The organism is Ruegeria sp. CK1 (assembly GCF_056536545.1).
The window spans coordinates 172126-226997 of sequence record NZ_JBQFPX010000002.1; the positions used below are offsets into that span (position 1 = coordinate 172126).

61 protein-coding genes (2 of these 61 only partly in view) are annotated in these 54872 nt (G+C 56.0%); 22 read left to right on the top strand and 39 right to left on the bottom strand.

Annotated elements, in window-relative coordinates:
* The 3 genes from purF to ACR0L3_RS07395 form a co-directional block, all read left to right on the top strand.
* On the top strand, positions 1 to 1353 hold the 3' portion of the coding sequence (purF, locus tag ACR0L3_RS07385; RefSeq protein WP_480744922.1) for an amidophosphoribosyltransferase. Its footprint begins 171 nt before the window's first position; 1353 of the gene's 1524 nt are visible here — the last part of the coding sequence; its start codon lies beyond the left edge, outside the window; it ends in the stop codon at positions 1351 to 1353.
* A 264-nt stretch (positions 1354 to 1617) separates the two neighbouring features.
* The gene (locus tag ACR0L3_RS07390) at positions 1618 to 1866 is read left to right on the top strand and encodes a hypothetical protein (RefSeq protein WP_480744923.1); all 249 of its coding nucleotides are present in this window, start codon (positions 1618 to 1620) and stop codon (positions 1864 to 1866) included.
* 42 nt (positions 1867 to 1908) lie between these two features.
* Positions 1909 to 2553 carry an SDR family NAD(P)-dependent oxidoreductase gene (locus tag ACR0L3_RS07395; protein WP_480744925.1) on the top strand — a complete coding sequence of 215 codons (645 nt, stop codon included), beginning with the start codon at positions 1909 to 1911 and terminating at the stop codon, positions 2551 to 2553.
* Positions 2554 to 2614: 61 nt separating this feature from the next.
* Here the strand turns inward: ACR0L3_RS07395 and ACR0L3_RS07400 are convergent, their stop codons facing one another.
* The 4 genes from ACR0L3_RS07400 to ACR0L3_RS07415 form a co-directional block, all read right to left on the bottom strand.
* A complete protein-coding gene (locus ACR0L3_RS07400; RefSeq protein WP_480744927.1) occupies positions 2615 to 3457 on the bottom strand; it encodes an ATP-binding protein in 843 nt (280 codons plus the stop codon).
* Between the two features lie 118 nt (positions 3458 to 3575).
* A complete protein-coding gene (gene tatC / locus ACR0L3_RS07405; protein ID WP_480744929.1) occupies positions 3576 to 4451 on the bottom strand; it encodes a twin-arginine translocase subunit TatC in 876 nt (291 codons plus the stop codon).
* The gene (gene tatB, locus ACR0L3_RS07410; RefSeq protein ID WP_480744930.1) at positions 4448 to 4906 is read right to left on the bottom strand and encodes a Sec-independent protein translocase protein TatB; all 459 of its coding nucleotides are present in this window, start codon (positions 4904 to 4906) and stop codon (positions 4448 to 4450) included. The genes tatC and tatB overlap by 4 nt, the downstream gene beginning before the upstream one ends.
* A gap of 6 nt (positions 4907 to 4912) precedes the next feature.
* Complete coding sequence (locus ACR0L3_RS07415; protein ID WP_058271822.1) at positions 4913 to 5128, bottom strand: twin-arginine translocase TatA/TatE family subunit; 216 nt, start codon at positions 5126 to 5128, stop codon at positions 4913 to 4915.
* Between the two features lie 216 nt (positions 5129 to 5344).
* On the opposite strand from ACR0L3_RS07415, the gene ACR0L3_RS07420 reads away from it, so the two are divergent.
* On the top strand, positions 5345 to 5653 hold the full coding sequence (locus ACR0L3_RS07420; RefSeq protein WP_480744932.1) for a hypothetical protein: 309 nt from the start codon (positions 5345 to 5347) through the stop codon (positions 5651 to 5653).
* A 15-nt stretch (positions 5654 to 5668) separates the two neighbouring features.
* The gene (locus ACR0L3_RS07425) at positions 5669 to 6340 is read left to right on the top strand and encodes a helix-turn-helix transcriptional regulator (RefSeq protein WP_480744933.1); all 672 of its coding nucleotides are present in this window, start codon (positions 5669 to 5671) and stop codon (positions 6338 to 6340) included.
* 63 nt (positions 6341 to 6403) lie between these two features.
* Here ACR0L3_RS07425 and ACR0L3_RS07430 read toward each other — a convergent pair whose 3' ends face one another.
* The 8 genes from ACR0L3_RS07430 to ACR0L3_RS07465 form a co-directional block, all read right to left on the bottom strand.
* Positions 6404 to 7561: a peptidoglycan DD-metalloendopeptidase family protein gene (locus tag ACR0L3_RS07430; RefSeq protein ID WP_480744935.1), complete on the bottom strand. Its 1158-nt coding sequence runs from the start codon at positions 7559 to 7561 to the stop codon at positions 6404 to 6406.
* 63 nt (positions 7562 to 7624) lie between these two features.
* Entirely contained in the window at positions 7625 to 8275 is a 651-nt protein-coding gene (locus ACR0L3_RS07435) for a protein-L-isoaspartate(D-aspartate) O-methyltransferase (protein WP_480744936.1), read from the bottom strand.
* A complete protein-coding gene (gene surE, locus ACR0L3_RS07440) occupies positions 8272 to 9054 on the bottom strand; it encodes a 5'/3'-nucleotidase SurE (RefSeq protein ID WP_480744938.1) in 783 nt (260 codons plus the stop codon). The genes ACR0L3_RS07435 and surE overlap by 4 nt, the downstream gene beginning before the upstream one ends.
* A gap of 122 nt (positions 9055 to 9176) precedes the next feature.
* Positions 9177 to 10262, bottom strand: coding sequence for an ABC transporter ATP-binding protein (locus ACR0L3_RS07445; protein ID WP_480744940.1), 1086 nt, complete (start codon positions 10260 to 10262; stop codon positions 9177 to 9179).
* A gap of 81 nt (positions 10263 to 10343) precedes the next feature.
* On the bottom strand, positions 10344 to 11390 hold the full coding sequence (locus ACR0L3_RS07450) for a methyltransferase domain-containing protein (protein WP_480744942.1): 1047 nt from the start codon (positions 11388 to 11390) through the stop codon (positions 10344 to 10346).
* A 95-nt stretch (positions 11391 to 11485) separates the two neighbouring features.
* A complete protein-coding gene (locus ACR0L3_RS07455; RefSeq protein ID WP_480744944.1) occupies positions 11486 to 12598 on the bottom strand; it encodes a hypothetical protein in 1113 nt (370 codons plus the stop codon).
* A gap of 2 nt (positions 12599 to 12600) precedes the next feature.
* Positions 12601 to 13380 carry an SDR family oxidoreductase gene (locus ACR0L3_RS07460; RefSeq protein WP_480745445.1) on the bottom strand — a complete coding sequence of 260 codons (780 nt, stop codon included), beginning with the start codon at positions 13378 to 13380 and terminating at the stop codon, positions 12601 to 12603.
* 73 nt (positions 13381 to 13453) lie between these two features.
* On the bottom strand, positions 13454 to 13816 hold the full coding sequence (locus ACR0L3_RS07465) for a nuclear transport factor 2 family protein (protein ID WP_480744945.1): 363 nt from the start codon (positions 13814 to 13816) through the stop codon (positions 13454 to 13456).
* Positions 13817 to 13924: 108 nt separating this feature from the next.
* Between ACR0L3_RS07465 and ACR0L3_RS07470 the strand changes: the two genes are divergently transcribed.
* From ACR0L3_RS07470 to ACR0L3_RS07480, 3 genes are all read left to right on the top strand, one after another.
* Entirely contained in the window at positions 13925 to 15529 is a 1605-nt protein-coding gene (locus ACR0L3_RS07470) for a peptide chain release factor 3 (RefSeq protein WP_480744946.1), read from the top strand.
* 9 nt (positions 15530 to 15538) lie between these two features.
* Complete coding sequence (locus ACR0L3_RS07475; protein WP_480744948.1) at positions 15539 to 16480, top strand: glycosyltransferase family 2 protein; 942 nt, start codon at positions 15539 to 15541, stop codon at positions 16478 to 16480.
* A gap of 186 nt (positions 16481 to 16666) precedes the next feature.
* Positions 16667 to 18025 (top strand): DEAD/DEAH box helicase, encoded by a 1359-nt coding sequence (locus tag ACR0L3_RS07480; protein ID WP_480744949.1) that lies wholly within the window; start codon positions 16667 to 16669, stop codon positions 18023 to 18025.
* Here the strand turns inward: ACR0L3_RS07480 and ACR0L3_RS07485 are convergent.
* The 3 genes from ACR0L3_RS07485 to ACR0L3_RS07495 are packed head-to-tail and all read right to left on the bottom strand — an operon-like array spanning position 18022 to position 20026.
* Positions 18022 to 18924: an EamA family transporter gene (locus ACR0L3_RS07485; RefSeq protein ID WP_480744951.1), complete on the bottom strand. Its 903-nt coding sequence runs from the start codon at positions 18922 to 18924 to the stop codon at positions 18022 to 18024. The genes ACR0L3_RS07480 and ACR0L3_RS07485 overlap by 4 nt on opposite strands.
* A 21-nt stretch (positions 18925 to 18945) precedes the next feature.
* Positions 18946 to 19830 carry a fatty acid desaturase gene (locus tag ACR0L3_RS07490; protein WP_480744952.1) on the bottom strand — a complete coding sequence of 295 codons (885 nt, stop codon included), beginning with the start codon at positions 19828 to 19830 and terminating at the stop codon, positions 18946 to 18948.
* The gene (locus tag ACR0L3_RS07495; RefSeq protein ID WP_480744954.1) at positions 19823 to 20026 is read right to left on the bottom strand and encodes a DUF2061 domain-containing protein; all 204 of its coding nucleotides are present in this window, start codon (positions 20024 to 20026) and stop codon (positions 19823 to 19825) included. Before ACR0L3_RS07495 ends, ACR0L3_RS07490 begins: the two co-directional genes overlap by 8 nt.
* Positions 20027 to 20133: 107 nt before the next feature.
* Here ACR0L3_RS07495 and ACR0L3_RS07500 point away from each other — a divergent pair, with 107 nt between their 5' ends.
* Together ACR0L3_RS07500 and ACR0L3_RS07505 are read left to right on the top strand one after the other, a co-directional pair.
* Positions 20134 to 21000: a helix-turn-helix domain-containing protein gene (locus tag ACR0L3_RS07500; protein ID WP_480744955.1), complete on the top strand. Its 867-nt coding sequence runs from the start codon at positions 20134 to 20136 to the stop codon at positions 20998 to 21000.
* 82 nt (positions 21001 to 21082) lie between these two features.
* Positions 21083 to 21265 carry a hypothetical protein gene (locus tag ACR0L3_RS07505; RefSeq protein ID WP_480744957.1) on the top strand — a complete coding sequence of 61 codons (183 nt, stop codon included), beginning with the start codon at positions 21083 to 21085 and terminating at the stop codon, positions 21263 to 21265.
* Positions 21266 to 21271: 6 nt separating this feature from the next.
* Here ACR0L3_RS07505 and ACR0L3_RS07510 read toward each other — a convergent pair whose 3' ends face one another.
* From ACR0L3_RS07510 to bcoG, 4 genes are read right to left on the bottom strand one after another with little or no spacing between them, the layout of a single operon-like run.
* Positions 21272 to 22030 (bottom strand): SDR family oxidoreductase, encoded by a 759-nt coding sequence (locus ACR0L3_RS07510; protein WP_480744959.1) that lies wholly within the window; start codon positions 22028 to 22030, stop codon positions 21272 to 21274.
* Positions 22027 to 23493 carry a carnitine 3-dehydrogenase gene (locus ACR0L3_RS07515; RefSeq protein WP_480744960.1) on the bottom strand — a complete coding sequence of 489 codons (1467 nt, stop codon included), beginning with the start codon at positions 23491 to 23493 and terminating at the stop codon, positions 22027 to 22029. Before ACR0L3_RS07515 ends, ACR0L3_RS07510 begins: the two co-directional genes overlap by 4 nt.
* Before the next feature lie 40 nt (positions 23494 to 23533).
* Complete coding sequence (locus ACR0L3_RS07520; RefSeq protein WP_480744962.1) at positions 23534 to 24082, bottom strand: lipocalin family protein; 549 nt, start codon at positions 24080 to 24082, stop codon at positions 23534 to 23536.
* Positions 24079 to 24996 (bottom strand): 3-dehydrocarnitine:acetyl-CoA trimethylamine transferase BcoG, encoded by a 918-nt coding sequence (gene bcoG, locus ACR0L3_RS07525; RefSeq protein WP_480744964.1) that lies wholly within the window; start codon positions 24994 to 24996, stop codon positions 24079 to 24081. The genes ACR0L3_RS07520 and bcoG overlap by 4 nt, the downstream gene beginning before the upstream one ends.
* A 131-nt stretch (positions 24997 to 25127) precedes the next feature.
* Between bcoG and ACR0L3_RS07530 the strand changes: the two genes are divergently transcribed.
* The gene (locus tag ACR0L3_RS07530) at positions 25128 to 26114 is read left to right on the top strand and encodes a GlxA family transcriptional regulator (protein ID WP_480744966.1); all 987 of its coding nucleotides are present in this window, start codon (positions 25128 to 25130) and stop codon (positions 26112 to 26114) included.
* Between the two features lie 64 nt (positions 26115 to 26178).
* On the opposite strand, the gene ACR0L3_RS07535 is transcribed toward ACR0L3_RS07530, so the two are convergent.
* From ACR0L3_RS07535 to ACR0L3_RS07545, 3 genes are read right to left on the bottom strand one after another with little or no spacing between them, the layout of a single operon-like run.
* A complete protein-coding gene (locus tag ACR0L3_RS07535; RefSeq protein WP_480744968.1) occupies positions 26179 to 27225 on the bottom strand; it encodes an aldo/keto reductase in 1047 nt (348 codons plus the stop codon).
* A gap of 37 nt (positions 27226 to 27262) precedes the next feature.
* Positions 27263 to 27721, bottom strand: a complete 459-nt coding sequence (locus ACR0L3_RS07540; protein ID WP_480744970.1) for a DNA polymerase III subunit chi — start codon at positions 27719 to 27721, stop codon at positions 27263 to 27265.
* Between the two features lie 4 nt (positions 27722 to 27725).
* The gene (locus ACR0L3_RS07545; RefSeq protein WP_480744972.1) at positions 27726 to 29192 is read right to left on the bottom strand and encodes a leucyl aminopeptidase; all 1467 of its coding nucleotides are present in this window, start codon (positions 29190 to 29192) and stop codon (positions 27726 to 27728) included.
* 240 nt (positions 29193 to 29432) lie between these two features.
* Between ACR0L3_RS07545 and lptG the strand changes: the two genes are divergently transcribed.
* The 5 genes from lptG (at position 29433) to rsmA (ending at position 35828) form a co-directional block, all read left to right on the top strand.
* Positions 29433 to 30533 (top strand): LPS export ABC transporter permease LptG, encoded by a 1101-nt coding sequence (lptG, locus tag ACR0L3_RS07550; protein ID WP_480744974.1) that lies wholly within the window; start codon positions 29433 to 29435, stop codon positions 30531 to 30533.
* Complete coding sequence (locus ACR0L3_RS07555) at positions 30533 to 32695, top strand: LPS-assembly protein LptD (protein WP_480744976.1); 2163 nt, start codon at positions 30533 to 30535, stop codon at positions 32693 to 32695. Before lptG ends, ACR0L3_RS07555 begins: the two co-directional genes overlap by 1 nt.
* On the top strand, positions 32686 to 33939 hold the full coding sequence (locus tag ACR0L3_RS07560) for a peptidylprolyl isomerase (protein ID WP_480744978.1): 1254 nt from the start codon (positions 32686 to 32688) through the stop codon (positions 33937 to 33939). Before ACR0L3_RS07555 ends, ACR0L3_RS07560 begins: the two co-directional genes overlap by 10 nt.
* Positions 33936 to 34901: a 4-hydroxythreonine-4-phosphate dehydrogenase PdxA gene (gene pdxA / locus ACR0L3_RS07565; protein ID WP_480744980.1), complete on the top strand. Its 966-nt coding sequence runs from the start codon at positions 33936 to 33938 to the stop codon at positions 34899 to 34901. Before ACR0L3_RS07560 ends, pdxA begins: the two co-directional genes overlap by 4 nt.
* 84 nt (positions 34902 to 34985) lie before the next feature.
* Entirely contained in the window at positions 34986 to 35828 is an 843-nt protein-coding gene (gene rsmA, locus ACR0L3_RS07570) for a 16S rRNA (adenine(1518)-N(6)/adenine(1519)-N(6))-dimethyltransferase RsmA (protein ID WP_480744982.1), read from the top strand.
* A 51-nt stretch (positions 35829 to 35879) separates the two neighbouring features.
* On the opposite strand, the gene ACR0L3_RS07575 is transcribed toward rsmA, so the two are convergent.
* From ACR0L3_RS07575 to prfA, 3 genes are all read right to left on the bottom strand, one after another.
* Positions 35880 to 36461, bottom strand: coding sequence for a DUF4167 domain-containing protein (locus tag ACR0L3_RS07575; protein WP_480744983.1), 582 nt, complete (start codon positions 36459 to 36461; stop codon positions 35880 to 35882).
* 240 nt (positions 36462 to 36701) lie between these two features.
* Positions 36702 to 37547 (bottom strand): peptide chain release factor N(5)-glutamine methyltransferase, encoded by an 846-nt coding sequence (gene prmC, locus ACR0L3_RS07580; RefSeq protein WP_480744985.1) that lies wholly within the window; start codon positions 37545 to 37547, stop codon positions 36702 to 36704.
* On the bottom strand, positions 37544 to 38599 hold the full coding sequence (prfA, locus tag ACR0L3_RS07585) for a peptide chain release factor 1 (protein ID WP_480745446.1): 1056 nt from the start codon (positions 38597 to 38599) through the stop codon (positions 37544 to 37546). The genes prmC and prfA overlap by 4 nt, the downstream gene beginning before the upstream one ends.
* A gap of 62 nt (positions 38600 to 38661) precedes the next feature.
* On the opposite strand from prfA, the gene ACR0L3_RS07590 reads away from it, so the two are divergent.
* On the top strand, positions 38662 to 38964 hold the full coding sequence (locus ACR0L3_RS07590; RefSeq protein WP_480744987.1) for a hypothetical protein: 303 nt from the start codon (positions 38662 to 38664) through the stop codon (positions 38962 to 38964).
* On the opposite strand, the gene ACR0L3_RS07595 is transcribed toward ACR0L3_RS07590, so the two are convergent.
* The 4 genes from ACR0L3_RS07595 to ACR0L3_RS07610 all read right to left on the bottom strand — a co-directional run bounded on the left by ACR0L3_RS07595 (position 38890) and on the right by ACR0L3_RS07610 (position 42513).
* Complete coding sequence (locus ACR0L3_RS07595) at positions 38890 to 39288, bottom strand: DUF1499 domain-containing protein (RefSeq protein WP_480744988.1); 399 nt, start codon at positions 39286 to 39288, stop codon at positions 38890 to 38892. The genes ACR0L3_RS07590 and ACR0L3_RS07595 overlap by 75 nt on opposite strands.
* Positions 39289 to 39360: 72 nt before the next feature.
* Complete coding sequence (gene speB, locus ACR0L3_RS07600) at positions 39361 to 40308, bottom strand: agmatinase (RefSeq protein ID WP_480744990.1); 948 nt, start codon at positions 40306 to 40308, stop codon at positions 39361 to 39363.
* A gap of 63 nt (positions 40309 to 40371) precedes the next feature.
* A complete protein-coding gene (gene speB, locus ACR0L3_RS07605) occupies positions 40372 to 41337 on the bottom strand; it encodes an agmatinase (protein ID WP_480744992.1) in 966 nt (321 codons plus the stop codon).
* A 12-nt stretch (positions 41338 to 41349) separates the two neighbouring features.
* Positions 41350 to 42513, bottom strand: a complete 1164-nt coding sequence (locus ACR0L3_RS07610) for a M20 aminoacylase family protein (RefSeq protein ID WP_480744993.1) — start codon at positions 42511 to 42513, stop codon at positions 41350 to 41352.
* Between the two features lie 66 nt (positions 42514 to 42579).
* On the opposite strand from ACR0L3_RS07610, the gene mazG reads away from it, so the two are divergent.
* The 3 genes from mazG to ACR0L3_RS07625 all read left to right on the top strand — a co-directional run bounded on the left by mazG (position 42580) and on the right by ACR0L3_RS07625 (position 44887).
* Complete coding sequence (gene mazG, locus ACR0L3_RS07615) at positions 42580 to 43437, top strand: nucleoside triphosphate pyrophosphohydrolase (protein ID WP_480744994.1); 858 nt, start codon at positions 42580 to 42582, stop codon at positions 43435 to 43437.
* A gap of 62 nt (positions 43438 to 43499) precedes the next feature.
* Positions 43500 to 44441 (top strand): nucleoside hydrolase, encoded by a 942-nt coding sequence (locus ACR0L3_RS07620; protein WP_480744996.1) that lies wholly within the window; start codon positions 43500 to 43502, stop codon positions 44439 to 44441.
* Positions 44438 to 44887: a GNAT family N-acetyltransferase gene (locus ACR0L3_RS07625; protein WP_480744998.1), complete on the top strand. Its 450-nt coding sequence runs from the start codon at positions 44438 to 44440 to the stop codon at positions 44885 to 44887. The genes ACR0L3_RS07620 and ACR0L3_RS07625 overlap by 4 nt, the downstream gene beginning before the upstream one ends.
* On the opposite strand, the gene ACR0L3_RS07630 is transcribed toward ACR0L3_RS07625, so the two are convergent.
* The 6 genes from ACR0L3_RS07630 to ACR0L3_RS07655 form a co-directional block, all read right to left on the bottom strand.
* Positions 44884 to 45051, bottom strand: coding sequence for a hypothetical protein (locus ACR0L3_RS07630; protein ID WP_480745000.1), 168 nt, complete (start codon positions 45049 to 45051; stop codon positions 44884 to 44886). The genes ACR0L3_RS07625 and ACR0L3_RS07630 overlap by 4 nt on opposite strands.
* A 148-nt stretch (positions 45052 to 45199) precedes the next feature.
* Positions 45200 to 45724, bottom strand: a complete 525-nt coding sequence (locus tag ACR0L3_RS07635; protein ID WP_480745002.1) for a GNAT family N-acetyltransferase — start codon at positions 45722 to 45724, stop codon at positions 45200 to 45202.
* Between the two features lie 39 nt (positions 45725 to 45763).
* Positions 45764 to 47041: a phosphopyruvate hydratase gene (eno, locus tag ACR0L3_RS07640; RefSeq protein WP_480745004.1), complete on the bottom strand. Its 1278-nt coding sequence runs from the start codon at positions 47039 to 47041 to the stop codon at positions 45764 to 45766.
* Positions 47042 to 47185: 144 nt separating this feature from the next.
* Positions 47186 to 48067, bottom strand: coding sequence for a DMT family transporter (locus ACR0L3_RS07645; RefSeq protein WP_480745006.1), 882 nt, complete (start codon positions 48065 to 48067; stop codon positions 47186 to 47188).
* 137 nt (positions 48068 to 48204) lie between these two features.
* Positions 48205 to 48618, bottom strand: coding sequence for a Fur family transcriptional regulator (locus ACR0L3_RS07650; RefSeq protein ID WP_480745008.1), 414 nt, complete (start codon positions 48616 to 48618; stop codon positions 48205 to 48207).
* A 73-nt stretch (positions 48619 to 48691) separates the two neighbouring features.
* On the bottom strand, positions 48692 to 49396 hold the full coding sequence (locus ACR0L3_RS07655) for an endonuclease/exonuclease/phosphatase family protein (RefSeq protein WP_480745010.1): 705 nt from the start codon (positions 49394 to 49396) through the stop codon (positions 48692 to 48694).
* A gap of 217 nt (positions 49397 to 49613) precedes the next feature.
* Between ACR0L3_RS07655 and ACR0L3_RS07660 the strand changes: the two genes are divergently transcribed.
* Positions 49614 to 50501, top strand: a complete 888-nt coding sequence (locus tag ACR0L3_RS07660) for a DMT family transporter (RefSeq protein ID WP_480745012.1) — start codon at positions 49614 to 49616, stop codon at positions 50499 to 50501.
* 12 nt (positions 50502 to 50513) lie between these two features.
* Here ACR0L3_RS07660 and ACR0L3_RS07665 read toward each other — a convergent pair whose 3' ends face one another.
* Complete coding sequence (locus ACR0L3_RS07665) at positions 50514 to 51932, bottom strand: protein adenylyltransferase SelO (RefSeq protein WP_480745014.1); 1419 nt, start codon at positions 51930 to 51932, stop codon at positions 50514 to 50516.
* Between the two features lie 88 nt (positions 51933 to 52020).
* On the opposite strand from ACR0L3_RS07665, the gene ACR0L3_RS07670 reads away from it, so the two are divergent.
* Positions 52021 to 52440, top strand: coding sequence for a cupin domain-containing protein (locus ACR0L3_RS07670; RefSeq protein ID WP_480745016.1), 420 nt, complete (start codon positions 52021 to 52023; stop codon positions 52438 to 52440).
* Positions 52441 to 52530: 90 nt separating this feature from the next.
* Here the strand turns inward: ACR0L3_RS07670 and ACR0L3_RS07675 are convergent, their stop codons facing one another.
* The 3 genes in view from ACR0L3_RS07675 to ACR0L3_RS07685 are tightly spaced (at most 16 nt apart) and all read right to left on the bottom strand, a layout consistent with a single transcriptional unit that may run on beyond the window.
* Positions 52531 to 53166 (bottom strand): hypothetical protein, encoded by a 636-nt coding sequence (locus tag ACR0L3_RS07675; RefSeq protein ID WP_480745018.1) that lies wholly within the window; start codon positions 53164 to 53166, stop codon positions 52531 to 52533.
* On the bottom strand, positions 53163 to 53948 hold the full coding sequence (locus ACR0L3_RS07680) for a hypothetical protein (protein ID WP_480745019.1): 786 nt from the start codon (positions 53946 to 53948) through the stop codon (positions 53163 to 53165). Before ACR0L3_RS07680 ends, ACR0L3_RS07675 begins: the two co-directional genes overlap by 4 nt.
* A 16-nt stretch (positions 53949 to 53964) precedes the next feature.
* A protein-coding gene (locus ACR0L3_RS07685) for an anhydro-N-acetylmuramic acid kinase (RefSeq protein ID WP_480745447.1) crosses the window boundary here: on the bottom strand, positions 53965 to 54872 show its 3' portion. 157 nt of this gene lie beyond the right edge of the window; the window shows 908 of its 1065 coding nt (coding positions 158-1065); the start codon falls outside the window, past its right edge; it ends in the stop codon at positions 53965 to 53967.

Below are 54872 nucleotides of genomic sequence, written 5' to 3' on the forward strand. Positions count from 1 at the left end.
GCGCAGGATGCTGAAACTCTGTTGGGCAAGATTGGCATGGGCCATGTCCGCTACCCTACAGCAGGATCGCTCAGCGCGTCCGAAGCGCAGCCTTTCTTTGTAAACGCACCCTACGGCATCTACTTGGTTCACAACGGCAACATCACCAACACCGCCGAACAACGTGAGAAAGTGACAGCCAAATACAGCCGACACCTCCGCACGACTTCAGACTCCGAAATACTGCTGAACGTGTTGGCAGACAAAGTGGCTGATGCGATCAAGGTGAATGGCAATGCCGAACCCATGCGCAACATCTTTGCCGGAGTAAAGATGACGATGGAGCGCGTACAGGGCGCCTATTCAGTAATCTGTCTCATTGCCGGTGTGGGCATGCTGGCCTTCCGCGACCCTTACGGCATTCGCCCTCTGTCGGTGGCCAAACGTGATGTGGACGGTGACGGCGACGACTACGCCTTTGCATCGGAAGACGTGGCATTTGGCATCAATGGCTTTGAAAAACTACGCGACGTAAAGCCAGGTGAAGCGATCCTGATTGATCTGGACGGTAATATGCACACCTTCCAAGCGGTCGAAGGGCAACTGACCCCCTGTATCTTTGAATATGTTTATCTGGCTCGTCCGGATTCCTTGCTGGACGGTGTTTCGGTCTACAAGACCCAGATGCGTATGGGGCAGACGTTGGCCCGCCAGATCGAGGCCGCTGGCCTGGAGATCGACCGTATCATCCCCGTTCCTGATAGCGCTCGTCCAGTGGCACTTGAAGTCGCCAAAGCGACAGGTATTCCTTACCGCGAGGGTCTGGTGAAAAACCGTTATGTCGGCCGAACCTTCATCATGCCGGGTCAGGAAGAACGTCAGAAATCTGTGCGTCGCAAATTGAACGCAGTTCCGCTTGAATTCAAAGGTCACAACGTCCTGCTGATCGACGACTCGATCGTGCGTGGCAATACAATCAAGAAGATCGTGCAAATGTGCCGTGAGGCTGGCGCCAAGAAAGTGTACGTTGCCAGTGCGTCGCCACCGGTGAAATTCCCAAATGTCTATGGCATCGACATGCCGACAAAGCATGAGTTGATCGCCAACGGAAAAGAGATTGAAGAAATCCGGCAAGAATTGGGTGCTGATGCTCTATTCTATCAGAACCTGGATGACCTTATTTGGTCCGCTAAGGAAGGCAACCCTGAGATAGAGGCCTTTGACTGTTCATGCTTTGACGGCAATTACATCACTGGCAGCGTCAGCGACGACTACCTGGACAGCTTGGAAAACAGCAGCCGTGTTAGCAAAAAGAAGCAGGACATGAAGGTACCCGGCGGATCTTGGAACCGCGCGGAATTGGCATCTGGGTAAAATAAAAGACCGAATCAATCCAAAACGTGGCCCGCGTCGCAACAGCGATGCGGGTTTTTTTGGTCCACGTTCAAAGCCCCATGAGTGCATTTCCGCCCACAACCCTTTGGTGAAGAAAATGTGTTTGCAAGGGCTTCTGCTGATAAGGAATCCGGGTCGATCCTGTGATGCCGCGTCGCGCTTTTCCTGTCTGGTTTGGTTTGTTATGTCCCCGCCCGACCACTCACCAAAAGGGGACTGGCCGCTGCGGCCGGACCGAAATTCATGTCTAACGCAACCGTCGAGAGCGCGGCTACTCAAAAGGGCGCGCTGAACAAAAGCACTATGTCCGTACTGGGTGTATTTGGCCCGCAATCGGAAATGCGCGCGTTGATGCGTCTATCATCAGGCCGCGTGAAAGAGGTCAAACTGGGCAGCCGAGTGTCTTCGGGCACGATCGTCGCCATTGATGCAGAAGGCGTCATGCTGCGACAAAGCGGCCAGACCAAGCGGATCGCTATCCCGGGCAGCTAATCCCATCTTGACGCCCTGCGCGCAGGGGTTCAAACCGCTGTCATGACCGATCAGACCAAAATTGCCCTTATCACCGGGGCCTCTCGCGGGTTGGGCGCTGCCCTGGCCGAAGCACTGGCACCCGAATACCACATCGTCGCCGTGGCCCGTACCACGGGCGGATTGGAAGAGCTAGACGACCGCATTCAAGCCAAAGGCGGCTCGGCCACTCTGGCGCCCATGGACATTGCCGATCCAAACGCCATGGCGACTCTGTGCCGTGGCATTCATGACCGCTGGGGCAAGGTTGACCTGTGGCTGCACACGGCTGTCCATACCTCGGCCCTGACGCCCACCCATTTCATAGACCCGAAAGAATGGACCAAGGCAGTTAACACAAACGCCACGGCAACATCTGTTCTGATTCCCTATATCGCCCCTCTTCTGGGCGAGACAGGACATGCCGTGTTCTTTGACGACCCCAAAGCTGGTGAGAAGTTCTATGGCATCTACGGTGCAACCAAGGCCGCTCAGATCGCTCTGGCGCGAAGCTGGGCGCTTGAAACCGAGCGTACAGGTCCGCGTGTGTCCATCGTAGAACCCGCGCCGATGCCAACCGCTGTACGCGCACGGTTCCATCCCGGCGAAGATCGCGATGCTTTAACCGGCACGGCAGATGAAGCGACTCGGATTTTGGCACTGCTTTAGGGGATGGCCCTTTGGGCCATGCCTCCGGCGGGGATATTTTTAGCCAGATGAAGCGAGCAGATCAGGCGATATGAACACCGTTTCGCCCGGCCAAATCGACGAAGAATTGCCATGCAACGCGACCCGAGCGCGCGCCGCGCGTCGCCTGCCATTCGATAGCCTCGGCGCGTAGCGTGGCTGCATCCACAGACACTCCGTACGCTCCACAATAGCGGTCTATCATCGCCAAGTACTCGTCCTGATCGCAGGGGTGGAAACCCAGCCAAAGGCCGAAACGATCGGACAGTGACACCTTTTCCTCAACCGCCTCAGACGGATTGATAGCGCTAGAGCGCTCGTTCTCGATCATATCCCGGGGCATCAGATGGCGGCGGTTTGAGGTGGCGTAAAACACCACATTTTCCGGACGGCCTTCGATGCCGCCATCCAGCACGGCCTTGAGAGATTTGTAGTGCTGGTCATCGTGGCTGAAAGACAGATCATCACAGAACAGAATGAACCGGTGCGGTGCCGCACGCAGGTGATTCAACAGACGCGCGACCGAACCCATATCCTCGCGCTGCAACTCAACCAGCTTCAGGTCCGGGTACTCCGTGTGTAGCGTGCCATGAACAGCTTTGACGAGGCTGGATTTTCCCATGCCGCGAGCGCCCCAGAGCAGCGCATTGTTGGCTTTGAAACCAGCGGCAAAACGGCGTGTGTTGTCCAGCAGCGTGTCGCGTGAGCGATTGATGCCCACCAGCAGGTCAAGATCGACGCGGTTAACCTGAATAACCGGCGCTAGCCGATCCGGTTCAACATGCCAGACAAAGGCCGGAGCAGCACTGAAGTCAGGCGCCGCCAAAGGGGCTGGCGACATACGCTCCAATGCGTCAGCGATACGGTTCAGGGCTAAATCGTCCATGGGGCCTCCGGTCTTGTCTTGGCTGGTTTCAAACCATGTTCCATCCGGCGCAACAAGGGTCAGAAACAAAAAAGGCGCGACCGCAATGGGCGCGCCTTTTTGTTAGCATTTGGCAGTGTTACTTACCGTCTTCTTCGCGAACGATCTCTTCATCCGCCTCTTCTTCGTCATCATAGTAGCCGTCGGCGCGCAGTTGCTCTTCACGCTTTTTCTCAACATGACCAACGAGAAAGATCGATATTTCGTAAAGGCCGTAGACCACAACAAACAGAATAATCTGAGTGATAACGTCCGGTGGCGTCACTAAAGCGGCCAATACCAGAATCGCGACAACCGCATATTTACGTACGGAGCCTAGACCCTCGGCCGTCACCAGCCCTGCCTTCCCCATAAGGGTCAACAAAACCGGCAGCTGGAAACAAAGACCAAACGCAACGATGAACTTAATGGTCAAGTTCAGATATTCCTGAGCAGATCCCTGGAAGACGACGCTCAATGGCGCCGCAGTCGAATCGTCTGTTACGGCCTCACCTTCGACACCAAATTGCTGAAACCCTAGGAAGAAATCATAGGCCAGCGGTGTCACTACGTAGAAGGCAAAGCTTGCGCCCAGCAAAAACATAAAGGGTGAGGCCACCATGAATGGCAGAAACGCGTTCTTTTCAGAACGGTAAAGACCTGGCGCCACAAACCGCCACATCTGCATCCCGATATAGGGGAATGCCAGAATGAAGCCACCGAGCAATGCTACTTTGATGGCGACAAAGAACCCTTCCTGCGGCGAGATGAAAATCAGGTCACAGTCCTGTCCGCGCTCGGCCAGAACGTCGCAAAGCGGGTGGGTAAGGAAGTTGAAGATTGGCGTGGCGACCGTAAAGCAGATGACCATCCCGAACAGAAAGGCCACGACGCAATGTATCAACCGCGTGCGTAGTTCTGCCAGATGCTCGATCAATGGGGCCGAGCTGTCTTCAATCTCGTCGGAATTGGTCATGTCTTGCTTTCAGTCTTGAGCGCTGCTTCGGCCTCTTCGGCCTTGGCCAGTGCATCTGCAGCTTCCTTGGCCTTGCGGTCAGCAGCTGCTCGGGCAGTCGACGCCTGAATTTTCTTGGCCTGTTCGGCCCGTTCAGCAGCCAACTTGCCCGTTTCGCTTTCAGGGTCGAACTTGGTCGGGTCCATGCTCCGAGCCATGTCCTGAGCAGCTTCTTTGACGCCGTCCATAGCACTACCCACTGGGTTTGCGGCTGCGTTCAGACCCTTTTTGATGTCGTTCACGCCTGCCTGATCCGCAGCATCGTTCATGGCACGGCTGAATTCGCGCGCCATGCCGCGGGCCTTGCCGACGAACCGACCGACATTGCGGAACAATACCGGCAGATCCTTTGGCCCCACTACGATCAGGGCAACGATGCCAATGACCAGAAGTTCGGTCCAGCCCAGATCAAACATCTGCGCTTAGACCTTGTCTTTGTCTGTCTCGGGCGTGACATCCTTGGCCACTTCAGACGCGTCCTGTTCCAACTCGTCCGCGCCTTCCTTAACACCCTTTTTGAACGACGTGATGCCCTTGCCCACTTCGCCCATCAACGAGCTGATTTTGCCACGGCCAAACAGCACCAGCACCACAACAGCGATCAGCAGAAGACCGGGAAGGCCGATATTGTTGAGCATGTCTCTTCTCCTTTGAAGTCGGCGCACTGCGCCGTAAATGTTATCTGCGTCTGTGTTTACGCTCGGGCGGCCCATCGCAAAAGCGAGTCAGTGGCGTTCCGACCTCAAAATTGAACGGATCACGCAGTTTTTGAGGACTCGCAATTTACAACTGACAGGTTTATGTCAGTTGGTAAGGCGTAAAACGAACCTGTCTCAACGAAACAGGAGCGTCACGTGACACAAATCGCAGAAACCGTAACCTTCAAACTCGCGGCCGAAGTAACAGAAGAGGATTTCGTGAAAATCATGAAAGGCACAGAATCTTTTGTTCGGAACGCCAATGGCTTTGTCTTCCGGCGCCTCAGCTCGGGTGAGGACGGGCTTTGGACCGACACCGTCATCTGGGCCGACATGGATTGCGCTCAGGCGGCGGCAGCGGCCTTCCCTAAGCAGGATTTCGCCCCTGCCGTCATGGCGGCAATCGCACCGGACACAGTGATTATGCGCCATGATGCGATCCACTGGACCATCGGAGCGTCATGACCCGCAGGAAACCCCATGCGCCGCACTGATCGGCTGTTCGATATCATCCAGATCCTGCGCGACGGTAAACTGCACCGCGCGCAGGACATTGCGGATCGGCTTGAAGTGTCGGTCCGCACGATCTATCGCGACATGGACACGCTGGTTGCCTCTGGCGTCCCGGTCGAGGGCGAGCGCGGCGTTGGATACATGGTGCGCGAGCAGATCACCCTGCCCCCACTTAATCTGACACCTTCCGAACTTGAAGCCTTGAACTTGGGCATGGCCATCGTTGCCGAGGCAGCCGACCCGGACCTGAAAGCCGCAGCTGAAACCTTGGCTGAAAAGATTGACGCGGTTTTGCCTGCTCAGGTGGTGGCTGAGGCGGACACGTGGAAATTCGCCGTATACCCGTTTGCGGATACTGCGCGCGGATTGGCACATATGGGACCGATTAGGGCCGCTATTAAATCCCGCCAGAAACTGCATCTGACCTATCGCCGGATTGACGGTGTTCTAACAGAACGCACGGCCCGCCCTTTGCACATGGAATACTGGGGGCGTGTCTGGACGTTGACTGCCTGGTGCGAGCTGCGCGAGGGCTTTCGCGTCTTCCGCATCGACCTGATCGAGGCGCTTTCTCCAATTCCACAGGTCTTTGCCGATGAGCCGGGCAAACGGCTTAGCGACTATGATCCGCATGCGTAACACGATCGTAATCTGGCCTAAAGTGCGTCTTTAAGTGGGAACGGCCCAGATCGGGCCGCGCCGTCACTTCAGGTAAGGTTCAGGATTTACCGATTCAAATCCCTTACGCACCTCGAAGTGGAGGTAAGAATTGTCTCCGCCACGCAAAGAAGCGATTTGCTGGCCACGGCGCACACGATCGCCTTTCTTCACAGACGCGTTGTCGACATTCGCATAGACGGTCAGAAGATCGCTATTGTGCTTGATCACAATGATCGGCACCTGATCGGCATCCGCAGTAATGGCTGCAACTGTCCCCGCCTCAGCGGCTGTTACAGGCGCGCCAGGAGAGGCTGCGATGTCGATCCCCTCATTCTTGCCCTTGTCATAAGTGCGGATAATCGTCCCTGTAACCGGCAGGCCCAAGGCTGAGCTGCTTTGATTGGTCGGTGCCTCAGCTGTGACGTCAGGTGCCGGAGTGGCTGGTGCAATCACCTCGTCAGGCAAAGGTTGCGTCGCGCTTGGCGGCGTTGGCGTGGGCGATCCCTGTCCTGGTTGGGTCACATTGGTGGCCGGAACAGCCGCTTGCCGTGGCGCGGGTTGGTTCTTGACCGGGATCAACAGAAACTGATCTTCCCTCACCGTAAAGTCCGAGTCCAACCCATTCCATTCGGCCAACGAATTGACCGGAACGTCATATAGCCGCGAGATGGTAAAGGCCGTCTCGCCACGTTTAACTTTATGACGGATCGGTTCCGGCCCCGACGCGGCGGGTGGTGTCGGCGCGGCAGCTGCAGCGGGTTCCAAAGTTGTTGTCCGGACCGAACCATCGGCTGGTGCTTCGTCAATCGCTGTCCCGGCAATAGTGGCAATATCCACCGTACTGGCTGTGGGGACACTGCGTGGCAAGGCAATCACTTCGCCTTCGCGTAGCTGATCCGTCGCTTGCAAACCGTTGAAGCGGGCTAGTTCTGCCACAGGCAAACCGACGCGTGCGGCCACATCGTTGACCGTATCGCCCCGGCGCGCCACCGCCACCTGATAGTTAGGGTAGCTAATCACGCCACGCGCGTCGGGCGTTGGGCGGTTTGCGGTCACGCCACGTGCGGCATCGGCGGTTGAAAATCCGCCGACCTCTCCTCGCAAATCATAGTCAAATGGGTCTTCACACCCAGCCAATATAACCAATGCGGCCATTCCAGTCGCACAGCGGCGTATCGCTGATTTGGAAACTGCTCTCATTTTACTGTCCTCAACGCCTGCCCCTGTTCCCCGGGGTTCCGGCGCTTGTTGCAGAATATTTCTTTACGCCCCGTCCTTGCCAAGCCCTTCTAACAAGGGCACGAATCGAACGGGTAACAATTCGTCATAGTCCAAGCCAGTCTCGGTGCGTCTTACCCTGATCAGGGTTTGAACCGCATCCGACTGTCCCACCGGCAACACCATAGTACCGCCGATTTTCAGCTGCGCCAAGAGCGGCCCTGGAGGGTCTTCTGCCGCAGCGGTCACAATGATCCTATCAAACGGGGCTTGTTCGGGTAAACCAAACGATCCGTCCGACAGCATCGCGGTGACATTTGTCAGCCCCAACTCGCGAAAAAGCTGCCCGGTTTCCCGCACCAAACGCTTATGGCGTTCTACCGTGTAAACCCGGCGGGCAAGCTTGGACAGGATCGCAGCTTGATAGCCTGAGCCCGTTCCGACCTCCAAAACCGTATCCCTGGGCCGCACGTCCAACGCCTGCGTCATCAGCCCTACGACCGAAGGCTGGCTGATCGTCTGACCACAAGCAATCGGTAACGGCGTGTCCTCATAGGCGCGTTCGGCAAACAAACCTTTGACAAAACGACCCCGATCGATCTGTTCCATAGCGGCCAATACGCGCGCGTCTGTTACCCCGCGCGAGCGCAGCGCAAACAGGAACTGCATTGTCGTTTCGGGATCTGTGCCGGTCATTCGATTATCTTCAAAGCCTCAAGCGTATCATACGCCGTAAGATCGGCCCGCATCGGCGTGACCGAGATATAGCCCGCAAGGTTTACGGCGGCATCGGTGCCCGGCGCAGTCGGGTTGTGCTGATACCCGCCTTTGATCCACAAAAACCGCCGTCCTGAGGGCGAACTGTGCGGTTCAACCGAAAAATGGGTTTCGCGGCGATAGCCTTGCGGCGCGATCCGCGTGCCAAGCACTTCATCGGCAGGAACGGGTGGAAAGTTAACGTTGTAAAACAGGCGATAGTCGCCTTGCTCTGACGGAGTTGCGTCCAGAATCTTCCGAACCAGATCGGCGCCAAAGCGTGTTGCGGTTTCAAACGGATCGTCCAACCCAAGATTTCTTGGACCGAAATACTGCGAAAGGGCAATTGCCGGAATGCCCTGCAATGCCGCTTCCATCGCGCCACCAACCGTACCGGAATACAGCGTGTTTTCCGCCGAGTTGTTACCTCGGTTTACGCCGGACAACACCAGATCAGGCGGCGCGTCCTTCATTACATCATGCAGGCCAGCCAGAACACAATCAGCAGGTGAGCCTTCGGCAGCAAAGCGGCGCTCGCCCAGTTTGGCAACCATCATCGGATGGGTGTAACTGATGCAATGGCCAACGCCCGATTGTTCGAAAGCGGGCGCCACGACCCAGACCTCACCATCCGGTCCAGCCAAATCGGATGCAATCGCTTCCAAGGCAATTAGACCGGGCGCGTTTATGCCATCATCGTTGGTAAGAAGAATACGCATTTGCCCCATTCACCGCAGCATTTTGACCTTGATAGACGCGCCCCTGCGTGGCGGCAAGCAAAGCACACGCGCAATCTGAGGCTTTCGCGCACCACTTAGACCTAAACTTTAGTTTTCCGACCCTAAACCGGGAAGACAAAGCACCGATCGCGCCGAACGGTCAGCCACATGACCCGACCCGGGTTGGGCACGAAAACATTTGGAACGGTTGCTTTCAGGATTGAACCGTCGTGGTCCATCCGAAACTCGACCAAGCTTTCGTTACCTAGAAAACGCGCGCGTTCAACCACACCACGAGCTGCAACTCCGTTTGTTGCAGTCGGAAGCGGCCCCTTACCATTGCGATCAAAGTCCAACCGCACGTGTTGGGGACGGAACACAATTTCAACATCTGTTCCATTCGGAACACCCGGTGCCAGAAACTGCCCAAAAGGCGTTTCCGCCAAAGCTCCATTCACTTGCGCGTGTAGTACGTTGATATCACTGAAAAACGCCACTGCCGCCTTGTCGAGCGGCCGGGTGTAGACGTTGTACGGCGCACCTTGCTGGACAATCTTACCGCGCCTCATCAAAGCGATCTCATCCGCCATTCGCATGGCCTCTTCGGGCTCGTGCGTCACGAGAACAACGGCCGCATCCTCTTCCTTGAGGATGGCTAGCGTTTCATCCCGGATACCGTCGCGTAAACGATTGTCGAGGCCCGAAAACGGTTCGTCCATCAACATGATCCGCGGGCGCGGGGCCAGCGCACGAGCCAATGCAACGCGCTGCTGCTCACCACCAGACAAATGATGAGGAAACTTGTCGATGAAATGGATCAGGTCAACTTTGCGCAAAAGTTCATCAACCCGAGCACGTTTTTCTTCTTTGTGCCCCTTCAACCCAAAAGCAATGTTGTCGGCGACGCTTAGGTGCGGGAACAGGGCAAAGTCTTGAAACATCAGACCGATTTCCCGGCGTTCCGGAGGCACCCGAAAAACCGTGTCACAAATCAGTTTGCCATCCACATAGATCTCGCCGGTTTCCTGCATCTCAACACCGGCAATCATGCGCAAAGTTGTCGACTTTCCGCACCCAGACGGCCCTAACAAACAGGTCACCTGCCCCGCCTGCACGGTCAAAGAAACGTTGTCTACAACAACCCGCCCTTCATACCGAGCGGTCAGGTTACTGATTTCCAACCGAGGAGGAGTTGCGTCTGCTGTCACCGATCGATCCTATTGCCTTTTCCCGATCAAATTCATCGGGCTTAGGCGGGGATAGCAACCCCGCCCATCCGGCGCAAGAGATCAGCAGCAGCCACCCGAGGCAGCCTCTCCGCTCGCTTCAAACGGGCTTTCACCGCCGCAACCTTCGAAGATACCGTAGTGGTTCTGGAAATCGCCGATAAATTCGAAGTGCCGCGCAAAACGGGTGTCTTTCAGCATCATCCAAGTGTTACCGCAGACTGGAAAGACTTTGTCGGTTTCAATTGCGTGGTGATCATCCAATTCAAACAAATACGGTGCATTGGGAACAGTTCCTTTGTAGATCACGGCTTGGCCATAATCCTCACAAGACGGTTCCAATTCGGGCAGTTTGAAAAGACGATATGTAGCCGAGAGGAATTTCAGCGGCGCAACGCGTTCCTCTAGCACTGGGTTTTCGATAGTTAGTGGGCGATGTGTGACCCGACGCGGATCTCCAAAACCTGTCCTGCGTGACATCGACAGGAAGTCGTTCCAGTAGAGAGCACCCGAGAGGCACTCGCCGTACAACACTTCGTCGTCTGCCATTTCCTGTGGTACACGACGATCTGCATAAACATCCGAGAAATACATCTCGCCACCATTTTTCAGTAGGCGATGTGCGCCCCGCAAAACGGCCTTTTTGTCTGTGGCTAAATTGATCACACAGTTCGAGACAATGATGTCGAAAGAGCCGGCTTCGAGATCCAGTTCGTCCAGCTTTTCAATATACCCTTGGTGGAACTCTACATTGCTGGCTGCGTAACCAAAAGCATCAGCGTGGTAATCACGATGGGCGCGAGCAACGTCCAATTGTTCAGACGTCATATCGACCCCCACAACCCTACCCTTTTCACCCACCATCGCTGACAAGGCATAAACATCACGACCGGCGCCGCAACCCAGATCCAGAATGCTCATACCTTCAAGGTCCAAGGGCGCAATCAGGCCGCAACCGTAGTAACGGGCCAGCACTTCGTCATGCAGCTTGGAAAGGATAAGCTTCAAATGATCCGGCATGTCGTCTGGTGTACAGCACGCGTTTGTTTGCAAATCCGAACTGCTCTGAAGCACTTCACCATAGTAATTCTGCACAGTCTCATGCTTCATTGCCGCTATCCTTTTCCCTTTGACTGAAAAGCAGCTAAGGCAGCGCCATCTTCTGTTCAATGCCGCTGGTAGGTATCTAACAGAAGCGTGAGAGATTATGCCAACAGATCGAAATCTACAGCGGCACGGACGCGCCCGTTCACTTGGATTTCTAATCTATGAACGCCGGGAACCAACTTGAACGTCGTCGCATTACCCTTGAGTTTGTGCTTCTTCGTCAGATTCAGAGTGCCATCGCGTAGCGTCGCTTGTTTCAGCTTGTGAACTTTGGCTGAAGTTTTCCCGCCAGGTCTTTGAAAATGAATGATATAATCAACAATAACAGGGTGATCGTCCTTGCCGTTAAGATTGACATCAAACTCAAGCGCCTTACCGATCTGCGCATCGCCATTCACACGAACAGACGCTGCAATCTCTGCATCTGGATCAAATCCCAGCATTTTCATAGCGCCCGGATGTCCTGCCTTCACCAACCCCCGCAAGGTATGAGAGGTCATCCATTGCAGTTCATCAGCGTCCTGCTTCTTCGCTGATGCCCATTTTTGCAAACGTCCCAGCACAAGTTCGGGATCTTTCTTGGTGATGTCATTCAAATGGTTCGCCACGGATCGCGTGACATAGCGTGTCGGATCGCTGTGAAGTCGGTCCAACAACGGCAATGCATCAGTCAAGTTCAGCCCAACAGCCTGCCCCCAAGGCAATCGCGGTCGCGTGCCTTCGCTGACCAAGCGGCGCACGTGATAGCTCTTGTGCGCGCACCATTGTTCCATCCGCGCCAAAACATGATCAGGATAGCGGTTAAGAAATGGTCGGATGGCCCATTCCATCGAGAACCGCTGTGTCAGCTCTGCAAACACATCCATTGCCAAATCGGGATGGTTTATGCCAACCGCCGCAACCCAATCACCCAGAGGCGCAAAGATAAAGTCGCCGAAATCATCATCCGATTTCGTCGGGTCCAGCGGCGGCGGCAATGCCCGCAGAAGATTGGGTGCTATGTCAGGCAGTTCACCGGGCATGGCCTCTTGAAGGCATTTCGCAATCCAAGCCATGCGCTCTTTCAACTCAAGGTCCAATAGACGCGACATGACCTGAGTCTGGAATGCATTCGTATCAAACGACGCATCAGCCTCGGCGAATAACCCGGCCAAGTACTGAGTCTTTTCCGCGTTGAACAATTGATCCTTGAGTGAAAACCCCTGTGACATGGCTACATCGTCAGGTTTGTCGCACCACCATCCAGCAGGATGTTCTGGCCAACAATAAAACCGGCATGTTGCGAACACAGAAACGCGCAGGCTGCCCCGAATTCCTGCCGTGTACCGTAGCGACGCGCCGGGATCGTCGCAGACCGTTCCGTGCGCGCATCATCCAACGAAACGCCTTTTTGCTCGGAAACGACGGTGTCCAGCGACAGCGCACGGTCGGTATCGTGAATTCCCGGCAGCAGATTGTTGATGTTCACCCCATATGGCGCCACTTGCCTTGAGGTTCCGGCCACGTATCCGGTCAGACCAGTACGCGCGGCATTGGACAATCCCAAAGCCGCAATCGGCGCGCGTACGGATTGCGAGGTGATATTCACCACCCGTCCCCAGCCCTTGTCGATCATCCCGGGCAGCAACGCCTTCATGAAGGCAATCGGCGTCAGCATGTTGGCGTCCAGAGCTTTGATGAAATCCTCACGATCCCAATCCGACCAAAGTCCGGGCGGTGGACCACCAGCGTTTGTCACCAGAATATCAACGCCTTGTACAGCGTCGATCACCTGCGCTTGATTTTTCGACTCGGTAACGTCGCAGGATATGGTCTGCACGGACACCCCATAATCAGCACGCAACCGGGCGGCTTCTAATTCCAACACTTCGGCCCCGCGCGCGTTCATCACCAGATCAACGCCAGCTTCGGCCAACGCCTCGGCGCAACCTAGCCCCAGCCCCTTGCTGCTGGCACAGACCAAAGCGCGTTTTCCCCGAATTCCCAGATCCATTCGATCTTCTCCATCTGTTGTCGCCCGCATGTCTAGCATCGGCCAGACGGAGAAGACCAGATTTCAAAACGTTTCAGTAGAAGAACTCTTCACGAACGATTTTTCCATTTGCCACGTGATAGATACCCACCTCGCGCATATCAAACTCTTCGCCGGTTTCCTTGACCTTGCCCTGCACTTCAAAGATCACAGCAAAGCGGTCATCGCCATGCGGGAGCGGGTCACTGACGGATGCCCCCGTCACTTCATGCGCACCTTCCCACCATTCGTGCTTGCCGCGGATAGCATCGATTCCGTGTGTTTCACGGCCCATATCCATGAAATCCTGGGCTTCGACCGAAACCGCATCCGGCGCATAGAGTTTTTCAAGATTTTCCTTGGCGCGATCCTCACGGCACCCAGCCACCAGTTCGTCAGCAATTTCTTTTAAATTCATTGATCCTCTCCATTATTTGTTCACTATATGTTCTTATTGCCATGGACATACGATTCTGAAAACCCCCTTTGCCTTGCTTCGGCAAGATTCCCCGCCTATACGCGCGTCATGCTTGATACCTCGAACCAACCCACCCTGCCGCCCGAGATCGCGCGGCGCCGGACATTCGCCATCATCTCGCACCCGGATGCGGGCAAGACGACGCTGACTGAAAAGTTCCTGCTGTACGGTGGCGCGATTCAGATGGCCGGTCAGGTACGTGCCAAGGGTGAGGCACGGCGCACACGATCGGACTTTATGCAGATGGAGAAAGATCGGGGCATTTCTGTTTCAGCCTCGGCCATGTCGTTCGACTACCGCGATTTCCGTTTCAATCTGGTGGATACGCCCGGTCACAGCGATTTTTCGGAAGATACATATCGCACGCTGACTGCTGTGGACGCCGCCGTCATGGTGATCGATGGCGCAAAAGGTGTTGAAAGCCAGACGCAGAAACTGTTCGAGGTGTGCCGCCTGCGCGATCTGCCGATCCTGACCTTCTGTAACAAGATGGACCGCGAAAGCCGCGATACGTTCGAAATCATCGACGAAATTCAGGAAATGTTGGCCATCGACGTTACGCCCGCTGCGTGGCCGATTGGTGTGGGCCGCGATTTCATCGGCTGTTATGACATGCTACGCGACCGGCTGGAGCTTATGGACCGCGCCGACCGCAACAAAGTTGCGGAAAGCATCAAGATCGACGGGCTGGACGACCCCAAACTGGCCGAACACGTGCCTGAACATCTTCTGGACAAGCTGCTGGAAGAGGTTGAGATGGCGCGCGAACTGCTGCCGGCGCTCGACCCGCAGGCGGTGCTTGAGGGGCATATGACCCCGATTTGGTTCGGCTCGGCGATCAACTCGTTCGGCGTGAAAGAGCTGATGGAAGGCATCGGCGACTATGGTCCGCAACCGCAGGTTCAATCCGCTGAACCGCGTCAGATCGCACCTGACGAGAAAAAGGTCGCCGGGTTTGTCTTCAAGGTGCAGGCGAACATGGACCCCAAGCACCGCGACCGGGTGGCGTTTGTCCGCATGGCCTCGGGCCATTTCAAACGTGGCATGAAGCTGACCCATGTCCGGTCGAAAAAGCCGATGGCGATTTCAAACCCGGTTTTATTCCTCGCATCTGACCGTGAACTGGCTGAAGAGGCCTGGGCCGGCGACATCATCGGCATCCCCAACCACGGCCAACTGCGCATCGGCGATACCCTGACCGAGGGCGAAGCGCTACGTGTGACTGGCATCCCTTCGTTCGCGCCGGAACTGCTGCAAGGTGTCCGCGCGGGCGATCCTATGAAAGCCAAGCATCTGGAAAAAGCGCTTATGCAGTTTGCTGAAGAAGGCGCGGCCAAGGTGTTCAAACCCTCAATCGGGTCGGGCTTTATCGTGGGCGTGGTCGGCGCGCTGCAATTCGAAGTGCTCGCCAGCCGGATTGAGATGGAATACGGCCTGCCCGTGCGATTTGAGGCGTCTCAGTTCACCTCGGCCCGTTGGGTCAGCGGTGACAAGGCCGAGGTCGACAAATTCGTCAACGCCAACAAGCAGCACATCGCACATGACCATGACGGCGACATCGTCTACCTAACGCGCCTGCAATGGGATATTGACCGGGTCGTGCGTGACTACCCTGAACTGACCTTGACAGCGACCAAGGAAATGATGACGTGATCGGAGCATATGGCAACTAAAGCTCCGACCTGGGGCATCGTCTCAACCGTCCGGGGATCTGCCCCGGACATTCTGCGATTTGTGGCCTATCACCTCGATCTTGGGGTCGACCGGATGTACATCTTTCTGGACGAGCCCAACCCATCGGCGTTCAACGCGCTGAACCAACATCCAAAAATCTCGGTTCGCATTTGCGATGATCGGTTCTGGGCCAACCGCAAGCGCGCAAAACCGGAAAAGCACCAAACCCGTCAAACTGCAAACGCCACCTTTGCCTACCGCAAGGCCAGCGAGGACTGGCTCGCCCACATTGATGTGGATGAGTTTCTTTGGCCGGACCGTTCCATAGCCCAAATACTGGCCGAGGTTTCCGACGACATCCCAAGTGCACGTGTTCGTCCAATCGAAGCGATTGCCGGTACCGATGATCTGTACAAGGCTTATATCCCTTCGGCTTCCAACCGTGACGCCATCGTTCAATCGCTCTATCCGAACTATGGGGCATTCGTGCAGGCTGGTTTTTTCAGCCATGTACAGGGTAAATTGTTCGTCCGCACTGGTCTGTCCAACGTTAGTTTCCGTATTCATACCCTGTTTCAGGACGGTGAATTCGTTCAGTGCAAGGTCGAACTTGCAGATTTCGACCTGTGCCACCGACATGCCTCTGACTGGGATCATTGGTTGACGCATTACCATTTCCGGCTCGAACATGGCTCGTATCAACCCGGAATGTCCCCCAATGTTCCGCGGGATCGTGGCGGGATGAATATGAACGAATTGCTCACCTGGATCGAAGCCGAAACGGGAATGGAAGGTCTGCGCGCATTCTTTGATGAGATCAGCGGCGCAAACCCTGACGTATTCACACGCCTGGAACAGCGAGGTTTGATCCGGCATCGACCATTGGGTCTGGACGGAAAACTGAGGAAACATTTTCCGGGAAGTGACTGAATTGTTGCGAAAAACCTGCATCCTTAGGCTACGTCAATTCGTTAAAGGGAGTTCATTTGACCCTGACCAACGTTTTTGTTATGTCCCCGTCCAAGCCGAAAATGCGCAATGCTGCGTATGGCCATCCGGGCCCGGTAAACCTCTGACGCGCGGGCCAGGTCTAGTGTCCGCATGAACCGGACATACATGACAAAGTTTAACGAACTGAACCTGAACCCGAAGGTCCTCAAAGCCATTGAGGAAGCTGGATACGAAACCCCAACCCCAATCCAGGAAGGCGCCATTCCGCCTGCTTTGGAAGGTCGCGATGTGTTGGGGATTGCTCAGACCGGCACAGGTAAGACCGCCAGCTTTACCCTGCCGATGATCACGCTGCTGGCCCGTGGGCGCGCACGCGCACGCATGCCAAGGTCGCTGGTGCTGTGCCCGACGCGCGAATTGGCCGCGCAAGTGGCCGAGAATTTCGACACCTACAGCAAGCACCTAAAACTGACCAAAGCGCTGTTGATTGGCGGTGTCAGTTTCAAGGAACAAGAAGCGCTGATCGACCGTGGCGTGGATGTTCTGATCGCCACGCCGGGACGCCTGCTGGACCATTTCGAACGCGGCAAGCTGCTTCTGACGGGCGTTCAGATCATGGTGGTGGATGAGGCCGACCGGATGTTGGATATGGGTTTTATACCCGATATCGAACGCATCTTCTCGCTGACGCCCTTCACCCGCCAGACCCTGTTCTTCTCGGCCACGATGGCGTCGGAGATCGAGCGTATCACCGACACCTTCTTGTCCGCCCCTGCACGGATTGAGGTCGCCCGTCAGGCGACGGCCTCCGAGACTATTGAACAGGGTGTGGTCATGTTTAAGGGTGGTCGCCGCGACCGCGAAGCCAGCGCTAAGCGCAAGGTTCTGCGCGCACTGATTGACGCCGAAGGCGACAAGTGCACCAACGCGATCATTTTCTGCAACCGTAAAACAGATGTGGATATCTGCACGAAATCGCTAAAGAAATATGGCTACAACGCTGCCGCCATTCATGGCGATCTGGATCAGTCTCAGCGGATGAAGACACTGGATGGCTTCCGCGATGGATCGCTTCGTTTGTTGGTGGCGTCGGACGTGGCCGCGCGCGGCTTGGACATCCCGTCTGTCAGCCATGTTTTCAACTTCGACGTTCCCGGCCATGCCGAGGATTACGTCCACCGCATTGGACGAACCGGTCGTGCCGGACGCGAAGGCAAGGCCGTCACGATCTGCTCGGGCCGCGATGAAAAAGCGTTGGATGCGATCGAGAAGCTGATACAGAAGGAAATTCCCCGACTGGACAATCCAGTCAAGGAAGAGCCCAAAGAAGACGCACCCAAGCGCGAGAAGAAAGCCAAGCCGTCGGACGAGAAAAAGAGTGACGGCAAAAAAGCCGACCGCAAAAAGGACAAAGAGTCCAAAGGCCGTGGTCATCGCAACGATTCAGGCCAAGCCGTTGTTGGAATGGGCGACCACCTGCCCAGCTTTATCGCCCTTAGCTTTGACGAGCGTCGCGCCGGCTAAATCGCCAGTACCAGCGCCAATATCGACAGCCCAAGCAACGTCATCCCGGCGATCTCGCGCCGGGTGATGGTTTCTCGGAAAAACAAGATCGAAGCGCACAAGCTTAGCAGCAATTCAATCTGCCCCAAGGCTTTCACGTATGCTGCATTCTGCAAAGTAAATGCAAAGAACCAGCAGAACGAACCGCCCAGGCTGGTCAATCCTACAAACACACTGGTGCTGCGCGTGCTCCAAACGGCGCGCAGCTCAGCCCGGTCGCGCCACAGTAACCAAAGCCCCATGCTAAGAAACTGGAACGTCACGACCACAGCCAATGTCACCAGCGCGCGAAACCATGCGTCGACGTCACCCAGCTCTAGGGACGCACCGCGATAGCTTACGGCCGAAAACGCGAATAGAACGCCAGAGCCCAGCCCAAGTCGCGACGCCCGATTGGTCAGGTGTTTCCACCAAGCCCCGTCGCTTTCGGGTGATTTCGAAAGCAACAGGACGGCAAGCAGCCCCAGAAGAATGGCACCCAACGCTCCGATTGAAACCTTATCGCCCAGCACCAGAAAGCCGACAATGGCAGTCTGAATAACCTCGGTTTTCTTAAAGGTGATACCGACTGCAAAGTTTCGCTGCTTAAACAATGCAACGACGCAGATCGTCGCCAAAATCTGAGTCGTCCCGCCAACTATCGCGTACAGCCAAAACAAACCGCTCAACGGTGGCACGCTGAGATCGCTCACCTGCAACGCCAGAACCAAGCCCAGCAAAGCCAGCGGCATCGAATAAGCAAATCGGGCAAAAGTCGCGCCTGCCGCACTCAGTTTTACAGTGCTGAGCGACTTTTGCAGCATGAACCGCACCGTTTGAAACGAAGCGGCGGCGATAGTTACAGGAATCCATAAACTCATGGGCTCCTTTTTGTCGCTAAATCAACGCTTTGGCCAGAGAGGATGCGCAACAGGATCTTTCGCTCGCCACAAATACTGCCTGAAGACATCGCTGTAAGAGCGATAAACATATGCCTCGTTGCTGGAAAGATACTGATCTTTGCCAGCACGGTAGAGGGCGGGCAACCGGTACCAAGGCGCGCCGGGGTTCATGTGATGAACAACGTGCAAATTATTGTTTAAAAATAGAAAAGCCAACAGGCCGCGATCCTCAATAATCACTGTACGCGCCGGGGCACTTTCGTGAGCACGGTGTTCCAGGAAAGTTCGGATTTTGACCAATCCAAGACCCAGATAGGCAGAAAGCACATAAGCCCATATCGGCATTGCAGATTGCATGACCAGCCACAGAACTACCGCCACACCTGGCAAATGAAGTGCCCAGGCCAACAGGATTTTCCTGTCGCCGCGCAATGCACCGCGCAGCTCGTCGCGTATAAACATGAACTGCCCGATTGCCGGACCCAACACAATCCGTCCGAACAGCGTGTTATTCGCGGATAGTAATCTTCTCTGCCATGAGCGTAGCGTGCCCCAGACCTTCGGGTCCAAATAGTTCGACTCAGGGTCATCATAGGGGTCGGTTAGTGTCTCGTCGCGATGGTGATCCAAGTGTAAGTCACGGAACCTTTGGTATGGAATGAACAGTGTAAGAGGCAGTGCCATAAGCGTTTCATTCAGCCACCGCGCCCGAAACGGGTGCCCGTGCAGCGCCTCATGCGTAAGAGAGGAATGTAAGGCCGCCACAAGCGCCATTGCCGGGATCGCCAACCAAAGCGGCAGCAAGAATATCACGGCAAGCCAAGCGGCATAACAAACCAATATCAGTGCGAAGGTACCCCACTCGGGCTTCCTGCGCCTAGACATTGCGACCCCATGAAATCCCGGCCCAGATACGCTCGTAAACAACGTACATCGTCAGTCCGATGGCCGTATTCACAATTGCCAGTGTCCCACCAATAGCTGCTGACCCAGTGGCGATCAGCCCAACCAGCGTCATCACAAGCAGGCCCATACCGTTCCACAGGACCGCTTTCACGACAGACCTTCGTCGTGTTTCCATTCCGTCACCCATATTATTGTTATGTCTTTAAAATTACGGGCCTCGGCATTCGTTTAAAATTCTGAATATGATTAACAAAACTCATCAAATGTGATATTTATAAACACATGCAGGATAAAATCGACAAACGAGACCGCGCAGCGCAGTTCCGCCTCCGCCTCGCCCGCGCAATGGAAGAGCGGCACGTCAGCCAGAGTGCGCTAGCTCGACATATTGGCGTCGACCGATCGACGGTGTCGCAGCTTTTAACCGACGAAGGTGCCCGTCTACCGAACGCTCATGTCGTTGGCAGCTGCGCCTCGGCCCTCGGGGTGTCGGCTGACTGGTTGCTAAGCCTTTCAGATCGACCAGAAAGCGCTGCTGAGTTGCTTGCAAGTTCTCTGACGATGACTGAAGCGCCTAGGGCGCTTGTGGATGAGCGTATCTTCGAATGGCACCAAGAAGCCGCAGGCTATAAAATCCGTTATGTTCCAGCCACTTTGCCTGACATGTTAAAGACCAGAACGGTATTGGAGTGGGAATACGCGCCGCACTTGGGCCGTACGGCGGATCAAGCTATTGGAGCGTCGGCGGACAGGTTAACTTGGATGCGAAGTGCGCAATCTGACTATGAAATTGCTATGCCGCTGTATGAATTTGACAGCTTTGCCCATGCCACCGGGTATTATGAAGGACTATGCCCCAAAATCAGACTAGAACAGATCGACCACCTGCTGGAAATTTGCGATCAACTTTATCCCCGTCTCCGTATTTATCTCTTTGATGCCAAACGGCTCTATTCAGCTCCGGTCACTATTTTTGGTCCACTGCTGTGCGTATTCTATGCAGGCAGCCACTACATGGCTTTCCGCGACCGTGACCGGATCGAGACTTTTACCCGGCATTTTGATCGCCTTGTTCGCGAAGCCGACGTGACCGCCCGCGACTTTCCCGAGCGCCTAAAGCGGCTCCGCGCAACAATTTCTGGCAACTAAGTATTCACTGCAGGCTTTCTTGTGTTATCGTCGTTCGGCGCGAAACTTCGGGTATTCCGATCATTGACGGAGGACAACAGGAATGGACGCACTACAAACCGCTCAATATGCACGGGCTCTTTATACCGCTCACGGTGATCAGGCCGAGGCTGAAGCAGCGCTGAAAATGCGCGAATCTGAAGCCGCCGGGAACGTAAAGGAAGCGAAGAACTGGCAGGCGGTTCGCCAAACCATCCGCCAGATTCGTGGGCCAAATCAGGGCTAAAACAGTCTAAATCTTCGGGTCGGGGTTCACCGTATGGCCATCCACGGCTATCACCTGACCCGACACCAACCGCGCCGCATCCGAGGCGAGGAACACGGCCATGTTGGCGATATCGTGGCCTTCAACAAATCGACCCATAGAAGTTCCCGAGGCATAGCCTGCATAAACCTGATCACGGCTCATGCCTTTGGCTGCGGCTTCACGCGCCAGCACGCCTTCCATCCTTGGACCTTCCACCGCGCCAGGACAGATCGCGTTGGCGCGAATACCATGCGGGCCCAGTTCCATTGCCAGTGTCTTCATCAACCCGATAACCGCCCACTTCGCCGACGCATAAGGTGCGCGGTATGGGTAACCATACTGGCCGGCGGTCGAAGATGTCAGGATTATACTACCGGATTGCGCTGCTTTCATCATTGGCGCTGCGTGTTTTGCTGCCAGAAATGCGCCATCCAGATTGATAGAGACGCACGAACGCCATTCTGCCAGTTCGACATCCTCAATGGCGTCCGTCGGGCCGGCAACCCCGGCATTGGCGCATAATACGTCCAGTCCACCCTCGGCCCTGATGGCCTGAAAGACGGCACTCATATCGGATTCGCTGGACACGTCAGCCCAATGGCGCGACCAATGATCCGGTGCAGACTCCAGTGCTGCTTCATCAATATCGGTGATGCACACGCTAAATTCGGCAGCATCAAACGCCTCGGCCATAGCGCGGCCCACGCCGGAAGCGCCCGCCGTGATCAGAACACGCCTTGTCATGCAGGCTTGCGGATCGCAGCACCCGCCCCTTCAGGATAAGGTAACGCGGCTTGCGCCTCGGCGATGCGTGCCATTGCGGCTTCGATGTCTGGGGACGGCGCACTGGGACGGCGCGTTTCCAGGCTGACATGCAAAAGAAAGCTTTCGCCTGTGGCCAACAGCTTGTCGCCCTCATACATGCTGTGGAAGAGGTGCAATTTCTTGCCCTGACCCAATAGCATTTGCGTGCGCACCTCTATCTTGGAACCCGCGTGGACCTCATCGATGTAGCGGATATGGTTTTCAGCAGTGAAGTAGCTACCACCGGACGAAATGTAGTCCGCGTCGCAGCCAATAACCTCCATGAACCTGTCGGTCGCAGCGGCGAAGGCTTCCAGATACCGTGCTTCGTTCATGTGACCGTTGTAGTCGGTCCAATCCAACGGCACCGCTCGGGCCAAGGTCAGGATCGGCTGGCTGAAGTCTGCCTGATCCAACGTCGGTAGCGCGCCGGGTTTCAACATCGCGTCATGTTGGTTCAAAACGGCCCCTGCACCGTAATTCTGCGCCTTCAGCGCGCGCATCATACCCACAAGGTTGTTGTCGCGAATCCGCTCCAACTCGCGGATCGAATGCATCCCCGACTGCGCATCGGATTGATCTGCGATCATGTCAACCAGCTCGTCGGTGAAGTCTGGCACATCCATCAGCTTGGTCCACGGCCATTTCAGAGCAGGCCCAAACTGCGCCATGAAATGCCGCATACCAGCCTCACCTCCGGCCACGCGGTAGGTTTCAAAAAGTCCCATCTGAGCCCAGCGGATGCCGAACCCCATGCGAATTGCTTCGTCGATTTCTTCTGTGGTGGCGATACCGTCTTTGACCAGCCAAAGAGCCTCGCGCCAGACGGCTTCCAGAAACCGGTCTGCAATGTGTGCGTCGATTTCCTTTTTGACGTGCAGAGGGAAAAAACCGACCGACTTTAGAAGTGCTTTCGCCCGTTCCACCATCTCAGGCGAGTTCTTTTCCGTCGGCACCAGTTCGATCAGCGGCAACAGGTAAACCGGGTTGAACGGATGCGTCACCACAATCTGTTCGGGGCGCAGCGCGCCTTCTTGCAGTTCGGACGGCTTGAACCCGCTGGTCGAAGAGCCGATGATCGCCGTCGGATCACAAACCTCTTGCAAACTGTTGTAAACCTTGAGCTTCAAGTCTAGCCGTTCCGGCACACTCTCTTGTATCCAGACGGCACCCGTCACCGCTTCGGCCATGTCATCGTGGAACGATAAAGCGCCCTCAGCAGGTAATGGGACATCACTAAGCCCCGGCAGCGACCGCCGCGCATTATCCAAAACCTCGCCAATCTTGCGCTCGGCTTCTGGGTCAGGATCGAAAACCCGAACGTCCCAACCGTTCAACAAAAACCGCGCAGCCCAGCCGCCACCGATTACGCCACCGCCGATGATTGCAGCGATCTTTTTCATTTTGATTACTCCTGCACCCTGCACGTTTCCGAATAGGGTATTACTTTGCGTTTTCTTTTTGGGCGACATAGGTCAATTGGCCCGTGTCATAACCGTTTTTCAGAAGAACGGTTTCAGCCCAATTCTGATCGGCCTCGGAAATTTCAGGTGTTCTTGCCAATATCCAACCGGTTGAGCCTTTCGGCGCGCCAACTACAGCAACCGAATAGTCCGGTCGAAGACCTAGAACCCAATAGTCTCCTCGCGCGAACGGAAGCCACTGCACGAAAGTCACCGAGAGCTGTCCTGGGCCCTCGACCCTAGCTTTTCCTTCGGCTTGGCGGATCGGGCCATCCAGTGTTTCTTCACGACAGGTGTTGGTGACGGAAATCTGCCCGTCATCCAACAATCCGTATTCCGCGGTAACCCCGACACAGCCTTTCTCGAAACGGTTGGGAAAACGGGCAATTTCATACCATAAACCCAGATACCGCTGGATATTCAGATCTTGCACCGTTGTCATAATGACGTTTCGATCGCGGTAAACTTTGGCGGCCACAGGCCCTGCCAAAGCCAAGAAGATGAGCGCTATAAGGCCACCGCGTATCATGCCGCTACAGGTGCTCTTTTCACCAGTCCCAGCTTCTCGCGTACCTCTTGGGGACCAATCACCCGGGCACCCATGTTTTCGATAATGGTTCCGGCGCGTTCCACCAGTTGCCAGTTCTCAGCTAAAACACCTTTGTCCAGCCACAGGTTGTCTTCCAACCCGACACGCACATTGCCACCCGCCAGCACGGACGCCCCAACATAAGCCATCTGGTTTCGACCCAATGCAAACGCGCTGAACGTCCAGTCATCGGGTACGTTGTTCACCATCGCCATGAAGGTGTTCAAATCGTCCGGTGCGCCCCACGGTACGCCCATGCAAAGCTGAACCAGTGCCGGGCTATCCAACACACCGTCCTTAACCAGTTGCTTGGCGTACCACAGGTGACCCGTGTCAAACGCTTCGATCTCGGGCTTTACACCAAGATGCGTCATCATTCGCCCCATCGCCTGCAACATGCCCGGTGTGTTCGTCATGACGTAGTCGGCCTCGGCAAAGTTCATGGTGCCGCAGTCCAAAGTACAAATCTCTGGCAAACACTCCGCCACATGCTCGACCCGCGCCGCGGCACCGATCATATCGGTTCCATCTTCGCGCAATGGCAGAGGCGCTTCCGTCGGGCCAAACACCATGTCCCCGCCCATCCCGGCAGTCAGGTTCAAAACCACGTCGACCTCGGCCTCGCGAATACGTTCGGTCACCTCGCGGTAAAGGTCCAACCGACGGCTGGGCGCGCCGGTTTCAGGGTCGCGCACGTGGCAGTGGACGACCGCTGCCCCGGCCTTGGCTGCGGCAATCGCGCTTTCTGCGATTTGCTGCGGCGAGCGCGGCACACGCGGGCTGCGATCCTGTGTCCCGCCCGAGCCAGTAACAGCACAGGTGATGAAGACTTCGCGGTTCATTTCCAGAGGCATCGTGTTTTCCCCAAGTTATACCCGGTTTTGCCGTGAGTTTTCCCCAGGCTTCTCCCCGGATTCCGATTTGCGTTACGCGCGACTCTGACGCAGCCTTGAGGAAATACTTGCCAGAATGCGAATCGAACTTGATGAAATCCGCAAAAAACATACTCCAACCGGAACATCGCGCCCTGAAAACCGCGGTGCTGGTGCTGGACGAATGCAACACGCTCAGCTTTGCATCGGCGGTTGATCCGATGCGCGCGGCCAACCGGCTGGCGGACCGCCCGGCATTCGATTGGGACTACGTGACCGCCACGGCAGAGCCGGCGATGCTGACCAGCGCACTGAAGGTTCCCGGCATCCCTTTGGCCAGGTTGCAAGGCTGCGACTTGATGATCGTCGTGGCCGGGTTCCAACTGGCCCGCCATGCCACCCCGAGCCTTTTGGCTGGCCTGCGCCGTATCGCTGGTAATGGCGCAACCATGGCAGGCATCGACGGCGGTCCTTGGTTGCTGGCTGAAGCCGGTCTTCTGGACGGTCACGCCGCGACAACGCACTGGGAAGACCTAGATAACTTCGCCGCCCGCTTCCCTGAGGTCGACGTACGCCCCGACCGATTCACTGTGTCCGAGAACCGCCTGACATCGGGCGGTGCGATCCCAGCGGTCGAGATGATGCTGCATATCATTGCCGCCCGGCACGGCGCTGGCTTTGCTGCGCGTGTTTCGGGCCTATTCCTGTACGAAGGTGCGCCCGAGCCGACAAAACCGCAAAGCCGCACTGGGGCACCGCATCGCCACACCGCCCTGACGGCAAAGGCCAACACTCTGATGGAGTCCTCGTTGGACGATCCTCTGCCGCTGGTCACTATCGCCGAAACCCTCGGCACCAGTCCTCGCACGCTCCAACAACAGTTCCGCCTGCGCTTGAACACCACACCGCAGGATCACTACCTGCAACTGCGCCTGGCCGAGGCACGTCGCCTGGTCACAGACACCGATATGTCCCTGATGGACGTAGCGTTGGCGACGGGCTTTGCCTCTCAATCCAGCTTCGCCCGCGCCTTTCGCACAGCCCACGGATTGTCGGCGCGCGATCTGAGGCAGGAACGCACCCACCCGACGCATCACTGATCAACCCCTTTTCATCGGGTTTCTACGGTGCCCGCGCGCGCAACGTATGACGCGGGCAGAGCCCCTAAAACGGCATTGGATGCGCGCGATGGGCTTGGCCGATTTCGGCCACAACTTCGTCCGATAGCCGCAAATCTTTACCGTTCAGAATATGCCTCAACTGCGACACGGAAGTTGCGCCAAAAATGGCTGACATCATGAATGGGCGAGTTCTGCACCAAGCCAGCGCCATATGCACCGGGTCCAGCTCGTGTCGCTCAGCAATCTCAAGGTATGCCTCGATAGCTTGGAATACACGCGGGCCTACCCGCCCTCCCATTTCTGCGACCAACGACATACGCGAACCTGCCGGAACTGCTCCACCCTGATACTTTCCAGTCAGAAATCCAGCTCCCAAAGGTGAAAACGCCAACAGGCCCACATCCTCATGCACGCTCAACTCGGCCATATCGGTATCGAAATGACGGCACAGCAGCGAGTATTCATTCTGCACCGAAGCGACGCGCGGTGCGCCCATCTGCTCGGCAATTCGAACCCATTGGCCCGTACCCCAAGCACTTTCATTCGACAGACCAAAAGCGCGGATATTGCCCTTGTCCACCTGTGCCTGCAAGGCTTCCAGACACTCCTGCATGTTGTCCAAAACTTCGTTGGTATTATGGCCCGAGGGCGCGTAGTTCCAGTTTTGCCGAAACATGTAACTGCCACGGTTCGGCCAGTGAAATTGGTACAGATCGATGCAGTTAGTCTGCAGCCGCCGCAACGATCCTTCAATCGCCACGGGTATAGTTTGCGCAGAGATCGGTGCACCGTCACGTGCGTGTGCGAACCCAGCCCCAGAATGCTTGGTCGCCAGAATATAGTCCCCGCGCTTCGCAGGATTGGCCGCGTTCCAGTTGCCCAAAATCTCTTCGGTGCGCCCCACGGTTTCTTTTGAAATTGGGTTCACCGGGTACATTTCAGCCGCATCGACGAAATTGATACCGCCCTCCAGCGCCATATCTATTTGGGTATGCGCGTCGGTCTCAGATGTCTGCGTACCAAAGGTCATAGTACCTAGACAAAGGTCCGACACCATAATGCCTGTGCGACCCAAAGGCTTCATTTCCATCTATCACTCTCCTAAGAATTTCTTTCAAGCCAGCGACTTATGCCTCGGCCTTTTTTTCCCACCGACCCGACTCTTCGGACCAATATTGTGCCGAACAACCCGCGCCGGTTAGGGATTTCCATTGCCCCCGCGCGTGTTGGACGGCCTGATCGTCGTTGCCATCGAACAAGATGCAAACCCGCTCAAGCGCAGTTACCTCGTCCGGGTCCACTTGCGCGCCATCCACCGCCATCACGCAGGCAGGATCGTTGGCGGCCTCAGGCCCGGTCGTCAGCAATATAGGCTGGGCTGCGTCATGCGCCCCACCAGCGCGACCGTGTGGCAGGAACCCCTCTTCCGGTCCCAACCAAAGTTTTTCATCCAGCCAGTCCATGCGTGCGGGATCGGTGCCCCGCACGGCAATCTTCCACCCCGCCTGCCGCGCTTTGTCCAGCAGCACTGGCAAGGTGTGCTCCAAAGGTTGGCGAGTTAAGTGGTAGAAATAGACAGCGCCCATCAGATTACTCGAAGTGATCCTGCACCAGACGGCTGAGTGCACGAACACCCCAGCCGGTGGCCCCTTTGGGCGCATAGGATGTTTCAGAAGATACCGAAGCCACTCCTGCAATATCCAAGTGAATCCAAGGTGTTTCTTCTTTGACAAACCGCTGCAGGAACTGCGCCGCCGTGATCGAGCCCGCCGGACGACCGCCGACATTCTTCATGTCCGCGATACGTGACTTCAGCTGCTTATCATAAGCCTCACCCAGCGGCATCCGCCATGCGCCTTCATCCTCGGCGTTGGCCGATTTCAGGAAGGCATCGCAAAAAGTGTCGTTGTTCGAGAATACGCCCGCATTCTCATGACCCAGACCGATGATAATTGCACCCGTCAGGGTCGCCAAATCAATCATGCCCACGGGTTTGAAACGTTCTTGCGCGTACCACATTACATCGCACAGAACCAAGCGGCCCTCGGCGTCGGTGTTGATGATCTCGACCGTGTCACCCTTCATCGACTTGACCACATCGCCGGGGCGCGTTGCGTTGCCCGAGGGCATATTCTCAACCAACCCAACAAGACCAACCACGTTGGCTTTGGCTTTGCGCTTGGCCAGCGCCCGCATGGTGCCCGCGACAACGCCCGCGCCGCCCATGTCCATGGTCATGTCTTCCATACCACCGGCGGGCTTCAGAGAAATACCACCTGTGTCGAAGACCACCCCTTTACCGACCAGAGCCAACGGCGCGTCGTCCTTGTCGCCGCCATGCCACTGCATCACCACAACCTTGGAAGGGCTTACCGAACCTTGCCCGACGCTCAGCAGCGTGCGCATGCCAAGTTCTTCCAGCTTGTCCTCTTCAAGAACCTCTACCTCAAGGCCCAACTTTTGCATTTCCGCCAAACGGTCGGCGAATTCCGTGGTGGTCAGAACGTTGGCTGGTTCATTTGTTAGATCGCGGGTCATCCGCACACCGTCGGCCACCGCGTATTGCGGGCCGAAAACGGCTTCGACCTCATCAGCCTTTTGGTGGCTGATGGTGACAGCACCAGACTCGTGTGTGTCTTTCGTTTTATGTGCGTCGAAGTCATAGCTGCGCAGCGCGATGCCCATCGCCAGATCCTCGGTCCGCACCTGATTGCCCGCCATGACCAGCACGTCTTTGCCAGCTGCCAGCTTTGCCAGTGCAGCGCCGGCCTTACGGGCCTCAACTGGTTCCGGACGGCGCGGCAAGATCAAGATATCCAGCGCCTCAGCCGCCATGCCGCCGGGCCACGCCAGCGAAATCACGTCACCCGTTTTCACCTTTTCGAACCGAGCGCTTTCCACCAGTCGCACAACGGCACCACGAGTCAGTCGGTTGGCCCGACGTACCGCCGGGCTCATCTTGCCGTCATCTGGAATGATTACGACCACCCGTCCCTCGGCTTGGGTCATTGCATCCACGTCAAAGGGCTGAAACCGGATCGGTACAAGACTGCTCATTGCAAACTCCTCAAAATCTGTTCCCCAAGACCTAGCCCGCGCTGCGCGGCTTGACCAGATAGCAGTTTTCCCCGCGCGCCAATTGCATTACAGTCTCGAAAAAAATCCGACCGGATCGGGGGAGAACGAATTGGCGAGACAGGGCAGGCATAAGCCGTTGCGCATTCGCGCAGGCGAAGGTTATTCTAGCCCGGAGACAGCCCGAATCCTTCAAAAATCCGCTGGGGCGGAGGCGCGCTCGTGATCCTCGACCGCTATTTCGCCCGCCGGTTTATGCAAAGCTTTCTGGTCATCGGCGGTATTTTTCTGGCCTTGCTGATTCTCATCGATCTTGTTGAACAGGCGCGCCGTTTCGATACTGACAATCTTTCGTTTGGTCGCCTGCTGCAGCTGACTCTGCTGAACACACCGGCGGCCATCAGCGAGATGCTGCCCCTGTTGGTCATCCTGTCCACAATTGCACTATTCGTAGGACTGGCGCGCAGTTCAGAATTGGTCGTCACGCGCGCCATCGGGCGGTCGGGTATCCGAGCGTTGTTCGCACCGGTTGCACTGGCACTGTTAATTGGTGTGCTGGCCGTTGTTCTGCTGAATCCAATCTCGGCCGCGACTTCGGAAGAATACCAACGATTGTCGGACACATACAAAAACAACGGTAGTTCTGCACTATCGATCACACGTGAAGGATTGTGGCTTCGCCAATGGTCGGCAGAGGGGCAATCGGTTATCCATGCCCGAGGCACCACGAATGCCGACTCGCTGGAACTGAACGGCGTCACGATTGTAACCTTCTCACCGGATGGTAAACCCAAGCAGCAAATCGTGGCCAAGCGGGCAAAGCTTTCGAACGGTTCATGGATTCTGCAGAATGCAAAAATTTGGACTGTAAACGACGGCGTGAACCCAGAGACCACCTCTGAGGTACATCAGAGTATCGAGCTTCCTACATCGCTCACCCGGCAACGCATTCTGGACACGCTTGGAAAGCAAGATTCAGTTTCAGTCTTCGATCTGCCCGAGCTAATCCGCGATCTCAGGGAAGCCGGCTTTTCCACCAAACAGTATGAAGTCTGGCTGCAGGTGCAGTTGGCACGGCCTTTCTTCTTGGTGGCAATGGTGATGATCGGAGCCGCCTTCACTATGCGACATGTACGCTTTGGTGGTACAGGCATTGCGGTTCTATCCGCTGTTCTGCTTGGTTTCGCAATCTACTTCGTTCGAAACTTTGCCCAAATCCTTGGTGAAAATGGTCAATTGCCTATTTTAGTCGCGGCTTGGGCTCCGCCCTTTGCGGCCATTCTTCTTTCGCTTGGCCTCTTGCTTCATGCGGAGGACGGATAATGAGGATCATTTACAGCCTTTTGCTCTCCGGCGCGGTTGCACTGGCAACACCTACGGGTGTCATTGCACAAAGTCAGTCGACCACGTCACAAACACAAGACACGCAGCAAGAGGATCTGCCCGCCCTTTTGGTAGCGGACCAAATTTTTATCACTCCGGAACGCGTCCTCGTAGCCGAAGGCAATGTCGAAGCTTTCCAAGGCGATATCAAACTGACAGCGGATCGCATCACTTTTGACCGCGAATCCGGCGCGCTGACGCTGGAAGGGCCAATCCGTATTGATCAGGCTGGTGATACCACAATACTAGCGGACTCTGCTGAGTTGGACGATGGCATCCAGAACGGATTGCTGATTGGCGCAAGGATGGTGTTCGACCAACAGGTGCAAATCGCCTCAGTACAAGCCACACGTGCCGGTGGAAGGTACACTCAGTTTAGTAAAGTGTCGGCGACCTCGTGCCATGTCTGCGCCAACGGAAAGCCACCTCTCTGGCAGATTCGCGCCCGCAAGGTTACGCACGATCAGCTAGAACGTCAGCTGTATTTTGAGGGTGCACAATTCCGAGTTTTGGATGTGCCCGTTTTCTATCTGCCTTACTTACGACTGCCGGACCCAACGCTGGAAAGGGCCACCGGTTTTCTGGTTCCGTCTGTGAGAACCACGTCGCAGTTGGGAACCGGGCTTCAGGTGCCCTACTTCATTAAGTTAGGAGATCATAAGGATCTGACGTTAACACCCTACGTCTCATCCAAAACTAAAACTCTCGGGCTGCGTTATCGCCAAGCGTTCAAAAACGGACGCATCCAACTGAGAGGCGCTTATACGCAGGACGATCTGCAACCAGATGAGGATCGAGGTTACTTATTTGCAAACGGCTGGTTTAATCTGCAAAACGATTTTCGGTTCACGTTTGACATTAAGACCACGTCCGACGACTCATATTTGGCCGATTACGGCCTGCCGGACTTTGACCGGCTACGCAGCGAAGTCGCACTAGAGCGTATCAAGCGCGACACAGCGTTCCGAACCAGCTTTATTCATTATAAGACACTGCGCGACAGCGAAGATCAGGATGAAATCCCCTCTCGCGTGTTCGATCTGTATTATCAAAAGCGCCTGTTCCCGAACTCAATTGGAGGCGAAGTTCGTCTGGGTTTTGATGCACACGCGCATAAACGAACCAGTGATGAAGACATCATTGGCCGCGACATCGCGCGCGCCACTTTCGATGCGGATTGGCTGCGCAGTTGGACGTTCACGTCGGGACTGCGCACCGAGGTCCAAGCTGGTGCCTCGGTTGACACGTTCAACATTCGCAATGACAGCGAATTTCCCGAAGAGGTAACTCGTACAACGCCCCGTGCAGCGCTTACTCTTCGCTACCCGATGCGCAAACGAGAAGCCTCCGGCGCGATCCAGGTTCTGGAGCCAATCGCCCAAATTGGGTGGACCCATGTATCTGACGACAATATTCCAAACGATGAGAGTACCTTTCAGGAATTCGATCAGGGTAATCTTTTATCCCTGTCCCGTTTTCCTGCACCAGATCGGCGTGAAGACGGCCTAACCGGCGTTATCGGAGTAAACTGGTCCCGTTTTGCCACCGGCAAATGGCGGGCCCTTGCAACAATTGGACAGGTATTCCGATCCGAGGCGGATCCGAACTTTAACTTGACTTCTGGCCTACAAGGCACGGTTTCTGACCTACTGCTAGCCGGACAGATTCAAACCAATAATGGCTGGACGGTTGCAGGGCGCGGCCTGTTGAACGGCGATTTCAGCTTTGCCAAGGCCGAGCTACGCGCTGGCTGGCAGCAACAAACAGCTGCCGTTACCGGGAGCTACTTATGGCAAGAACCGGATCCCGCGGAAAACCTGGAAGATGAGATTTCAGAAGTCCGGTTGACCGGACGTTACCAAGTGGATCAGAACTGGGACACCCTGGCAAGTGCCCGCTATGACCTCGCCGAGTCAGAACCAATTCGGTATGGATTGGGTGTGACGTATCGGAATGAATGTGTACAAGTTAACATGAATGTCAGCAGGCGCTTTACGTCATCATCAAGTATTGAGCCTTCGACAGAATTCGGCTTTACCGTAGCCCTGACGGGGTATTCCGTTAAAAGTGGCGGCGAACAGTACAAGAGAAGATGCAGTTGATTTCAGGTTTCACCCGTTTCCTTTGCTCCGGTTGGCTTAAGCCGGTCGCCCCCGCGCTGGTTGGCGCAATGTTGGCCACTGCGGCGCCTCAGGCCGATGCACAAAGCCTGTTCTCTCCGGCAATCAAAGTGAACCAGGATATCATCACCTGGTACGAGTTGGACCAACGTCAGCAGTTCCTTACTGCGCTGGGGGCCCCCGGCGCCTCCGAAAACGAGGTCCGTAAAGCCCTGATAGACGAGCGGTTACGCCTTCAGGCCATGCGGGAGGCGGGAATCGAGGCCGCTCCGGAAGATATTCAGGTTGGTATCGACGAATTTGCAGCGCGTGGGCAATTGTCGACAGATCAGTTCCTTCAATTGCTGGCGGATCAAGGTGTTGATCGCGAAACTGTCCGTGACTTCGTGGCCAACCAAGTTTCGTGGCGTGACTATATCAGCGCCCGTTTCCTGTCGCAGGCGCGCCCGACGGATGAACAGATAAACCGGGCCTTGGGGCAATCCGGCGGCGGTGGCTTGCAAGTGCTGTTGTCCGAAATCATCATTCCTGTCAATCAGCAGACCGTCGCACAGGCCGAGCTTTTGGCACAAGAAATCGCACAGCTTGAAGGCTATGACTCGTTTTCCGCAGCCGCCACACAATATTCTGCGGCAGCCACACGCGACAACGGCGGACGACTGGACTGGCTGAATCTGTCTAGCCTGCCCCCAGCGTTGCAACCAGTGATCTTGGGCCTGAAGAACGGGGATATCACAGACCCTTTAAGCCTGCCGAATGCTATAGCACTGTTTCAGATGCGTGGCCTGCGCGAAGTCTCGACCGGCACCACTAATTATTCCGAAATTGACTACGCGATTTACAGCATGCCGGGCGGTCGCAGCGCCGACACCTTGGCCCAAGCCGCCAAACTTAGAGAGCAGATCGACACCTGTGATGACCTCTACGGAAAGGCTAAGGGTCAACCTGCTGACGTTCTACAAAGGATTCAATCCAGCCCGTCAGAAATCCCTCGTGACATTGCTTTGGAACTTGCCAAGTTAGACATCAATGAGGTCTCTACAACGCTGACCCGCAATAACGGGCAAACTCTGCTGTTTTTGATGCTGTGCACCCGCACTCGCGATCTGGGTGAAGAAACAACCAGAACGGACATTGCCAACGCGCTTACCCAGGCGCGACTTTCGGCGTTTGCAGAAAGCCTTCTTGCACAGCTGCGAGCCGAAGCAACAATTGTCGAGCAATGAACGCTCCAATCGCGCTTAGCTGCGGCGATCCAGCCGGAATTGGCCCGGAAATTGCAGCCAAAGCGTGGTCAAATCTGCGCGGCAATTGCCCATTCTTCTATATCGGTGACGCGGCTCATTTGCCCCAGGGTACACCTGTATCGCGAATCTCACATCCATCCGAAGCAATTGGTATTTGTGAGACTGCCCTGCCGGTCCTGCAGCTGGACTTCCCTGCGCCCAATGTGCCTGGCAAACCCGATCCGGCAAATGCCCCCTGTGTGATCACAGCGATCGAACAGGGTGTCTCGCTGGTTCAAGCCGGAGCCGCATCGGCCTTATGCACAGCTCCAATCCACAAAAAGGCCCTGATCGACGGGGCTGGATTTGCCTATCCAGGCCACACCGAATATCTGGCTGCACTCGCAGGCTGCGACAAAGTCGTGATGATGCTGGCCAGCGATCAGTTGCGCGTAGTCCCGGCAACCATTCACATCGCACTATCCGAAGTGCCCTCGACCCTGACCCCTGACCTGTTGCGTGACACCATCGATATCACCGCCAAGGGCTTGCGCCAGCAATTCGACATCGCGCATCCCCGCATCGCCATAGCCGGCCTTAACCCGCATGCGGGCGAAGGCGGAAAGATGGGTCGGGAAGAGCTGGACTGGATAGCCCCCCTGATCGAAGACCTGCCCAACGTCGACTTTACTGTCACCGGCCCACATCCCGCTGACACAATGTTCCATGCTGCCGCCCGCGCCCGTTATGACGCGGCGATTGCCATGTATCATGATCAGGCCCTTATCCCGATCAAAACGCTTGATTTCGATCGGGGTGTGAACGTTACACTTGGCCTGCCTTTTATACGCACTTCGCCAGACCACGGCACAGCCTTGGATATCGCAGGCAAAGGTATCGCCACCCCAACCAGCTTGATCGAGGCACTGAAACTCGCCCAACAAATGGCGCAAAACGCTTGATCCTTTACCTGGCAGGAAATATTCCCGGCGGAGGCACAATTTTTTCAGCGCGTCGCCTTCGCCCCGCCAAACAGCAACCGGATCATGAGCGCAATCGACAATCTTCCCCCGCTGCGCGAAGTCATCGCAGCCCACCAACTTTCGGCTCGCAAGTCGCTTGGGCAGAACTTTCTGCTGGACCTGAACCTTACTGCCAAAATCGCGCGGCAGGCCGGAGACCTTACTGAATGCGACGTGCTGGAAATCGGCCCCGGCCCTGGTGGCTTGACCCGTGGGCTGCTGTCAGAAGGTGCACGCAAGGTCGTCGCAGTCGAGAAAGACACCCGCTGTATTGCTGCCCTGAACGACATCGCCACAGCTTATCCGGGCCGGTTAGAAGTTATCAACGGCGATGCGTTAGAGATCGACCCGCTAGAGCACCTGACACCCCCGATCCGCATCGCGGCCAATTTGCCTTATAACGTGGGTACTGAGTTGTTGGTGCGTTGGCTGACCCCCCCGGAATGGCCGCCATTCTGGAAGAGCCTGACTCTGATGTTCCAACGCGAGGTTGCCGAGCGCATCGTCGCCCAACCTGGCAGCAAGGCCTATGGCCGCCTTGCGATCCTTGCTCAGTGGAGGGCCGAAGCGCGTATTGCCATGTCGCTGCCGCCCGGGGCATTCACTCCGCCGCCCAAGGTCTCCAGCGCTGTGGTCCACCTGACCGCCCTGCCCGAACCACGATACCCAGCTGATGCCGCCACCCTTTCGCGTGTGGTGGCCGCTGCCTTCAACCAACGCCGCAAGATGCTGCGCGCATCGCTGAAAGGCGTCGCGCGTGACATCGAAGACCGCCTGCTGGCTGCCGGAATCCAGCCTACCGAACGGGCAGAGCAAGTCCCGCTTGAAGCGTTTTGTGCTTTGGCACGCGAGGTCCAAAGGGTCTAAATGCAAAAAGCCCCGGTGCATCCCGGGGCTTTGCAATTTCAGTGTAAGTTTTTACTCAGCCGCTTCTGGCGCGTCGCCATCTGTTTTGGGCGCATCCTCGGCGGGTGCAGCCTTGGGCTTACGCGCTCGAGGACGACGTGCAGGCTTTTCTTTCTTCTCAGGAGCCTCAGCCGCTGGTGCAGCATCTTTGCTTTCGGGCGTTTCAACCAACCCACTTTCCGGTGCGGCCTCAGGCGCGCCGAAATCCATCACATCAGGTTGGGGCGTCTCTGCCGGGTCAGCTTGTCGGGCAGCTTCACGCTCCTGACGCTCGGCTCGTTCGCGGTCGCGCTCTGCCTGGCGTTCACGGTTCTGGCGCTCCTGCTCTTCGCGGCGTGCTTCGATTTCACGCTGCGCTTCGCTGAGAAGGCGCAGATAATGTTCCGCGTGTTGCTGAAAATTCTCAGCGGCCACACGGTCATTTGAAAGCTGCGCGTCGCGCGCCAATTGGTTGTATTTGTCAATGATCTGCTGGGGCGTACCGCGCACCTTACCCTCAGGACCCGAGCTGTCGAAAACCCGGTTTACGACGTTGCCGCCGGAAGGACGATTGCGGTTGTTCTTGGCCCGCGAGCGGGATTTGGAAGATCTCATCTTACTTTACGTCAGCCTTGTCATTCGATGCCGATCACGTCGCGTCCTGCACTGCTCAAGGGCTGTAGCCGTCACGCGATGTCGACTTTTTTGGGCTTGGCGTCAGGGGCCCGCTGTAACAGCGTCAACCTCTCCGACTAACTCTGAGTAAGCATGTCCAGAGCGCGCAGACAAGAGGTTTATCCAAAATTTCGCAGCTTTTTTACATTAATCGGCGTTTTTCAGCCTCAGTGTTACACGCTATTGCGGCATTCTTGCGACAACAACACGGTCGCGACCGTCCAGATCGGGTATGATCCTGGTTTCAGACAGCCCAGCTGCTTGGAATAACGCTGCGACGCTCTGACCTTGTGTAGGCCCAATTTCAACCAAGATACGCCCCCCGGGAATCAGGAAATCCGGAGCCGAAGCCGCGATTCGGCGATAGGCTCCAAGACCGTCGCCCTCATCGGTCAACGCCAGGCGCGGTTCGTGCTCGCGCACCTCCGGGGAAAGCTCATTCATCTCTGACAGGGAAATGTAGGGCGGATTGGAAACAATCAGATCAAACTCACCCTCAATGTTTTCAAACCAGTCCGAGCGCGAAATCTCCACTCTATCTTGAACGTTGTGCTGAACGGCGTTCGCGCTGGCCTGCAAACACGCGGCCTCGCTTAAATCGACACCAACGCCGGACGCACTGGCGCGTTCAACAAGAAGTGTAATCAGGATGCAACCCGAACCCACGCCAAGGTCTAACACGTGATCAAACGGCTCGCTCAGTGCCGCCTCGACAAGCACTTCAGTTTCAGGGCGCGGGTCCAACACATCGCGGCTGACACGAAAACGACGGCCATAGAATTCCCGCTCGCCCAAAAGATGGGACACCGGGACGCGAACAGCCCGAAGTGAAATCAGCTGGTCATAGCGCTCCGCTATTTCTGGCGATAGCTCTTCGGGTGCGATCAAAGTAACCCTGCTGGCCTCTATGCGTGCGGCGTGGGCCAGAAGAACACGAGCATCGCGCGCCGGATCATCTACGCCTGCCGCCCGTAGGCGCGCGGTGGCAGCGACCATCGCCTGCGCAGCTGTCAGGGCCGCGATCATTGCGCCATCTCAGCCAGTAGTCGCGCCTGATCATCTGCGGTCAACGCATCGATCACTTCGTCCAGATCGCCCTGCATCACCTGATCCAGCTTGTAGAGCGTCAGGTTAATGCGGTGATCTGTCATACGCCCCTGTGGGAAATTATAAGTTCGAATACGCTCTGACCGGTCCCCCGACCCCACCTGACTGGCGCGATCAGCCGAGCGTTCACTGTCGATCCGCTGCCTCTCAAGATCGTAAAGGCGGGTTTTCAGCACCTGCATCGCGATCTCGCGGTTGCGGTGCTGTGATTTCTCCGAGCTGGTTACAACAAGACCTGTGGGCAAATGCGTGATACGCACCGCCGAGTCCGTCGTGTTTACGTGCTGACCACCGGCACCGGAAGATCGCATCGTATCGATGCGGATATCATTCGCATCGATTTGAATATCAACGTCTTCGGCTTCGGGCAGTACGGCAACGGTTGCGGCCGAGGTATGAATCCGCCCTCCACTCTCAGTTTCGGGCACGCGCTGTACACGGTGCACACCGGATTCGTACTTCATCCGCGCAAAGACATTGTCGCCTTTGATATGGGCTACAACTTCCTTGATGCCTCCCAGATCAGACGCCTGCTCTTCGATGATCTCAAACTGCCAACCACGACCTTCGGCATAGCGCTGATACATACGAAGAAGGTCTCCTGCGAATAAGGCGGCCTCATCCCCACCGGTGCCAGGGCGAATTTCCAACATCGCCGGGCGCGCGTCTGCCTTGTCTCTCGGCAACAAAGCCAGTTGCAGTGCGTGCTCTGCCTCGGGAATTTTGACCTGCAGGCCGGGAATTTCCTCTTCAGCCAATTCCTTCATATCTGGATCAGCCAGCATGGCTTGGGCCTCATCCAGATCTGCAACCAACTGGCGCCAGGCAAGTATCTGATCAACCACAGGCTTAAGGTCCGAATACTCCTTAGCCAAGGCCGCAATATCCCCGCCCGAGGCGCCATCAGCCATGGCGGCTTCGAGGTATTGGAATCTCTGAGTTATCTGTTCTAGGCGTTCTTCGGGGATCATCAGCGCGGTGTCTATCAATCCGACGCTTTGGTCAAGGCCCGTCCCTATGCTAAGCTGTCGCTATGACACGTTTGGTACTTGTTTTTTTGCTATGTGCAGCGCCTGCCATGGCTGACGTTGTTGGCCCAGGTGGCAAGGTTCAGGATTGCTATTGCACTGATAAATCCGGCACGCGCGTGGAACTGGGCGAAATGATCTGCCTGCAAGTCGACGGCCGCATGTTCACGGCCCAATGCCAAATGTCACTGAACGTGCCGATGTGGCGAGAGGTTCAGGAAGGGTGCCTGTCGTCAGGGCTGCATTTCAGCAATCCACCTGTCGACTCGGGTTTTGTTCACACCAAAGTCTCGCCTGCCAAATCTTAGACGTCCGTTGATGCGTAATATGTCCCCATCTTGCTGAGCAGTCGTGTAGTCTGGAAAGCCGATGATCTTGGTTCGAGTGATATAGGTGATCATTCCCTCGCTAACCGATCCGGCTAAAACAGTAGTCCGCGGAGACATGCGTGCCACGGCATCTAGGCGGGCCAATCCGTCAGGGCCCGTTTCGATCACACGATGAACGCCCCCTTGCAAATCGCGATCCACCTCGACCCCCGGTGCTACATGCCACTTTGCCGGATCTGACGGCGCAAATCGAATGTAGGCGACGAGTGTCACAGCCAAGCCAACGGCCAGCCAAAAAACCATATTTCTCATCCTAAATCCGTTCTTGCCACAGACCATATTCCGATCACGAGTTCGGACAAGAAGCTCTTAACCTTACCGCGACGTCACCCCGGGCAGGATGCATAACATCTCGAACAAAAGGTTCGCCGCTGTCAGGGCTGTGTTGCCCGAAGGATCATAAGGCGGAGAGACCTCGACCAGATCACAACCGACCACTTTCATACCGCCAAGCGCATGAATCAGTTGCAACGCCTGCGGCGTGGTTAGGCCGCCAATCTCGGGTGTCCCGGTACCGGGAGCAAAAGAAGGGTCCAAGCTGTCGATATCATACGAGATATAGACAGGGTGATCCCCAACTGTCTTGCGTATCTGCGACCCGATCTCGGTCAAATTCTGCTGCCACAAGTCCCACGCTGGGAACTGGCGAAAACCCCATTCCTTTGCCTCGGTGAAATCGCTAGCCGCGTAGCCTGAACCGCGAATTCCGATTTGAAAGGTCATGTCAGGGACGATCAACCCCTCTTCGTAAGCCCGGCGGAAGACAGTGCCGTGGGTTTCCTTTTCTCCGAACATCTCATCATTCACGTCTGCATGAGCGTCCACATGGACCAAGGCCACGGGCCCATGCTTGGCCGCAACTGCCCGTAATATTGGAAGGGTGATCGAGTGGTCGCCCCCCATCGCCACCGGAAGCACTCCCTGCGCCAGAATGGCGTCATAGCTCTCCTTAATAATCTTCAGACTATCGGCGAGCGAGAATGTATTGATTGCCAAATCGCCGATATCCGCGATCTGCAAACTGTCGAAAGGGGCCGCAGAGTTTGCCATGTTATAAGGCCGGATCATTGCGCTTTCGCTGCGGATTTGTTTCGGCCCGAACCGCGTCCCTGACCGCCACGATGTCCCGATATCCATCGGTATCCCCAAAACAGCGACATCCAACCTGGCTAGTGAGCTGACCTGCGGCAGGCGCATAAACGTGTTCGGCCCCGAAAATCGCGCAAGATCATTGCCGCTGATCGGTTGGTTGAAATCTGTCATGCCCGTGTGTCTCCCGTCCGAACTTTTGGTTAACCAATTACCTGAAAGTTGGCTAACCAAAGGTTAAGGCATCAATTTATTCCATCCCAACAAGCAGATAATCTGCGTGGCCACATGTGCGCCTGCAATCGCTGTCGCGCCGGATGTGTCATAGGGCGGAGAGACCTCAACCACGTCTCCGCCTTTGATATTGATCCCAGCGATATCTCGCAGGATGATCTGAGCCTGGATGGATGTTATCCCGCCCCAGACTGGCGTGCCGGTACCAGGCGCAAAAGCCGGGTCCAACCCGTCGATATCAAAGCTCAGGTAAACTGGACTGTCGCCCAAAATGCCCTTGATCTTTTGCGCCACAGCGGCAGGGCCAGATTCGTAAACCTCACGCGCGTCGATAATGTTGACGCCCAGCGTGTCCTCGTTGGTCGTTCGGATTCCGACCTGGACCGAACGTTTCGGGTCGACGATCCCAGACTTCACTGCCTTGTAGAACATGGTCCCGTGATCCACACGGGTCATGTCGTCATCGGCCCAGGTGTCCGTATGCGCATCAAATTGCAACAGGGACATCGGCCCGTATTTCTCAGCATAAGCCTTTAGAATCGGAAAGCTGATATAATGGTCGCCGCCCAAAGAAACCGAGGCCACGTTGGCAGCCAGAATAGTGCGGATGTGATCTGTTAGCGTATCGGGAAAAGCTGGTATGTTGGCGTAGTCATAGGCCACATCGCCATAGTCCACGATCGCCAACTCACTAAGCGCATCAAAGGGCCAGCCATACGGTGCGTCGGGCGATTGCAATGCGCTAGCCTCACGAATAGCACGGGGACCAAGGCGCGTGCCGGGTCGATTGGTCACTGCTTGATCGAAGGGCACTCCGGTGACCGCTATATCTACGCCCTTTAGGTCTTTCGTATAGAGCCGCCGCAGGAACGACGTCGCCCCACCGAACGTGTTTTCATACGACAACCCTTTGAGGTCCGGATTGGTAAATGCCTCGTCTACTTGGTTTTTTGCGTCTTCTAAACCCATTTATTCCCCCCGTCAGCCCAGTGGCTGCGCCTTTTCTACGATCCGCGCAAAGAACGAAGCGCCCACCGGCGCAATCTCGTCGTTGAAGTTGTATTTCGGATGGTGCAACCCGGCGCCCTCTCCCTGCCCCAAGTTCAGATACGCGCCCGGTCGGGCCTGAAGCATGTACGAGAAATCTTCGGCCCCCATATTTCGGGTCATGTTTTCAATCACGTGATCCGGCCCCGAGATTTCACGCGCGACATCGGCTGCGAAAGTTGCCTTTCCAGCGTCGTTAATCGTGGCTGGATAGTTCACCTCGTAGTCCAGCCTTGCCTCGACACCGTAACTGGCCGCCTGCCCCTGCACGATCTGCTCCATCCGCTCCATCACCATCTTTTGCACAGCAGGATCAAAGGTTCGGACCGTGCCGTTAATATAGGCGGTATCGGGGATCACGTTATTCACCGTCCCCGTGTGGATTTGCGTGACCGAGATAACCAAGTCGTCCAGCGCATGGTGATTGCGACTGACGATCGTTTGAAGCGCTTGCGCGATCCCGCAGGCTGCCATCACCGGATCGCGTGTTTCATGGGGCATGGCACCATGGCCCCCAACGCCCTGAATATACACATGGAACGTATCTACTGCCGCCATGATCGCCCCGGGCGTGGTGTGAAAATCCCCCTCAGGCGTACCTGGCGCATTGTGCAGCGCATAGACCTGCGAGATATCGAAGCGATCCATGATCCCTTCTTCGACCATCACACCAGCACCGCCGCCCTCTTCCTCGGCAGGTTGAAAGATTAGCGCCACGCGGCCTCGGAAATTCCGTGTCTCAGCCAGATACCGCGCGGCCCCCAGCAACATCGTTGTGTGCCCATCATGGCCACATGCGTGCATCTTACCCGGGTTTCTTGAGGCATATTCAACGCCGGTCTCCTCGGGGATCGGCAGCGCATCCATATCGGCCCGCAGGCCAATGGTCGGCCCCTCGCCCTGGCCATTGATGATCGCCACAATGCCGGTTTTGGCGATGCCTGCATGCAGCTCATCCACGCCAAATTCACGCAGACGGTCCGCCACAAAAGCAGCCGTTTCATGGCATTCGAATTCAAGCTCGGGGATCGAGTGCAGATGTTGACGCCACGCAGCCATATCGGCAGAGAAATCAGCAATTCGGTTGACGACGGGCATATGGGGTGGACTCCTGATCCTGACTGCGGAATGGATGCATCTGACACCGGAACGAAAGGGTTCGCAATGGCCGAAAATCCTCTGATCCATGACAGCGACGCCGGGATCGAGCGTTTGCTGGAAATCATGCGCCGCCTACGCGACCCGCAATCCGGTTGCCCGTGGGACATCGAACAGGATTTTTCGACAATCGCACCCTACACGATCGAAGAAGCCTATGAGGTCGCTGACGCCATCGAACGCGAGGCCTATGACGAGCTGAAGGGCGAGCTAGGCGACCTGCTGTTCCAATCCGTGTTCCACGCGCAAATGGCTGAAGAAGCTGGGCATTTCACCTTTCAGGACGTTGTCCGCACCATGTCGGACAAGATGGTTGCCCGTCACCCGCATGTGTTCGGTGACGAATCCCGTGACAAGTCCGCCGATCAGCAGACTAAGGACTGGGAGACCATCAAGGCGGCGGAACGCGCAGGCAAAGAACAGAAAGGCGCGTTGGACGGTGTAGCTGCGAACCTGCCCGCCCTGCTGCGTGCACACAAACTGCAAAAACGCGCCGCCCGTGTTGGGTTCGACTGGCCCGACGCCAGCCATGTGCTGGCCAAAATCACCGAAGAGGCCGCTGAACTGGAAGAGGCACGCGACAGCAAAGATGCTGACGCGCTGGAAGATGAATTTGGCGATCTGCTGTTCGTAATGGTCAATCTGGGCCGCCATCTTGGCATCGAACCCGAGGCCGCTTTGCGCCGCACCAATGCCAAATTCACCCGCCGATTTGAACAGGTCGAAGCACGGTTAGCCTCGCGCGGCAAGACGCCATCGCAAAGCGATCTAGCCGAGATGGATGCGCTTTGGGACGAAGTAAAAACGGAAGAGCATCGCGCCAACGGCAAACTCCCGCCTGTCGATGCCGCAACCGGGGCCTGAAACCACTAGACAAGTGCTGTGACACTTGCGAGTGTCCGCGCTTCAAGACCCGGGAGGCAACAATGGCGCCGCGCAAAATCATTATCGACACCGATCCCGGCCAGGACGACGCCGTAGCAATCTTGCTGGCACTTGCCAGTCCTGAAGAGATCGACGTTCTGGGAATCACCGCCGTCGCCGGAAACGTACCGCTGGAATTAACTGCAAAGAACGCACGCATTGTCTGTGAGTTGGCCGGGCATTCACACATCCCCGTTTACGCTGGGTGTGACCGCCCGTTGAACCGCCCATTGGTTACAGCCGAGCACGTACATGGAAAGACCGGGCTGGACGGCCCTGTTTTGCCTGATCCTACGACACCACTAGCCGATGGCCATGCAGTCGATTTCATTATCGATACCCTGCGCGCGCACGAGCCTAAGACAGTCACGCTGTGTCCATTGGGGCCTTTGACCAACATTGCCACAGCCTTTCAGAAAGCCCCTGACATCATTGATCGGGTTCAGGAAATCGTGCTGATGGGAGGTGCATATTTCGAGGTCGGGAACATAACTCCGGCAGCAGAATTCAACATTTACGTCGACCCAGAAGCCGCTGAAATTGTGTTTCAATCTGGCGTTCACATCGTGGTCATGCCGCTAGATGTCACCCATGACGCGCTGGTTACGAAACACCGAAACGACGCGTTCCGTGCGCTTGAGTCCAATGTCGGTCATGCCGTGGCCGAAATGACGGATTTCTTCGAAAGGTATGACAGGGAAAAATACGGCTCTGAAGGCGCACCGCTGCACGACCCGTGTGTGACTGCATATCTGATAAAACCCGAGCTGTTTTCTGGTCGTCACATCAACGTTCAAATTGAAACTCAATCTGACCTGACTCTTGGGATGACCGTCGCTGATTGGTGGCGCGTCACAGACCATCCGCCCAATGCGATGTTCATGGGGGATATCGACGCTGACGGGTTCTTTGACCTACTAACAGAAAGGCTGGCCCGCCTATGAGCGCCGCACTGAAACTCGCCCGCCCCGAAGATCTGGACCGCCTAATGGCGCTGGTTACGGCTTTTCACGCCGAGTCCGGGATCACGCAGGATGCAGACCAAACTCGCAACGCGCTAGGTCCCTTGCTTGAAGGCATCCCCCACGGGTGCGTCTACCTCATCGGTCCTGGTCGCGCGCCGCTGGGGTATATCGTGCTGACTTTCGGCTGGTCGGTCGAATTCGGTGGCATGGACGGCTTTGTCGACGAAATATACATCCGCCCGGCTGTTCGCGGGCGCGGGATCGCCACCGAGGTTCTCCTCGCGTTGCCGAAAGCCCTTGCAGGTGCAGGACTTACCGCCTTACATCTTGAAGTCGACCGCGCCAATGCAGCCACACAAAACCTTTATCTGCGCACAGGGTTCAGACCGCGCGACCGGTATATGCTAATGAGCAAGACGCTTTAGCGCGCCTCAATCCCCATATCCATCCCAGGAACATCCATGTCCATCACAGGATCTGTCGACGAGGCTGACAGACCGGTAACCGGATAGGTACCTGGGCCGGAACAAGCGGCCAACACCCCGATTGAGAGAAAGCAAATCGTCAGAAGGAACTTTGGAACAGGCATCGTATTCTCCTCTCTGCAATAGAGAATGAATATCAAGAATACTTTACCATACGTTAGGAACTAGTTCACACATAACAGTCATTAAATTGCCTCAATTTAGACATTATGCTGTGAATCAAGGGCTTGGGCGGCAAAATAACTCGAAGATTTAACCCGGCTTGCCCGACTGTAATGGCATCTCGAAAAACAACAGATGCCCTTCTGCGATCTCCGGAATCTCGGAATATGCATCCCGCTGGTGAAATCCTATTGAGAGGTAAAGGCGGGTCGCCGCCAGCAACGGCTTACCGGTGTCCATGCGAATTAAATCAAAACCTTGATCTCGGCATTTTTGTATCAATGACAGCATGATAGCACGGCCTGCACCCGTGCCGCGCGCGCGGTCCTGGACGAAAACGCGTTTGATCTCGGCCACGCCCGGCTCGATTGTGTGGAACATGCCGCATCCGACGGGCTGATTGTCTTTCAGCGCCAGACAGGCTCCACCGTTAGGTGCGCAGTGTTCAACCTCGATGGTTTCCATGACGCGGGCATATTTGTCCTGCGAATAAATGGTCTGAACAATACGCTGCGATTTCTCATCCAGTGTCAGCAGGAAATCGCGGTATTCCCAACACAAACGCCGGACCGCATCAAAGTGATCCGGCGTTCTTGGTTCTATGATGCTAAGCAATCGCTGATCCTCAGATAGGTTTGAGGATCAGAATACCACTCAGTTCTTAAGGATCGAAGCCCCGGCGTATTCGGCAACCTCACCCAGAGATTCCTCGATACGGATCAATTGGTTGTATTTGGCCAACCGGTCCGACCGCGCTAGCGAGCCGGTTTTGATCTGACCGCAATTGGTCGCCACGGCCAAATCGGCAATCGTGGCATCCTCGGTCTCGCCCGAACGGTGCGACATCACGTTGGTATAGCACGCGCGGTGGGCCATATCGACGGCGCGGAGAGTCTCGGTCAACGAACCAATCTGGTTTACTTTGACCAACATGGAGTTTGCACAACCGCGCTCGATCCCTTCGGCCAGACGTGAGGGATTGGTTACGAACAGGTCGTCACCGACCAGCTGAACCTTGTCGCCAATGGTGTCAGTCAGCGCTTTCCAGCCGTCCCAATCATCTTCGGACATGCCATCTTCGATCGAAATGATCGGGTAGTCGTTGACCAGCGCCGCCAGATAAGCTGCGTTCTCCTCAGAACTCAGCGAAATACCCTCGCCGGACAGCACGTATTTACCATCCTTAAAGTACTCTGTAGCTGCGCAGTCCAGCGCCAAATGGATTTCTTCACCTGGCTTGTATCCTGCCTTTTCGATGGATTTCAGGATGAAGTCCAACGCCTCACGCGTGCTGGCGATGTTCGGCGCAAAGCCACCCTCATCGCCGACGCCGGTTGCCAAACCAGCGGCCGAGAGTTCTTTCTTCAGCGTGTGAAACACTTCGGAACCCATGCGTACAGCTTCGCGGATATTCGCAGCCGAGGTCGGCATGATCATGAATTCCTGAATGTCGATTGGGTTGTCAGCGTGTTCCCCACCGTTGATGATGTTCATCATCGGAACCGGCAGAACCCGCGCCGAAGTGCCCCCGACATACCGATACAGTGGCTGTGTTGTGAAATCGGCTGCCGCCTTCGCGGTCGCCAATGAGACGCCCAGAATGGCATTGGCGCCTAGACGGCCCTTATTCTCAGTCCCGTCCAATTCGATCATAGCGGCGTCGATAGCAACCTGCTCGGTCGCATCAAAGCCCACAAGCTCCTCTGCGATTTCACCGTTTACCGCAGCGACAGCTTCCAGCACGCCTTTGCCCATGTAGCGCGACTTGTCACCATCACGCTTTTCAACGGCCTCGTATGCGCCAGTCGATGCACCTGATGGAACTGCGGCGCGACCCATGGTTCCGTCTTCCAAAATCACGTCGACTTCGACCGTAGGGTTGCCCCGGCTGTCCAGAATTTCGCGTGCGTGGATGTCGATGATGGTACTCATGGGCCCGTCCCTGTGGCTGCAATCAGTTGCACGCCTCTTAGCATCACAGGGCAAAAAGTAAACCGCTCATGTTATCGCTAACACGCTTGTTGACCGGCCTTTAGGGCTATCTGCCCGTTGTTTGCGCAATCGTGCGACAATCCGTCAGACAGCAACCGCCAGTTCGCGGGCCAGTTTGCGTTCCCGCACGAAAGTGTACATCCCAGAGCCTATGATCAAAGTAGCCCCGGCCAATGTCATCGCGTCCGGACGCTCTCCGAACATCAGCATACCCGCCGCAATCGAAAATATAAGCCGCGTATACCGGAAAGGCGTCAACGCCGATGCCTCGCCAATACGCATGGCGGTAACGATACCGTAGTAGCCCAACACACCGAAGCCAATTGCGCCAAGATACGGGCCGATATGAGCCGATTGCACAGCGACAGCAGGTTGTGTCGTCACCAACATCAACGCAAATCCGGACACGGCCACCGCCAAGTACGCCTGCATGGCGACAACGGACGATGCGACACGACTATCCAGTTTGCGCGTGATCAGATCGCGCGCAGCAATGGCAATCACGGTTGCCACAACAAAAAGCGACTCGGGTTGGAAGCCTTCGAAACCTGGCCGGATAATCATTAGAACACCGATGAAGCCCAAGCCAATCGCGCTCCACCGGCGCCAACCGACACTTTCCCCCAAAAACAACGCGGCCCCCATGGTAACAGCCAGCGGCATCGCCTGAAACACTGCGGCCACGGTAGACAAGTCCACAAGTGACAGGGCTGTCACGAAAGTCAGCGCGCCAATCATTTCCGTCCCGGCGCGCGCCAAGGGCAATGCACGCCAGGCCAATGGGTCGAAAATCCGCTTGCGAGTGAACAACGCCAGTAGCGCAAAAAGAAACCCGCAAATAACACCGAGCACCACCATGATCTGTCCGGTCGGCACAGTTACCGACAGAAGCTTGATGAACATATCCTCAAGCGCAAAAGCAGCCATCGCGGCGACGACCAGCAAAATGCCGTTTACGTTGTTCATAGTAATGTCCGTAAGTTTATGCGGCCGCTATATTCGCCGCTTACTCCACGAAAAGCGCAAGATACCCGTTCAGGCAAGCATTATCAGCCCGGAAATCATGAATTCCCGTGCGCCTGACGTTCGCGTTTTGTGATGAGTCAGTCCCGCTCCAGCGGAACGCCATATAGCTCCAGCCGGTGGCCTTTTAGCCTATATCCCAGCTTAGCCGCGATTTTTTCCTGCAGAGCCTCAATCTCGGGATCGACGAATTCGATTACTTCGCCTGATTGCATGTCGATCAGGTGATCGTGATGATCCCGCTCAGCATCCTCATAGCGCGCGCGCCCGTCCCCGAATTCCAGACGCTCCAGAATGCCTGCCTCTTCGAACAGCTTTACGGTTCTGTAGACGGTGGCAATTGAAATACCCGAATCCACCTTAGAGGCACGCGAGTACAGTTCTTCGACATCCGGATGATCTTCGCTTTGCTGCAGCACTTGCGCAATTGTACGGCGCTGCCCCGTCATACGCAGGCCTTTGGCTTCGCAACGGGCGATGATCGTGTCGGACATAAGTGATCCTCAAAGTAGTTCGGGTCTTTGTCTTAAACCCTAAGGGCGGATCACGCCACAGGGGATTTGCACCTTAGGCTACACGCCGCAGATCAGCCCAGATTGGCAAATGGTCCGACGCGATGGGCGCCGGTCGCGTGCTATGTACACCATGCAGTACTGCCTCAAGCCCCTCGCCCAGCGCGATCCGGTCCAGCGCCCCCAAAGGCTGCGCAGCCGGGAAGCTTGGGACAGGCGGCAGGAACTGCATATCGGGGGCCAAATTGTCCAGCACGGGTTGGCGCGACCATTCGTTAAAATCTCCGGCCCAAACAGTAGGCATCTGGGTGAGATCGTCGTCAAAATTGCGAATGTGCGTAATCTGCTGGCGACGGGATGCTGGCAAAAGGCCCAGATGCATTCCCATAACGCGCAATGGCCCGATGTGCGTGTCAAATTCCACCCGAACAGCCCCGCGCGGCTCTAATCCCGGGAGGTCGTGATGCCCAGTCCGGCGCACTCGGATTGCGTCACCTTTCCAGATCACAGCGTTCCCGTGCCAGCCCAGACTACCCGCCCCCCCAAGGTCCACAATTTGCCAGCCGGACTCATCAAGCATGAAGTGCGGCAAAGCAGCCGGACGTGGTGGCAGGCGTTTGTCGGCCTCTTGCAGCACCACTATGTCGGCTTGCATGTTGTCAATAACCTGCATGATGCGCTGAGGCTGCCGGCGAAAATCGAGGCCGACACATTTTTGAATGTTATAGCTGGCAATACGCAGGGTCGATTGGGGTTTCATGAGGCTCTGATCAATCTAGCTGATCCAAAGTGCCATGCTTCTCGCTGGGCGCAACCCCATTGTTAAGAACGGTACCTGAGAAGTCCTGTCTTTACTGTCGGCTGCGCCCGTTCGCCCAATAAACGACCGCAAACGACGGTTTCGCTTGATACGTCACCAGCGTTGTCTCTATGCCGGAACTACAGCATTGGCCAACCACCAGCACATCAGGGCATCAATGGTTTCAAGCAGCATACAGTCGAACAACATCACTCGTGCCAGCATCGTCCTAGTGATCGGCGGTATGATGTGGGGGCTCTATTGGATACCTGTCCGGTTCTTTTTTGACCTCGGCCTGACCGGTCCTTGGCCCGGTATTGCGATGTATAGCTCCGCCCTTCTTGTTCTGGTTCCCTTGGTCTGGCGCGAGCGGTTAACATTGGCATTGCATTGGCGCGATCTTGTGATTAGCGGCATGTTCACTGGCGCGGCTTTCAGCTTGTACTCAATCAGCCTTGTCTACACCGAAGTCGTCCGCTCGATCCTGTTATTCTACCTGACACCCATTTGGGGCACGATACTGGGCGTCCTTTTCCTTAAAGAGCGCATCGGCGTGAGCCGCATTATCGGCCTGCTCTGCGGCATCGGAGGTCTTTTCGTTGTTCTGGGCGGCACAAGTAACCTGCCTGTGCCGAAGAATATAGGCGATTGGCTGGCCTTAGCCTCTGGCATGTGTTGGGCGCTGGGTACGCTGGGCCTCTACCGTACAAACAGCATATCTGTGTCAGGGCAAGTTTTGTCCTTTGTTCTAGGTGCGATGATCCTGTCGATTGTTGGCCTCTTGTTTCTACCCGGCCCTATACTGCCAGACGTCGACGGAACCGATAGCTATTTATTGCTGATCTTTGTTCTGCTCTCGGCCCTCTACATCCTGCCTATGATATTCATGACCATCTGGCCTGCGACACAGCTGTCCCCAGCGCGCGTCGGCATTCTACTGATGAGCGAAGTAGTCGTTGGTCTTGCCTCGGCCGCAATACTGTCCGGTGAACCGTTCGGACTGCGTGAGCTATTGGGAGCTACTCTGATCGTCAGCGCAGCCGCCCTTGAGATTGTTCGAGATTAAGGCCCGACCAAACTAAGTACCGCAGAACGTTGCGTGGACCACTTCTCTCTCGGTTGGTGAATGTGTCAGGTCACTTGCTTCAGGCTGATCTGAATACGGACGTGCAAGCACCGCATTCAGCCTGTGGAATGGCGCATAATCCCCCTGAACCGCCGCCTGTATCATCTGCTCAACTCGGTGGTTGCGCGGAATAAAGGCCGGGTTGGCGGCATTCGTCGCTGCGTGTGGGTCTTCCTCTCGCTCCAGCCGGGCGTGCCAGCTGATGGCCCATTCATCATAGGCTTCTGGTTTCAGAAACTGATCGCGCGCCTTATCGCTGCCCAGCGCCCGGAAAGTATTGGTAAAATCCGCACCGTTATGCGCCATTCGGGTCAACAAATCGGTGATCAGCGCCTCATCTCCGTCTTCTTCGGTGGCTAACCCTATCTTGGCGCGGAAGCGGTTTAGCCATTCCTGCTGGATCAAACCGGGCATAGCGTGCACGATCTCGGTTGCTTCCTGCACTGCACTTTCAGGATCATCCAACTGCTGAATCAGAGCAGTCGCCAATTGCGCCAGATTCCACACTGCGATGTCCGGCTGGTTGGAATAGGCATAGCGTCCCATCCGGTCGATCGAGCTGTACACCGTATTCGGGTGATAACTGTCCATGAAGGCACACGGCCCATAGTCAATCGTCTCTCCAGCGATTGAGAAGTTATCCGTATTCATTACGCCGTGAATGAAGCCCACGCTCATCCATTGCGCGATCAGCCGCGCCTGCGCGTTTCGCACTTCGCGTAGCAATCCCATCGGCCCTTCGGCCTGCGGATAATGCCGGGCAATCGCGTATTCGGTTAGCTGTTTGAGGTTATCGATCTGCCTACGCCCGGCGAAGACCTGAAAGGTGCCGACGCGCAGGTGGCTTTTTGCAACACGGGTAAGGACCGCTCCGGGCATCGGACCTTCACGTAGGACGACCTCGCCGGTCTCAACCGCAGCCAAGGCGCGCGTTGTAGAGATGCCCAGCGCTTGCATTGCCTCAGAGACCACGTATTCTCGTAGTACCGGCCCCAGCCACGCACGGCCATCCCCTTGACGACTGAAGGGCGTCTGCCCCGAACCTTTCAACTGAATGTCACGCCGGACACCATCGGTGCCTACCGTTTCCCCCAATAGAACAGCGCGCCCGTCCCCAAGCTGGGGGTTATAATTCCCGAACTGATGCCCGGAATACAGCTGTGCGATTGGCTCGGAGCCTTCCGGAAGTGCGTTGCCCGCAAAGGTTTCGGCCATCTCTTGCACGTCGCCTAGAGAGATACGCAGAATTTTCGCCAAGTCTTCGTTGAACGCCACAAGACGAGGAGCACGCACAGGCACAGGAGCCTGCCGAGCATAGAAACTGTTGGGAAGGCGGGCGTAGCTGTTGTCGAATGGGATCGTTACGGTCATGCGGCAAACATATTGTCGAAACGCGTAAATACCATAGCGGATCGCTCTCCCCTGTGCATAATCGCCTTGAATAGAACACGAGGCCAAGATGAACGCGCAACAGATCATTGAGCAGTTAGACCTTCAGCGTCATCCAGAAGGCGGTTGGTTCCGTGAAACATGGCGGGCCGACAACGAAGGTCGCGCCACGGGGACCTGTATCTATTTTCTGCTGCAAGCGGGTGAGCGCAGCCACTGGCACCGCGTCGACGCGACTGAGATCTGGCTTTATCACGCTGGCGCGCCTTTGACCCTGTCGCTTAGTGCCACCGAAGATGGCCCTGCAACCGATCACCTATTAACGCCTGATCTGACAATAGGCTCACCACAAGTGATTGTACCAAAGAACCACTGGCAATCGGCCTACACGAATGGTGACTACACTCTGGTCAGTTGCACCGTCTCGCCGGGTTTCGAGTTCGATGGCTTTGTTCTGGCTGAGCCAGAGTTCGATATCCCACGCGGCTGAAGCCTATTGCGCAATCCGAAAATTCCGTCTTGCTCACTTGCCACTTAGGCCGCGCATTGAACGGCGCTACCATAGTAGTTGTCGAGGCAATTATTCCTTCTTGGGCAGCACAATAAGACCGATTTGTTTAAATCCAATTTGAATCTGATCATCTTCCTGGCCTGAACGAGTCAATCGTGCAAGATTCCACCCGAGATCGAGCCAGAGCTCACCCACAGCCTCGATAGGTGCTGAAGCCTCACTCCGAGGGTGTTGACTAGGCCTATCGTCTGGCCGCATCTTTAAATACGTTGTGTAGGTGAAACTTAGCGACTTTTCTTGATGATTGGCATCTCGCAAAAAGTTTATACTTTCAATCCTGCCCCCACCCAAATCTCCTACAAACGAAACCTCGCCCGTTCGCGGGAAAAAATGACGCCGGAAGGTACAACCCGTTATATAAACATGTGCAGCTAATTCTTGTGTTCCCAGCGAAGGTTGGCGATCGGTTTTTGCTGCTTTGAAGTGCTCCGGTGGCGTTCTTATGATTTCTTTGATTTGAAATCTGTCTAGTTCGCCCGACAAAACAACGGGTTCAAAATTATCTGGGCAAACATGCTCCGCCACTTTCATTGTCAACGTGTGATTAGGGCCAGGCCTTTGCTCAACCCTAAAGTCACGAGCATCAGCAGCACCGCTTTTCGCTATTAGCAAAAGCCCACACAACAAGCTTTTAACGCGCTTCATGGGTCCTCTCCGGGCTCGATGAGGGAAAGCTCACCGTCGACAGTCAGCCCAACCAGAAGCACACCTCCGTTGTCTTTAGCTTCAAAGGCAATAGCTTTGTCGGAAAAATCGAATTGGAGGATGCCCACAACATCGTTCCATCTGGTCTCGAAGACGGCTTTCTTCCGGGGTGAAGTGAGCCTTCCGTCTGACGAAATATCTTTTTGACTCTTGTAGGTCAAACTCAACTCGCTCGCATCAATATCAATAGTTTTTTGATGGTTTACAGTATAGCTTCCTATCTCGCCCGACACGGTGACTTCACCACCGACAAATTCGGGTAAACTGTTATAGTCACAGAAGTAAAAAAAACCACTCAAGGTCAGATTGCTAGCCGCTGACTGCTGGTTTTTTCCGATAAAACCCCTTGTGAAACGGGCCGTAGAAACCTCTTTGTTCCCGCTGACAATGGCCTGATCTTGTTCAATCGTTCCTACACGCCGCACCGCTACAGGATTATGCCCCCGATCGGTGTTTATGAATGGCGCAAGGTCAAAATGCGCCAATTTCAAATCGAACGAGAAATCAAGTGAAACGGGTATTGTAGGCTTCTCACAATGAAAGGAGGTCTCTGGTGGCAAGTTAGTCAGAGCCGCAAAAACCTCGGGAGCTTCCGCAAGAAGCCAAACTTCCTTTGGTTGAGTTGCCGCTTTGGTTGAAATCGACACAGCTAGTGCAAGTCCAACCAAAGAACTAAAAAACCGGAAATTGTATAAAACCAAATTCTTATCTTTTTTCTTCAAGCTACAGATCTTACTATCAAGGGCTCGCTACAGCACTCACCACACCGCCACCAACCAACGCCTTCACCCCCGTTGTCCCCGGGCATGAGGTTGGTAACCCCCGCGCGACGCGTACAGCAAGGTAGGCAAAGGCCTGCGCTTCAAGCATGTCTCCGTCCAATCCGGCTTCTTCGACCGGCTCGACCGGGCAATCCAGCGAGACGCGTAACATCTCCATCAAGACCGGGTTACGTCGCCCACCGCCTGTAACCAGCACGCGCGACGGCGGCTTTGGACAATGCTCCATCCCCTTCACCACACCCGCCGCACACATGCCGGTCAGGGTGGCAACCGCGTCAGCATCGGACAGTTCCTTTACCAGCCCGATCATCTCGGCAAAATCGTTGCGGTCCAGCGACTTTGGGGGCATGCGGGAAAAAAACGGCTCGGCCAGAAACAGCTCTAGCGCGCCCATTTCGACCGAACCGCCGCGGGCCACTGCGCCATCCCGGTCCATCGGCTGACCAAGACGCGCCTGCATAATGTCGTCAACTGGTGCGTTGGCGGGACCGGTGTCAAAAGCCAACAGCGCACCGGGGGCTTCCGGGCCATCAAAGCCGGGATCGACGTAGGTCAGGTTTCCAACCCCTCCGAGGTTCAGAAAACAAAGTGGTTCGGTTGCACCGATCCACTTGGCGCAAGCAAAGTGGAAGAAAGGTGCAAGCGGAGCCCCCTCCCCCCCCATAGCCACGTCATCGCTGCGGAAATCCCAGACCACTGGCACACCCAGAGCTTGCGCCAGACCCTTTCCATCGCCCACCTGCAACGTACCTCGCCCCCGAGGCTCATGGGCAAGAGTTTGTCCGTGAAACCCGATCAGATCGATCTCGTCGAATTCAGACAGCGCTTCGGCATGGGCGAAGGTGACCAGCTCTGCTGCAGCAT

Bases quoted from the DNA above. Each gene is read 5' to 3' on its own strand.
- ACR0L3_RS07400 (WP_480744927.1), bottom strand. From the start codon at position 3,457: ATGGACGATTTAGCCCTGAACCGTATCGCTGACGCATTGGAGCGTATG.
- ACR0L3_RS07650 (WP_480745008.1), bottom strand. From the start codon at position 48,618: ATGTCCGACACGATCATCGCCCGTTGCGAAGCCAAAGGCCTGCGTATG.
- ACR0L3_RS07450 (WP_480744942.1), bottom strand. From the start codon at position 11,390: ATGAAGCATGAGACTGTGCAGAATTACTATGGTGAAGTGCTTCAGAGC.
- speB (WP_480744992.1), bottom strand. From the start codon at position 41,337: ATGGGTTTAGAAGACGCAAAAAACCAAGTAGACGAGGCATTTACCAAT.
- ACR0L3_RS07620 (WP_480744996.1), top strand. From the start codon at position 43,500: ATGGCGCCGCGCAAAATCATTATCGACACCGATCCCGGCCAGGACGAC.
- ACR0L3_RS07500 (WP_480744955.1), top strand. From the start codon at position 20,134: ATGCAGGATAAAATCGACAAACGAGACCGCGCAGCGCAGTTCCGCCTC.
- bcoG (WP_480744964.1), bottom strand. From the start codon at position 24,996: ATGCCTCTGGAAATGAACCGCGAAGTCTTCATCACCTGTGCTGTTACT.
- ACR0L3_RS07530 (WP_480744966.1), top strand. From the start codon at position 25,128: ATGAAATCCGCAAAAAACATACTCCAACCGGAACATCGCGCCCTGAAA.
- ACR0L3_RS07675 (WP_480745018.1), bottom strand. From the start codon at position 53,166: ATGAAGCGCGTTAAAAGCTTGTTGTGTGGGCTTTTGCTAATAGCGAAA.
- prfA (WP_480745446.1), bottom strand. From the start codon at position 38,599: ATGATCCCCGAAGAACGCCTAGAACAGATAACTCAGAGATTCCAATAC.
- ACR0L3_RS07670 (WP_480745016.1), top strand. From the start codon at position 52,021: ATGAACGCGCAACAGATCATTGAGCAGTTAGACCTTCAGCGTCATCCA.
- ACR0L3_RS07510 (WP_480744959.1), bottom strand. From the start codon at position 22,030: ATGACAAGGCGTGTTCTGATCACGGCGGGCGCTTCCGGCGTGGGCCGC.
- ACR0L3_RS07665 (WP_480745014.1), bottom strand. From the start codon at position 51,932: ATGACCGTAACGATCCCATTCGACAACAGCTACGCCCGCCTTCCCAAC.
- ACR0L3_RS07480 (WP_480744949.1), top strand. From the start codon at position 16,667: ATGACAAAGTTTAACGAACTGAACCTGAACCCGAAGGTCCTCAAAGCC.
- ACR0L3_RS07655 (WP_480745010.1), bottom strand. From the start codon at position 49,396: ATGAAACCCCAATCGACCCTGCGTATTGCCAGCTATAACATTCAAAAA.
- ACR0L3_RS07495 (WP_480744954.1), bottom strand. From the start codon at position 20,026: ATGGAAACACGACGAAGGTCTGTCGTGAAAGCGGTCCTGTGGAACGGT.
- ACR0L3_RS07460 (WP_480745445.1), bottom strand. From the start codon at position 13,380: ATGGATCTGGGAATTCGGGGAAAACGCGCTTTGGTCTGTGCCAGCAGC.
- tatC (WP_480744929.1), bottom strand. From the start codon at position 4,451: ATGACCAATTCCGACGAGATTGAAGACAGCTCGGCCCCATTGATCGAG.
- ACR0L3_RS07520 (WP_480744962.1), bottom strand. From the start codon at position 24,082: ATGATACGCGGTGGCCTTATAGCGCTCATCTTCTTGGCTTTGGCAGGG.
- ACR0L3_RS07390 (WP_480744923.1), top strand. From the start codon at position 1,618: ATGTCTAACGCAACCGTCGAGAGCGCGGCTACTCAAAAGGGCGCGCTG.
- ACR0L3_RS07595 (WP_480744988.1), bottom strand. From the start codon at position 39,288: ATGGTTTTTTGGCTGGCCGTTGGCTTGGCTGTGACACTCGTCGCCTAC.
- ACR0L3_RS07625 (WP_480744998.1), top strand. From the start codon at position 44,438: ATGAGCGCCGCACTGAAACTCGCCCGCCCCGAAGATCTGGACCGCCTA.
- ACR0L3_RS07470 (WP_480744946.1), top strand. From the start codon at position 13,925: ATGCTTGATACCTCGAACCAACCCACCCTGCCGCCCGAGATCGCGCGG.
- tatB (WP_480744930.1), bottom strand. From the start codon at position 4,906: ATGTTTGATCTGGGCTGGACCGAACTTCTGGTCATTGGCATCGTTGCC.
- ACR0L3_RS07630 (WP_480745000.1), bottom strand. From the start codon at position 45,051: ATGCCTGTTCCAAAGTTCCTTCTGACGATTTGCTTTCTCTCAATCGGG.
- ACR0L3_RS07425 (WP_480744933.1), top strand. From the start codon at position 5,669: ATGCGCCGCACTGATCGGCTGTTCGATATCATCCAGATCCTGCGCGAC.
- ACR0L3_RS07395 (WP_480744925.1), top strand. From the start codon at position 1,909: ATGACCGATCAGACCAAAATTGCCCTTATCACCGGGGCCTCTCGCGGG.
- ACR0L3_RS07485 (WP_480744951.1), bottom strand. From the start codon at position 18,924: ATGAGTTTATGGATTCCTGTAACTATCGCCGCCGCTTCGTTTCAAACG.
- ACR0L3_RS07590 (WP_480744987.1), top strand. From the start codon at position 38,662: ATGACACGTTTGGTACTTGTTTTTTTGCTATGTGCAGCGCCTGCCATG.
- ACR0L3_RS07490 (WP_480744952.1), bottom strand. From the start codon at position 19,830: ATGTCTAGGCGCAGGAAGCCCGAGTGGGGTACCTTCGCACTGATATTG.
- ACR0L3_RS07535 (WP_480744968.1), bottom strand. From the start codon at position 27,225: ATGGAAATGAAGCCTTTGGGTCGCACAGGCATTATGGTGTCGGACCTT.
- ACR0L3_RS07435 (WP_480744936.1), bottom strand. From the start codon at position 8,275: ATGACCGGCACAGATCCCGAAACGACAATGCAGTTCCTGTTTGCGCTG.
- eno (WP_480745004.1), bottom strand. From the start codon at position 47,041: ATGAGTACCATCATCGACATCCACGCACGCGAAATTCTGGACAGCCGG.
- ACR0L3_RS07415 (WP_058271822.1), bottom strand. From the start codon at position 5,128: ATGCTCAACAATATCGGCCTTCCCGGTCTTCTGCTGATCGCTGTTGTG.
- ACR0L3_RS07555 (WP_480744976.1), top strand. From the start codon at position 30,533: ATGAGGATCATTTACAGCCTTTTGCTCTCCGGCGCGGTTGCACTGGCA.
- pdxA (WP_480744980.1), top strand. From the start codon at position 33,936: ATGAACGCTCCAATCGCGCTTAGCTGCGGCGATCCAGCCGGAATTGGC.
- ACR0L3_RS07475 (WP_480744948.1), top strand. From the start codon at position 15,539: ATGGCAACTAAAGCTCCGACCTGGGGCATCGTCTCAACCGTCCGGGGA.
- ACR0L3_RS07660 (WP_480745012.1), top strand. From the start codon at position 49,614: ATGGTTTCAAGCAGCATACAGTCGAACAACATCACTCGTGCCAGCATC.
- speB (WP_480744990.1), bottom strand. From the start codon at position 40,308: ATGACAGATTTCAACCAACCGATCAGCGGCAATGATCTTGCGCGATTT.
- ACR0L3_RS07540 (WP_480744970.1), bottom strand. From the start codon at position 27,721: ATGGGCGCTGTCTATTTCTACCACTTAACTCGCCAACCTTTGGAGCAC.
- prmC (WP_480744985.1), bottom strand. From the start codon at position 37,547: ATGATCGCGGCCCTGACAGCTGCGCAGGCGATGGTCGCTGCCACCGCG.
- ACR0L3_RS07610 (WP_480744993.1), bottom strand. From the start codon at position 42,513: ATGCCCGTCGTCAACCGAATTGCTGATTTCTCTGCCGATATGGCTGCG.
- mazG (WP_480744994.1), top strand. From the start codon at position 42,580: ATGGCCGAAAATCCTCTGATCCATGACAGCGACGCCGGGATCGAGCGT.
- ACR0L3_RS07545 (WP_480744972.1), bottom strand. From the start codon at position 29,192: ATGAGCAGTCTTGTACCGATCCGGTTTCAGCCCTTTGACGTGGATGCA.
- ACR0L3_RS07465 (WP_480744945.1), bottom strand. From the start codon at position 13,816: ATGAATTTAAAAGAAATTGCTGACGAACTGGTGGCTGGGTGCCGTGAG.
- ACR0L3_RS07505 (WP_480744957.1), top strand. From the start codon at position 21,083: ATGGACGCACTACAAACCGCTCAATATGCACGGGCTCTTTATACCGCT.
- ACR0L3_RS07515 (WP_480744960.1), bottom strand. From the start codon at position 23,493: ATGAAAAAGATCGCTGCAATCATCGGCGGTGGCGTAATCGGTGGCGGC.
- ACR0L3_RS07430 (WP_480744935.1), bottom strand. From the start codon at position 7,561: ATGAGAGCAGTTTCCAAATCAGCGATACGCCGCTGTGCGACTGGAATG.
- ACR0L3_RS07560 (WP_480744978.1), top strand. From the start codon at position 32,686: ATGCAGTTGATTTCAGGTTTCACCCGTTTCCTTTGCTCCGGTTGGCTT.
- rsmA (WP_480744982.1), top strand. From the start codon at position 34,986: ATGAGCGCAATCGACAATCTTCCCCCGCTGCGCGAAGTCATCGCAGCC.
- ACR0L3_RS07575 (WP_480744983.1), bottom strand. From the start codon at position 36,461: ATGAGATCTTCCAAATCCCGCTCGCGGGCCAAGAACAACCGCAATCGT.
- ACR0L3_RS07645 (WP_480745006.1), bottom strand. From the start codon at position 48,067: ATGAACAACGTAAACGGCATTTTGCTGGTCGTCGCCGCGATGGCTGCT.
- ACR0L3_RS07455 (WP_480744944.1), bottom strand. From the start codon at position 12,598: ATGTCACAGGGGTTTTCACTCAAGGATCAATTGTTCAACGCGGAAAAG.
- surE (WP_480744938.1), bottom strand. From the start codon at position 9,054: ATGCGTATTCTTCTTACCAACGATGATGGCATAAACGCGCCCGGTCTA.